The sequence below is a fragment of the Pseudomonas sp. JV245A genome, assembly GCF_032424515.1.
Taxonomy (GTDB): Bacteria; Pseudomonadota; Gammaproteobacteria; order Pseudomonadales; family Pseudomonadaceae; genus Aquipseudomonas; species Aquipseudomonas protegens.
This window is the reverse complement of the sequence record NZ_VYKE01000044.1, coordinates 1-43,339: the sequence shown is the minus strand read 5'-3', so window position 1 is coordinate 43,339 and position 43,339 is coordinate 1. Positions and strand designations below refer to the sequence as shown.

General features: G+C 65.5%; 41 protein-coding genes. 10 read left to right on the top strand and 31 right to left on the bottom strand.

Annotated features, from left to right (window positions below; translation table 11 throughout):
• Positions 1-73: 73 nt before the first annotated feature.
• The 7 genes from F6S12_RS14765 to F6S12_RS14735 form a co-directional block, all read right to left on the bottom strand.
• Entirely contained in the window at positions 74-1,036 is a 963-nt protein-coding gene (locus F6S12_RS14765) for an ABC transporter substrate-binding protein (RefSeq protein ID WP_011059724.1), read from the bottom strand.
• 12 nt (positions 1,037-1,048) lie between these two features.
• Positions 1,049-1,858 (bottom strand): class II aldolase/adducin family protein, encoded by an 810-nt coding sequence (locus F6S12_RS14760; protein ID WP_015634468.1) that lies wholly within the window; start codon positions 1,856-1,858, stop codon positions 1,049-1,051.
• 176 nt (positions 1,859-2,034) lie between these two features.
• Positions 2,035-2,973 (bottom strand): D-isomer specific 2-hydroxyacid dehydrogenase family protein, encoded by a 939-nt coding sequence (locus tag F6S12_RS14755; protein ID WP_315869024.1) that lies wholly within the window; start codon positions 2,971-2,973, stop codon positions 2,035-2,037.
• The gene (locus F6S12_RS14750) at positions 2,970-4,175 is read right to left on the bottom strand and encodes an acyl-CoA dehydrogenase family protein (protein ID WP_053149489.1); all 1,206 of its coding nucleotides are present in this window, start codon (positions 4,173-4,175) and stop codon (positions 2,970-2,972) included. Before F6S12_RS14750 ends, F6S12_RS14755 begins: the two co-directional genes overlap by 4 nt.
• Positions 4,172-4,951, bottom strand: a complete 780-nt coding sequence (locus F6S12_RS14745; RefSeq protein ID WP_011059720.1) for an ABC transporter ATP-binding protein — start codon at positions 4,949-4,951, stop codon at positions 4,172-4,174. Before F6S12_RS14745 ends, F6S12_RS14750 begins: the two co-directional genes overlap by 4 nt.
• A gap of 3 nt (positions 4,952-4,954) precedes the next feature.
• Positions 4,955-5,776 carry an ABC transporter permease gene (locus tag F6S12_RS14740; RefSeq protein ID WP_011059719.1) on the bottom strand — a complete coding sequence of 274 codons (822 nt, stop codon included), beginning with the start codon at positions 5,774-5,776 and terminating at the stop codon, positions 4,955-4,957.
• A 222-nt stretch (positions 5,777-5,998) separates the two neighbouring features.
• On the bottom strand, positions 5,999-6,898 hold the full coding sequence (locus F6S12_RS14735; RefSeq protein ID WP_011059718.1) for a LysR family transcriptional regulator: 900 nt from the start codon (positions 6,896-6,898) through the stop codon (positions 5,999-6,001).
• Positions 6,899-7,004: 106 nt separating this feature from the next.
• On the opposite strand from F6S12_RS14735, the gene F6S12_RS14730 reads away from it, so the two are divergent.
• The 7 genes from F6S12_RS14730 to F6S12_RS14700 all read left to right on the top strand — a co-directional run bounded on the left by F6S12_RS14730 (position 7,005) and on the right by F6S12_RS14700 (position 14,789).
• Complete coding sequence (locus tag F6S12_RS14730; protein WP_315869023.1) at positions 7,005-7,634, top strand: cysteine dioxygenase; 630 nt, start codon at positions 7,005-7,007, stop codon at positions 7,632-7,634.
• A complete protein-coding gene (locus F6S12_RS14725; RefSeq protein ID WP_015634463.1) occupies positions 7,631-9,214 on the top strand; it encodes a rhodanese-related sulfurtransferase in 1,584 nt (527 codons plus the stop codon). The genes F6S12_RS14730 and F6S12_RS14725 overlap by 4 nt, the downstream gene beginning before the upstream one ends.
• 251 nt (positions 9,215-9,465) lie before the next feature.
• The gene (locus F6S12_RS14720) at positions 9,466-10,014 is read left to right on the top strand and encodes an RNA polymerase sigma factor (RefSeq protein WP_011059715.1); all 549 of its coding nucleotides are present in this window, start codon (positions 9,466-9,468) and stop codon (positions 10,012-10,014) included.
• Positions 10,011-10,973, top strand: coding sequence for a FecR family protein (locus F6S12_RS14715; protein WP_210457469.1), 963 nt, complete (start codon positions 10,011-10,013; stop codon positions 10,971-10,973). Before F6S12_RS14720 ends, F6S12_RS14715 begins: the two co-directional genes overlap by 4 nt.
• Before the next feature lie 121 nt (positions 10,974-11,094).
• Positions 11,095-13,656 (top strand): TonB-dependent receptor, encoded by a 2,562-nt coding sequence (locus tag F6S12_RS14710; protein WP_258611550.1) that lies wholly within the window; start codon positions 11,095-11,097, stop codon positions 13,654-13,656.
• Positions 13,657-13,868: 212 nt separating this feature from the next.
• Positions 13,869-14,159: a hypothetical protein gene (locus F6S12_RS14705; protein WP_239692734.1), complete on the top strand. Its 291-nt coding sequence runs from the start codon at positions 13,869-13,871 to the stop codon at positions 14,157-14,159.
• 9 nt (positions 14,160-14,168) lie between these two features.
• On the top strand, positions 14,169-14,789 hold the full coding sequence (locus F6S12_RS14700) for a hypothetical protein (RefSeq protein ID WP_315869022.1): 621 nt from the start codon (positions 14,169-14,171) through the stop codon (positions 14,787-14,789).
• A gap of 3 nt (positions 14,790-14,792) precedes the next feature.
• Here the strand turns inward: F6S12_RS14700 and F6S12_RS14695 are convergent, their stop codons facing one another.
• The 8 genes from F6S12_RS14695 to F6S12_RS14660 form a co-directional block, all read right to left on the bottom strand.
• Positions 14,793-16,001 carry a PotD/PotF family extracellular solute-binding protein gene (locus F6S12_RS14695; RefSeq protein WP_011059710.1) on the bottom strand — a complete coding sequence of 403 codons (1,209 nt, stop codon included), beginning with the start codon at positions 15,999-16,001 and terminating at the stop codon, positions 14,793-14,795.
• Positions 16,001-17,008 carry a GTP-binding protein gene (locus tag F6S12_RS14690; RefSeq protein WP_315869021.1) on the bottom strand — a complete coding sequence of 336 codons (1,008 nt, stop codon included), beginning with the start codon at positions 17,006-17,008 and terminating at the stop codon, positions 16,001-16,003. Before F6S12_RS14690 ends, F6S12_RS14695 begins: the two co-directional genes overlap by 1 nt.
• Entirely contained in the window at positions 17,005-17,304 is a 300-nt protein-coding gene (locus F6S12_RS14685) for a hypothetical protein (RefSeq protein WP_315869020.1), read from the bottom strand. Before F6S12_RS14685 ends, F6S12_RS14690 begins: the two co-directional genes overlap by 4 nt.
• A gap of 13 nt (positions 17,305-17,317) precedes the next feature.
• On the bottom strand, positions 17,318-18,067 hold the full coding sequence (locus tag F6S12_RS14680) for an SDR family NAD(P)-dependent oxidoreductase (RefSeq protein ID WP_015634457.1): 750 nt from the start codon (positions 18,065-18,067) through the stop codon (positions 17,318-17,320).
• 96 nt (positions 18,068-18,163) lie between these two features.
• A complete protein-coding gene (locus F6S12_RS14675; RefSeq protein WP_015634456.1) occupies positions 18,164-18,925 on the bottom strand; it encodes an SDR family NAD(P)-dependent oxidoreductase in 762 nt (253 codons plus the stop codon).
• 12 nt (positions 18,926-18,937) lie between these two features.
• Positions 18,938-20,278 carry an MFS transporter gene (locus tag F6S12_RS14670; RefSeq protein ID WP_011059705.1) on the bottom strand — a complete coding sequence of 447 codons (1,341 nt, stop codon included), beginning with the start codon at positions 20,276-20,278 and terminating at the stop codon, positions 18,938-18,940.
• Positions 20,279-20,306: 28 nt separating this feature from the next.
• The gene (locus F6S12_RS14665) at positions 20,307-21,188 is read right to left on the bottom strand and encodes a polysaccharide deacetylase family protein (RefSeq protein WP_011059704.1); all 882 of its coding nucleotides are present in this window, start codon (positions 21,186-21,188) and stop codon (positions 20,307-20,309) included.
• 45 nt (positions 21,189-21,233) lie between these two features.
• Positions 21,234-22,592 (bottom strand): amidase, encoded by a 1,359-nt coding sequence (locus tag F6S12_RS14660; protein WP_315869019.1) that lies wholly within the window; start codon positions 22,590-22,592, stop codon positions 21,234-21,236.
• Positions 22,593-22,987: 395 nt separating this feature from the next.
• On the opposite strand from F6S12_RS14660, the gene F6S12_RS14655 reads away from it, so the two are divergent.
• Complete coding sequence (locus tag F6S12_RS14655; RefSeq protein ID WP_011059702.1) at positions 22,988-23,989, top strand: GntR family transcriptional regulator; 1,002 nt, start codon at positions 22,988-22,990, stop codon at positions 23,987-23,989.
• 133 nt (positions 23,990-24,122) lie between these two features.
• Here F6S12_RS14655 and F6S12_RS14650 read toward each other — a convergent pair whose 3' ends face one another.
• Positions 24,123-24,428, bottom strand: a complete 306-nt coding sequence (locus F6S12_RS14650; RefSeq protein WP_011059701.1) for a ribbon-helix-helix domain-containing protein — start codon at positions 24,426-24,428, stop codon at positions 24,123-24,125.
• A gap of 14 nt (positions 24,429-24,442) precedes the next feature.
• Positions 24,443-25,024 (bottom strand): DJ-1/PfpI family protein, encoded by a 582-nt coding sequence (locus tag F6S12_RS14645; RefSeq protein WP_011059700.1) that lies wholly within the window; start codon positions 25,022-25,024, stop codon positions 24,443-24,445.
• A gap of 196 nt (positions 25,025-25,220) precedes the next feature.
• Here F6S12_RS14645 and F6S12_RS14640 point away from each other — a divergent pair, with 196 nt between their 5' ends.
• Positions 25,221-26,135: a DMT family transporter gene (locus tag F6S12_RS14640; protein ID WP_041751995.1), complete on the top strand. Its 915-nt coding sequence runs from the start codon at positions 25,221-25,223 to the stop codon at positions 26,133-26,135.
• Here F6S12_RS14640 and F6S12_RS14635 read toward each other — a convergent pair.
• The 5 genes from F6S12_RS14635 to F6S12_RS14615 form a co-directional block, all read right to left on the bottom strand.
• Positions 26,123-27,340 carry a class I SAM-dependent methyltransferase gene (locus tag F6S12_RS14635; RefSeq protein ID WP_015634453.1) on the bottom strand — a complete coding sequence of 406 codons (1,218 nt, stop codon included), beginning with the start codon at positions 27,338-27,340 and terminating at the stop codon, positions 26,123-26,125. The two genes, F6S12_RS14640 and F6S12_RS14635, sit on opposite strands and share 13 nt — an antisense overlap.
• 258 nt (positions 27,341-27,598) lie before the next feature.
• Positions 27,599-28,216, bottom strand: a complete 618-nt coding sequence (locus tag F6S12_RS14630) for a TPM domain-containing protein (RefSeq protein WP_041116364.1) — start codon at positions 28,214-28,216, stop codon at positions 27,599-27,601.
• Between the two features lie 29 nt (positions 28,217-28,245).
• Positions 28,246-29,004 carry a TPM domain-containing protein gene (locus F6S12_RS14625; protein WP_123430182.1) on the bottom strand — a complete coding sequence of 253 codons (759 nt, stop codon included), beginning with the start codon at positions 29,002-29,004 and terminating at the stop codon, positions 28,246-28,248.
• 33 nt (positions 29,005-29,037) lie between these two features.
• Positions 29,038-29,958 (bottom strand): TPM domain-containing protein, encoded by a 921-nt coding sequence (locus F6S12_RS14620; protein ID WP_053156709.1) that lies wholly within the window; start codon positions 29,956-29,958, stop codon positions 29,038-29,040.
• A complete protein-coding gene (locus F6S12_RS14615) occupies positions 29,958-30,566 on the bottom strand; it encodes a LemA family protein (protein WP_011059694.1) in 609 nt (202 codons plus the stop codon). Before F6S12_RS14615 ends, F6S12_RS14620 begins: the two co-directional genes overlap by 1 nt.
• Positions 30,567-30,948: 382 nt before the next feature.
• Between F6S12_RS14615 and bglX the strand changes: the two genes are divergently transcribed.
• Complete coding sequence (bglX, locus tag F6S12_RS14610; RefSeq protein WP_053156707.1) at positions 30,949-33,240, top strand: beta-glucosidase BglX; 2,292 nt, start codon at positions 30,949-30,951, stop codon at positions 33,238-33,240.
• Between the two features lie 230 nt (positions 33,241-33,470).
• Here the strand turns inward: bglX and F6S12_RS14605 are convergent, their stop codons facing one another.
• From F6S12_RS14605 to F6S12_RS14565, 9 genes are all read right to left on the bottom strand, one after another.
• Positions 33,471-34,628: a phospholipase D-like domain-containing protein gene (locus F6S12_RS14605; protein WP_077933463.1), complete on the bottom strand. Its 1,158-nt coding sequence runs from the start codon at positions 34,626-34,628 to the stop codon at positions 33,471-33,473.
• 1 nt (position 34,629) lies between these two features.
• Positions 34,630-35,211 (bottom strand): YceI family protein, encoded by a 582-nt coding sequence (locus F6S12_RS14600; protein WP_011059691.1) that lies wholly within the window; start codon positions 35,209-35,211, stop codon positions 34,630-34,632.
• Between the two features lie 81 nt (positions 35,212-35,292).
• Positions 35,293-36,600: an OprD family outer membrane porin gene (locus F6S12_RS14595; RefSeq protein WP_315869018.1), complete on the bottom strand. Its 1,308-nt coding sequence runs from the start codon at positions 36,598-36,600 to the stop codon at positions 35,293-35,295.
• Positions 36,601-36,783: 183 nt separating this feature from the next.
• Positions 36,784-37,551, bottom strand: a complete 768-nt coding sequence (locus F6S12_RS14590; protein WP_015634445.1) for an IclR family transcriptional regulator — start codon at positions 37,549-37,551, stop codon at positions 36,784-36,786.
• 80 nt (positions 37,552-37,631) lie between these two features.
• On the bottom strand, positions 37,632-39,095 hold the full coding sequence (locus F6S12_RS14585; protein ID WP_315869017.1) for an amidase: 1,464 nt from the start codon (positions 39,093-39,095) through the stop codon (positions 37,632-37,634).
• A complete protein-coding gene (locus F6S12_RS14580; protein ID WP_041116354.1) occupies positions 39,092-40,402 on the bottom strand; it encodes an MFS transporter in 1,311 nt (436 codons plus the stop codon). The genes F6S12_RS14585 and F6S12_RS14580 overlap by 4 nt, the downstream gene beginning before the upstream one ends.
• A gap of 101 nt (positions 40,403-40,503) precedes the next feature.
• Positions 40,504-41,679, bottom strand: a complete 1,176-nt coding sequence (locus F6S12_RS14575; protein ID WP_315869016.1) for a M20 aminoacylase family protein — start codon at positions 41,677-41,679, stop codon at positions 40,504-40,506.
• Between the two features lie 171 nt (positions 41,680-41,850).
• A complete protein-coding gene (locus F6S12_RS14570; protein ID WP_011059685.1) occupies positions 41,851-42,180 on the bottom strand; it encodes a hypothetical protein in 330 nt (109 codons plus the stop codon).
• Positions 42,177-43,274, bottom strand: a complete 1,098-nt coding sequence (locus tag F6S12_RS14565; protein WP_315869015.1) for a serine hydrolase — start codon at positions 43,272-43,274, stop codon at positions 42,177-42,179. Before F6S12_RS14565 ends, F6S12_RS14570 begins: the two co-directional genes overlap by 4 nt.
• Positions 43,275-43,339 lie beyond the last annotated feature (65 nt).

Genomic DNA, 43,339 nt, shown 5'->3' with positions numbered 1-43,339 from the left:
GGGTGTTCCGTAGGAGCTGGCTGGCCAGCGAAGGCGTCATCGCCCTTTCGCCGGCAAGCCGGCGGCTACAGGCTCAGGTCCAGTGGAAGCTGCGGTCCCACAGGCCGGATACATCCAGTTGCTGGGGCAGCACGCCGGCCTCGAAGAACAGGTCGGCCACGTCCTGCTGGGATTTCACCGCTGCGTCGTCCACCGGTTGCAGCAGGCGCGGGCCGCTCTGGGCCCGGTACTGGGCAAGGAACACTTCCCGGGGCATGCCGAGAATCTGCGCGCTCCTGGTCGCCCATTCCTCGGGGTGGCTGGCAATCCACTGCCAGGAGCGGTACTCGCGCAGGATGTAGTCGGTGATCGCCGCGTGCTTGGCCGGGTCGGCGATGCTCTGCTGGTTGGCGGCGATCACGTAGTTGCCGGACAGGTAGCCCTGGCCGGTCTTCAATACCCGGGCCCCGGCCCGCAGTTCCGCCAGCTGGATGAAGTAGCCGAAGCTGACCCAGGCATCCAGGGCACCGTTCTGGAACGCGGCGAAACCGTCCTGCGCAGTCAACGCCATGGGCACGATATCGGCAAAGCCCAGGCCCTGCTCCTTCAGCGCCTTGAGCAGAAAGTAATGGGAACTGGTGGAGCGGATATAACCGATGCGCTTGCCCTTGAGCTCGGCCACCGACTGCACTGCAGAGCCCTTGGGCACGATGAAGGCCTGGTTGTTGACGTCGCCGGTGAGCACCGCGATCAGCTTCACCGGGGCGTGGTTCTTGATCCCGAAGATCGGCGGGATCTCGCTCATCGGCGAGATGTCCAGGGTGCCGCTGACCAGGGCCTCGAAGCTCAGGTTGCCGCCGGTGAACTCAGCGTACTTGACCTTGTAGGGCGGCGGCTCGATGCCCGCCTCGGCAAAGAAGCTCGGCGCCGCCCCCTTGTAGGTGGCGACGTTCAGGGTGACCCCGGACAGGTCCACGGAGGCTCCCAGGCCCAGGCGCGGCAAGGCGGCGGCCAGACCGGCCAGGGCCGAGAGTTGGAGAAAATGACGACGCTGCATGGGCAATGGTCCTTAATCGAGAAAGTCCGGTTCTTCGCGCACGATCCGCTCGCGGTAAGGCTGGAAACTGAACCAGCCGCCAAACTCGGTGCCGACCTGGCGTGCGGTGTGGCGCGCCACCTCATGGGGAATGGGCCGCGGGGTGCCGGCAGCTTCCGCCAGCAGTTGAGTCTGGGCGGCGTTGTCCATGGCGATGAAGCGCCACACCGCCGCCTCGACGGTTTCACCCACGGTGAGCAGGCCGTGGTTCTGCAGGATCAGCGCCTTGCGCCCCGCCAGTGCGGCGGCGATCCGCGCGCCCTCGCTGGCCTCCAGCACCACCCCGGAAAAGTTGTCGAACAGCCCGTGCCTTTCATAGAAAGCGCAGGCGTCCTGGGTCAGCGGATCGAGCAAGCGCCCCAGGCTCGACCAGGCCTTGCCGTACAGCGAATGGGCATGGGCCGCGGCGACCACCTCGGGATGGGCTTCATGCAGCGCCGCATGGATGGCGAACGCCGCCAGGTTCAACGCGCCCTCGCCTTCGATCACCGCCCCTTCGGGGTTGACCAGCAACAAGTCGCGGACCCGTACATGGCCGAAATACACCCCCACCGGGTTGACCCAGAAATGGTCCGGGCGCCCCGGGTCACGCACCGTGATATGCCCGGCGCCGCCCATGTCGAACCCCAGCCGGGCGAACACCCGGAACGCCGCGGCCAGGCTCTGCTTGCGCTGCAGGCGCTCCAGCTCGACGGTGGCCTGCTGGGGCGGATGCTCCCAGCGAAAAACCGTATGGCCATCGCGGGGCAAGTCATACACCGCGGGGCGAAAATGTGCGGTCATATCCGCTCTCCTTGAAATTGTCATGAACACCCTGTGCGAAAAGGCCCGCAGGGCCTTGCTTGGCGACCGCCCGCCGAACCTTCAGCGGCCTTGAGAACCCCGGCGTCCCTTCGGCCCGTGCGCAGCCTGCGGCAGCGGCTACACGAAGCGCTGCCGGCCAAGGCTGGAACCGCGCGTTAGTAGCCACGCTGGATCTCCACCGGGTTTTCCAGGGGTAAGCCATCGCCCCAGCGCTGGAGATTGCGTCCCAGCAGGCGCGCGATATTCAGGTAGACCCGGGGCGAATTGGCCGAGGTGTGGGGCGACAGGCGAATACCCGGGTGGCGATAGAAAGGATGCCCCTCGGGCAACGGCTCGGGGTCGGCCACATCCAGGCTGGCCAGGGCGATGCGCCCGGTGTCCAGGGCCTGCAACAGCCCCGGCTGATCGATCAGCGCACCGCGAGCGATATTGATCAGGTGCAACCCTGGCTTGGCCGCTGCCAGTACATCGGCATCAATGATGCCCCGGGTCTGCTCAGTCAACGGCACCGCCAGCAGCAGGTGATCGGCGCGGGCAAACAGCTCCTGCAGGTCGGCCACCGCCTCCACCCCGGGCACCTCGAACGGCTGCGCCGAACGCCGCAGGGCCAGTACCTGCATGCCCAGGGCCTGGGCCTTGGGCGCCAGCTCCCGGGCGATGCTGCCAAAGCCGAACAGCCCCAGGGTGCTGCCGGCCACCGAGGCCAGCGGCCGTTGCTGCCAGTGTTCGGCGCGCTCGATCCACACCTGGGGCAGTTGCTTGGCGGCGGCGAAGATCGCCGCCAGGGCAAACTCGGCAATGCTTTCGGCGGTGCTGCCTCGGGCACTGGCCACCGGCAGGTCCTGGAACAGCCAGCGAGGAAAATAATCCAGGCCCGAAGTCACCAGTTGCACGAAGCGCAGGCCAAACGGCCAGCCCGCCGGCGGCTTTGGCGCGTTGCGAAAATCGGCGTGGGGCGCGGCCAGCAGCACTTCGATATCGGCGGGCAAGCCACACGGCAGGCCCCGAGGCAGGCTCAATACTTCCACCCCCGGCAGCCACTGGCGCAACTGCTGGTTGAAGTGCTCGTCGAGCTGGCTGGCGATGCGCGTCACGCCTGGGCTCCGCGGCTGGGCAAGGCAAAGGCGGCGCGCCCCACGGCACCGAGAATCGCGTCGTTCTGCGGGGTATGAATGCGGCTGCACAGCACATCGCGGTAATGCCGCTCGATGGGGTTGCCCCGGGCCAGCCCGGGGTTGCCGATGGCTTCGATGCCCAGCTCCACGGCGCTGATGGCGTTGCTGGTCACCAGGTATTTGATCTGGGTCGCCTCCCCCGGGGCGATCCGCCCTTCGGCGGCGGCATCGAGCAGCACCCGGTTGTTGAGCAGCAAGGCGTCGATGCGCCCGATCAGTTCCTGAAAGCGCGGCAGGCTCGACAACGGTGCGCCAAGGTTGGCCGGGGCACGCTGGGCCAGCCAGCCCAGCAGCCAGTCGCGCGCGGCCCGGGCCACGCCGTCGTAGATGGCCGAGAGCAGCACCGCCAGCCAGAGCACGCCCTTGCTGTCCAGCTCGGAGGGCCGGGGCACGTGAGCCGGCTGGATATCCACCGCCTGTTCCTCGGGCACGAACACCTCATCGAAGATCACGTCGTGGCTGCCGGTGGCGCGCATGCCCAGGTGGTCCCAGGTTTCCTCGACGCTGATCCCGGGGCTGTCACGGTGGACCAGCCAGGTACCCACTTGCGGCTCGGCCTCGTCGCTGCGGGCCCAGACCGCAAGCCAGGTCAGCCCGGGAATGCCGGTGGAGTAGATCTTGCGCCCGCTGAGCAGCCAGCCGCCCTCGACCCGTCGTGCCAGGGTCGCCGGCAAACCGCCCCGGGCCGGAGTACCCAGGTCCGGCTCGACCCGCAGGGCGTTGATCAGGGCACCCTCTTGCACCGCCTCCCGGGCCACGCGCTGGCGCAGGTGCAGCGGCCAGGCCGTGTTCTGTTGCAGGCGCGTGTGCTGCAGGTACTGCATCACCAGCACCAGCGCGGTGGAAGGCTCGCCCCGGGCAACTGCCCCTATCACTCGTCGCGCCTGGGCCAGGCTCGCCTCGCTGCCGCCCAGGGCCCGGGGCACGGTCAGGGCCAGCAGGCCATGCTGGTGCAGGCGTTGTAGGTTGGCGTGGGGAAATTCGCTGTGACGGTCGTAGTGCGCTGCGGTGGCGGCGAATTCTTCACTCAGTTGCTGCAGCAGGTCGGCGAACTCGCTGGAGTCTGGATCAGGGACGGGACGGGACACGGACGGAGACGGTTGCACGCTGGAAAGGCTCATCGGCTGGCAGTCCTGCTCAAGGGAAGGGAGATGTCGACGGCCGGCTCGGCCTCGGTTTCCACACCCAGCAGTTGCAGCAACCGCGCGCGCAGTGCCTGGAACCCAGGGGTGGAGGCCTGACGCGGACGCGGCAGGCGGATTGGCAATTGCTCGGCGATTTGCCCGTTGGCCAGCACCAGCACCCGATCGGCCAGCAGCAGCGCCTCGTCGACATCGTGGGTCACCAGCAGCACCGCCGGGGTGTGCACCCGCCACAGGCGGATGATCAGTTGGTGCATGCGGATCCGGGTCAGGGCGTCCAGAGCGGCGAAGGGCTCATCCAGCAGCAACAGGTGCGGCTCGCGTACCAGGGCCCGGGCCAACGCCACTCGCTGGGCCTCGCCGCCGGACAAGGTGCCTGGCCAGGCATTGAGCCGGTGGGCCAGCCCGACCTCCTCCAGCGCTGCCTCGGCCCGCTCCCGGGCCCCGGCACCGCGCACGCCCAGGGCAACGTTGCGCCACACGCGCTTCCAGGGCATCAACCGTGGCTCCTGGAACACCGCGGCCATGGCCGAAGGCACCTGCAACTGGCCCTGGTCGATGGGTTCCAGCCCGGCCAGGGTTCGCAGCAAGGTGGTCTTGCCCGAACCGCTGCTGCCCAGGAGGGCCACGAACTCCCCGGGAGCGATGTCCAGATCCAGGCCATCGAGCACCGCCTGCCCGGCAAAGCGCCGGGTGATCCGGCGACATTCGACGGCAGCGCGCAGGCGGCCCTGCTGGGGCAATGACAAAGTCATGGGTCAGTTCCTGATAAAGGTCGGGCGCCAGGCCAGGGCGCAACGTTCGAGGCCGCGCACCAGCCCGTCGATGCCCAGGCCGAGCACGCTGTAGACCAGGAGGCAGATGACGATCACGTCGGTGCGCATGAAGTCCCGCGCGTCGTTGACCAGGTAGCCGATACCGGCGCTGGCGTTGATCTGCTCCACCACCACCAGCCCCAGCCAACTGATGCCGAAGGCATAGCGCAGGCCGACGAAGAACGCCGGCAGGGCCCCGGGCAGGATCACGTGGACGATCAGTTCCCAGCGTTTGAGGCCCAGCAGGGTCGCGGCCTCCACCAGCTTGGGATCGAGGCTGCGAATGCCGGAAAACAGCGTGAGGTAGATAGGAAAGGTAGTGCCCAGGGCGATCAGCGCGATCTTCGGCGTCTCGCCCACGCCGAACCAGAGAATGAACAGCGGCACTATGGCCAGGAACGGCAGGGTGCGCAGCATCTGCATGGGGGAATCGATGGCGAGCTCGCCGCGCCGGGACAACCCGGCCACCAGGGCCAGGAGCGTGCCCAGGCTGACGCCGATGGTCAGGCCACTGAGGGCGCGCTTGAGGGACACCCACAGGTGCCCGGCCAGTTCGCCGCTGCCGAGCATCTGCCACAGGGTGCCGCCGATGGTACTGGGAGCGGCGATGATCCGCGCCGGCAACAGCCCGCTGCGCGAGGCCAGTTCCCACACCAGCAGAAGCAGCAACGGGCTGACCAGGCGCAGCAGCAGGTTGCCCAGGAGCTGGTATCCGGGGCGCTCGGCCCAGCGACGGGACGAGGTGAGGGGGGCTGGCGCAGGCATCGCAACATCCTTATTTCAGCGCGTTCGAGCCCCATGCTAACTACATAAAAAACGTCCGTGAAATTCGTTTTGGTTCTAACTTAATATACAAAAATTGCATTCAATGATTGCCAAGACATGCAAATCAATAATCAAAAACAATCCGAAGGAGCCGGCTTTCCGGCGAACAGCCCCCTGAGGTTTGCGCCGGCCTAGAGGGAGCCTTCGCTGGCAAGCCAGCTCCTACGGCGCAGCCTTGCCGACACGGGCGGCGACCATCTCGCCGAACATGCTCACCGGCTCTTGCAGGTTGCCGAGGAACCGCGGGTGGACCAGCCACAGGTCGATCACCGGCTTGAAGTCGCTGACCGGGACGATCTCCAGCTTGTCCCGATGGCTGCTGTTTTCCAGCAGCGGCAGCGGCACCAGGCCATAGCCCAGGCCATTGGCGATCAACCCCAGTTGCAGCTCGGTGCCGAAGGTTTCCAGGTTGATCTGCAACGACAGCCCCTGTGCGCTCAGCGCCCGTTGCAGGCCGGCACGAAAGCCGCAGCCGTCCGGGTTCAGCACCCAGCCGCGCTGGTAACAGTCGGCCAGTTTGCACGAGCGCTTGCGCACCTCGCCCTTGGCCGCCACCACCACCAGGTTCATGCTGCCCAGGGAACGGCCCACCACCCCTTCGGGGAAGACCTTGCCAGCGGGAAACAGCGCCGCCACCACATCCAGCTCACCGTTCTCGACCTTGCTCAACAGGTGGCTGCCCCAGCCCGTGGCCACCGAGGTCTGCAACTGCGGATACAGCGCCTTCAACTGGCTCAGGGCATCGAGCAGCACCACATCGCCGATGGTCTGCGGCACGCCGATGCGCAGGGCACCACTGGGGGCGCCGTCATTGGCCACCAGTTCATTCAGCGCGTCGATGCTGCGCAGCACTTCCAGGCACTGGCCATAGACCCGCAAGCCCATGCTGGTGGGCTTGAGCGGCTTGGTGTTGCGGTCCAGCAATTCCACCCCCAGGGCTTCCTCGAAATTCTGCACCCGGCGGGTAATGGCTGGCTGGGTCAACTGCAGGGCATCGGCCGCCTGGCTGATGGTCTGGCAGCGGATTACCGCCACGAACGCATTCAGATCATCTATCTTCATTCTTTTTTCGCATAATAAATGACTGGAAAAATGTTCGATAAGAATAATACCTTTTAGCTCGCCCGTGTAGTTCGCGTCATTTGCCTTGTGTCCACGGAGGGAGCCCATGCCCCACAACGCCACGACAGTCGCCATCGAATCAGCCAACTTCGCCCGCCTGCGGGACTTTATCGCCGCTCTGGCCGAGCTGCTGGACAGCCATCCCGATGAAGCCCGGGTGCTGGACCAGGGCGCCGCGCTGCTGCACCAGCTGGTGAGCCAGGACGACTGGCTGCCCGCGGCCTTCGCCCAGCCGGATCCGCAGCGCTACCAGCAGTTTCTGCTGCATGCCGACTCGCGCCAGCGCTTCTCCATCGTCAGCTTCGTCTGGGGCCCTGGGCAGCGCACACCGATCCACGACCACCGGGTCTGGGGCCTGATCGGCATGCTGAGCGGCGCCGAGGACAGCCAGGGGTTCGAACGCCTGGCCGACGGCCGCCTGCAGCCTGCCGGCGCGCCGCTGCGCCTGGTGCCGGGCCAGGTGGAAGCGGTGTCGCCACGCATTGGCGACATCCATCAGGTGAGCAATGCCTATGCCGATCGGGTATCCGTCAGCATCCATGTGTATGGCGCCAATATCGGTGCCGTGCAGCGCGCCGTGTACGATCTGGACGGCCAGGAAAAACCCTTTGTCTCCGGCTACTCCAACCATTTGCTGCCTAACCTCTGGGACTTGTCGAAGGAGCCCCTGCAATGACCGATTTCCCGACCCGCAGCCCGGCACAGATCCGCCAGGCCCTGCTCGACCGCCAGGAGCTGGCACTGATCGATGTGCGTGAAGAAGCGCCCTTCGCCGAGGCCCACCCGCTGTTCGCGGCCAACATCGCGCTGTCGAAACTGGAGCTGGAGGTGTATGCGCGCATCCCCCGCCGCGACACCCCGATCACCCTCTACGACCAGGGCGAAGGGCTGGCCCAGCGCGCCGCCACGCGCCTGCGGCAACTGGGCTACAGCGATGTCGCCCTGCTGGCAGGCGGCCTGGAGGGTTGGCGCAGCGCGGGCGGCGAGCTGTTCAAGGACGTCAACGTGCCGAGCAAGGCCTTTGGCGAACTGGTGGAAGCCGAGCGCCACACTCCGTCCCTGGCCGCCGAGGAGCTCCAGGCACTGCTCGACCAGCAGGCCGACCTGGTGGTGCTCGATGCCCGGCGCTTCGACGAATACCAGACCATGAGCATCCCCGGCAGCACCAGCGTGCCCGGGGCCGAACTGGTGCTGCGGGTGCGTGAGCTGGCCCCCGATCCCCGCACCCGGGTGGTGGTCAATTGCGCCGGGCGCACCCGCAGCATCATCGGCACCCAGTCCCTGGTGAATGCCGGCATCCCCAACCCGGTGGCGGCACTGCGCAATGGCACCATCGGCTGGACCCTGGCCGGGCAGAAGCTCGAACACGGTCAGAGCCGGCGCTTCAAGGCCATCAACGAGGCCCAGCGGGCCCCAGCCCAGGACGCCGCTCGGGCCGTGGCCGACCGCGCCGACGTGGCACGCATCGACCTGGCCCAGTGGCGGCGCTGGCAGGCCGACCCCAAGCGCACCAGCTACCTGTTCGATGTGCGCACCCCGGAGGAATTCGCCGCCGGCCACCTGCCCGGCGCCCGCTCCACCCCCGGTGGGCAACTGGTGCAGGAAACCGACCACTTCGCCAGCGTGCGCGGTGCGCGCCTGGTCCTGGTGGACGACGACGGCGTGCGCGCCAACATGAGCGCTTCCTGGCTGGCCCAGATGGGCTGGCAGGTGGCGGTGCTGGACGGCCTGCGCGACAGCGACTTCAGCGTGCGCGGCCCCTGGCAGGCGCCACTGCCGGACACCTCGCCGGCCGAAGAAATCAGCCCCCGCACCCTCGCCACCTGGCTCCAGGAGCCCGGCACCCTGGTACTGGACTTCACCGCCAGCGCCAACTACGTGCAGCGCCACATCCCCGGCGCCTGGTGGGCATTGCCCAGCCAGTTGCAGGAAGCCCTGGCCCAGTTGCCACAGGCGGAGCGCTATGTCCTGACCTGCGGCAGCAGCCTGCTGGCGCGCTTCGTGGTGCCGCAGCTGCAGGCCCTGACCCAGCGTCCGGTGTTCCTCCTCAGCGGTGGCACCGCGGCCTGGATCGAAGCCGGCCTGCCCGTGGAAGAAAGCCGCCAGCAACTGGCTTCACCCCGGATCGACCGCTACCGGCGCCCCTATGAAGGCACCGACAACCCGAAAGAAGCCATGCAGGGCTACCTGGACTGGGAATTCGGCCTGGTGGCGCAGTTGGGCCGGGATGGCACCCACGGCTTCTTCGTCATCTGAACCGCTTCGCTGGCAAGCCAGCTCCTACAGACCCCGCCTTTGCACTGTAGGAGCCGGCTTGCCGGCGAAGAGGCCGCAGGCCTGGCATCGCTCGCAAGGGCACCCTCGCGGGCAAGCCCGCTCCTGCGAGGAGGGGTATTTCGGGCGCGTAGGCGGTGCTGGTGGATCATCAATCGCCCGGATGACAAATAGCAATAATTCTCGATATCATTCGCGACCTTGTGCTCACCGCGTCGTCAAGAAGGATATCCATGTCTCGCTCCAAGCCCGACTCTGCGTCGGCGGACTCTGTTCGCGGGTTCTATGCGGACATCCTGCATTTCCTGCGTAAACGCACGGACAACGCCAGCGACGCGGCGGACATGACCCAGGACGTGTTCACCCAATGGCTCGACTACCGTGACCGGGCCCAGGTCGAACAGCCCCGGGCCTTCCTGTTCCAGATGGCACGCAACCTGCTGCGTGATCATTGGCGGCGCCAGCAGGTACGCTCCCGTGCTCATCAGGACGGGCACCACGAGCAAAGCCTGGACAACGAGCCCCTGGCCGACGAGCAGCACGAGCCCCTGCCCGCGGCCCAGCGCCTGCAACGCCTGGAACAGTTGAAAGAAGTCCTCGCCCAACTCTCGCCGCGCCGCCGCGAAGCCCTTATGCTGCACCGCTTCGAAGGGCTGAGCCAGACGCAGATCGCCGAGCGCATGGGCATTTCCGTGAGCATGGTGGAAAAACACATCGCCTTTGCCCTGCTGCACTGCAAGCAGCACCTACAACGAGAAAACGGCAAGGAGCAGCCTGAATGACCCGCTTTTCCGGCACCCACAACGACCTCGACAGCGAGCAGATCGACGCCGAGGCCGCCAGCTGGTTCGCCCGCAACCGCAACGACCCGGACCGCGCCACGCGCAAGGCCTTCGATGCCTGGGTCAGCGAGCCGGCCCACGCCCGGGCCTATGCCGAGTTCGAAGAACTGTGGGTCGATCTTGCGCAATTGCAGCAACTGAGCCGGCCCATTCCCCTGCCCCGGCGCAAGCCCGCCCCCTGGCGCCCGGCCCTGGCGGCGGCCGCGGCGGTGCTCTGTGCGGTGCTGGCAGTCAACCTGGGCACGCCCCAGGGGCCCTACATCCAGCAGGTGGCGGCCCAGGAAAAGGGCGCCCGCGCCTTCAAGCTGCCCGATGGCAGCACCCTGTACGTCAACGCCAACACCCAGGTGAAAGTGGATTTCAGCGCCCAGCAGCGTGATATCTACCTGCAACAGGGCCAGCTGTACCTGGAAGTGGCCGCCGACAAGGAGCGCCCGCTGTGGGTGCACAGCGGCGCGGCCAAAGTGCGGGTGGTGGGCACCGCCTTCGACGTGCGTCGTGGCCAGCGCCAAGTGGTGGTCAGCGTCGCCCACGGCCAGGTGGCCTTCAGCCCGGACGGCAAGCCCGGGGAGTTGACCCTGCTCGGCGCCCGCCAGCAAGCCACCTATGACCTGCACAAAGGCACCCTGCGCCAGCAGACCCTGGACAGCGATGAGGTCGCGGACTGGCGCAGCGGGCACCTGGCCTTTCGCAACCGCGACCTGGCCAGCCTGGTGGATGAGTTGAACCTGTATCGGCGCCAGCCGGTGCAACTGGCCGAGGGTTCGCTGGGGGCCTACAAGGTCTCGGGCAACCTCGATGTCAACGACCCCGACGCCCTGATCAAGGCACTGCCCGTGCTGATTCCGGTAAAAGCCGTACCCCTGGCCGACGGCCAGCTGAGGCTCGAGGCTCGTTGATCCACTCATATGAGAATATTTTGCATTCGCATATGAGGTTTTTTTTCACTGCCGCGTCTTCCTCCCGTCTGCGATCTGTACGCAGCGCTTTTTTGGCCTTTAAGCCGCTCTGGGGGAAGTCATGTTTCGCGCGCTCTTGCCTGTTCCGTTAGTCCGTACCCGCCCTACCCTGCTCGCCGCCTGCCTGGCATTCAGCCTGCAGGCCTACGCCGGGCCGCTGCATTTCCAGTTGCCGGCGCAGCCTCTGGCCGCGTCCCTGAGCCAGATCGCCCAGCAGGCGAAGATCCAGCTGCTGTTCGATGAGCAACTGCTGCGCAACGCCAAGGCGCCGGCCCTGCAGGGTGACTACAGCCCGGAAGAGGCGATTCGCACCTTGCTGCAGGACGGTCGGTTCAACCTGGTGAAGGTCGACAACACCTACATCGTGCGCCCTGCCGACACCAACCTGAGCAGTGGTTCGGCCCTGCAACTGGGGGCCATGAGCGTGATCGGCAACGGCACCGAAGTGGACTCCTCGAGTGTCGGCCGCTCGACCCTGAACCAGGCGGAAATCGATCGCCACCAGGCCACCAACGTGGTCAGCCTGATCGACACCCTGCCCGGCGTGAGCCTGGGCGGCTCGCTCAAACCCGGCGGCCAGACCATCAACATCTGGGGCCTGGGGGATGCCGAAGACGTGCCGATGAGCGTTGATGGCGCCACCAAGAGCGGCTTCGAACGCTACCAGCAGGGTTCGGTGTTCATCGAGCCGGAGCTGATCAAGCGCATCGAAGTGGAAAAAGGCCCGCACTCCCCCGAGACCGGCAACGGTGGTTTCGGCGGCACCGTGCACATGGAGACCAAGGACGCCCCGGACCTGCTGCAGGAAGGTCGCAACGCCGGCGCCATGGTCAAGTACGGCTACAGCAGCAACAGCCATGAACAGGCCTATACCGGCGCGGTGTACGGCCGTACCGATGATCACCGCTTCGATGCCCTGGCCTACTGGACCAAGCGCGACGGCGACGACATGAAGATCGCCAGCGCCCAGCCCGACCCGCGCAACGCCTACCCGATCAACCCCAAGCGCCTGCCCAATACCGCCCAGGACATGGAAGGCGAGCTGTTCAAGCTGAACATGCAACTGACCGACGAACATCGCCTGGGCTTCAGCTACATGCGCTCCAACAGCGACATCTGGGCGCCCTTCTCGGCCAAGAGCTACCCGACGCCACCGAGCCAGAGCGACATCAACAAGTACGGTTATGACGGCGCCACCCGCCGCTTCCTGGCCCAGCGCAATACCATCGACACCACCTGGATCGCCAAGTACCAGTACACCCCCGTGGACAATCCATGGATCGACTTCGAGGCCAAGTACTCCGATTCCACCACCGACCAGACCGACGAACGCGGGCCGAACGCCTTCTTCCAGCCGGCCTCCGGTGGCCGCAAGATCACCGTGGGCTATGACGACAAGATCCTGGCCCTGAAAAACACCAGCCGCTTCAGCACCGGCCCGCTGGAACACGCGCTGACCAATGGCATCCAGATCCGCAAGCACACTCGCGAAGTGGACATGTGGATGCCGGGCAAGACCTATGAAGTACCCAAGTACAACTATGGCCACTACCAGCCTGGCTTCATGCCCCACGGCAAGGTCGACAACAATGCCTTCTACATCCAGGACGCCATCACCCTGGGGGACTTCACCCTGACCCCGTCCCTGCGCTACGACCATGTGCGCAACCGCGGCGAGAAGAACGACGCACCGTTCTACAATAGCCCCGACCCGGTGGCGGGCCACGATTACGGCGACAAGACCTACACCGGCTGGTCGCCTCGGCTGTCGGCGTTCTGGACAGTGACCCCGCAATTCGCCCTGTTCGCCGACTACAGCAAGACCTGGCGCGCGCCGGTGATCGACGAGCAGTACGAGGTCCAGTCGGCCGCCTCCACCCGTTCCGCCACCAGCCGCGACCTCGACCCGGAACGCATCACCGCGTTGCGCGCCGGTAACATCACCAGCTTCTCCGACGTGTTCACCCAGGCCGACCGCGTCCAGGTGCGTACCACCCTGTTCCACAACACCATCAAAGACGAAATCATGAAGAACCTCGGGATCGGCTGCCCCGAGCAACTCAGCAGCGGCAAGAGCATCGGCCAGGTGTGCAACCAGCCGACCATAGGCGTCTACCGCAATATCGGCGACCTGACCATCAAGGGCTTCGAGGTGGAAAGCTTCTACGACTCGACCTACCTGTTCGGCTCGCTGTCCTACTCGTGGATTACCGGTAAGCATGAAGGTGCCTACACCAACCCTTGGGGGCCGAACGTCTGGGCCCGGGACATCCCGCCACGCAAGTGGGTGGCCAGCCTGGGGGTGAAGATTCCTCAGTGGGATGCGCAAGTGGGCTGGCAGGGCCAGTGGGTGCGCCAGACCGACCGGGTGCCCAGCGACATCTATGCCGGCGGTCCGGGCAGCGCCCTGGGCGACTCCTATTGGGACCAGTACAAGAACGACCGCTACAACGTGCACGGCCTGTTCGCCAACTGGAAACCCCAGCAGCCTTACCTCAAGGGCACCGAAGTCAACTTCACCCTGGACAACATGTTCAACCGTGACTATCGCCCACCACTGAGCGGCGATAACGCATCCAGCCTGGGGCGCAACGCCAAGATCAGCGTGACCCGCTTCTTCTGACGGCAACTGGCTGCGGTGCATCGGACGCACCGCAACAGGCCAGCCGTTGGCCATCACGGATGTATTGCAAACCGTTAGCCAAGCCCTGCCGCCCGCACCTGCCGGGCTAAGATCGACGCCCCCCCCTGAAAACCGCTGAAATGCCTTTGGGCGCTTTCAGTCAACTTTCCATTGATTATGTACGACACCTGTCGTACAACCGAGAAGACGTCATGGACAGAGGCTTCAGGAAGGTCAGGCGGGACCTGATCAATGCCTTACAAAGCGGCCACTATCTGCATGCCGCGCGTGGCTCGATCGAGGTCAAGAACCTGCTGGCCACCGGCGAGATCTCGACCAGTCAACTGATCCAGGTCGTAGGCGCCTGCAAGGGCCAGGACCACAGTTGCAGCGCCCACCACAGCGTCCCGGGCATCGCGGTCCACGTGCTGAAAAAGGCCGGCTGGTACATCAAGTTCTACTTTATCGAGCCAGATGCGTGGTTCATCAGCGTTCACCGATGAGGGCAACCCATGAAACTCTTTCTGCAAGGCGACCGGGGCAAGGCGCTCTGCGAGCATTGCCAACAGGTCGTCGGCATTACCTACCTGCGGCGCGACGTCCCTTTCAGCGACGGCCATGGCCTGGCCCGGGACATCCTGGTGGGGGTTTGCGACCTCTGCGCCACGGTGGTGGCCATCCCGCCCCAGTCCACACCGGCGATCAAGGAAGCGCGCAAGCAGTCATTGACCTCCATCGAGGCGCGGCTGCCGGCGGTCTACCTCGATGTACTGGATGCGGCGATGCACTGCGTGGCCCCGGATGCCGGAGTGCAGATGCGCAAACTGTTCCTCGGCTACTACTTCAGCGCCCCCGCGGCGTCTTCCCTGGAGCAAGTGCAAAGCGGCTTCGTCGCGTACCTGGCCGAGCAGGCCGAGGCCCGCCAGTTGCCTGCCGTGCAGGTCATGAAACGCCTGTCGCTGAAGGTCAACCACTATGTGGCCGAGGATCTTGCGCGCCTGCTGCAAGCCACCCGGATGACCCAGACCGAGCTGCTGAAAGCGCTGATCGCGCAGATGCGCCTGGATGTGCTCGAAGGCGGCAACCCCGCGGTGATCGCCGACCTGCGCCAGCTGGCGCGCCTGGGGCTTTGACCTTCAGCCTTTGCCCCGGCCCGCGACCCGCCCCGCCCGCAGGAAATCCCCCCAGCGCCGCACCAGGTAGTTGTGCTCGTCCATCACCGAGTTCCACACGGCGATATGCCCCATGCGCTGCTGGTAGGAACCGCCATCGCGGGTCTCGCCGATATCGATCAGCGGTTCGCCGTCGCTGCCCGGCAACTCTTCCCGGGCCGGTTTGCCGGCGTACCAGTAATCCCACTCGGCGCTGCTCAGGTGATCGCGGGTACGCGCCGGGTTGCCGATGTAGTAGCCCTGGCGTGCCATCACCGCACCGGGCCAGCCCGACAGCCACCAGTTGAGGTAGGCATAGGCTGCATCCAGCACCGCGCCCTTGGCGTGGCGCGACAACGACAGCCCGCCGAACCAGGCGCGGTAGCCTTCCTTCGGCACTGCCAGGCGGTATTTGACCCCCGCCCGGTGCAGGCGCATCAGCGTCGGCGACCACAGGCTCTGGATATCGATGCGCGGGCTGAGCATCAGTTGCGCGGCCTCTTCATCGTCCGACCAGAACGCCGCGAAGTGCCCTTCACGCTGCTTGCGCACCAGGATCCCTGCCAGCCGGTCGATCTCTTCGATGCTCAGGTTGCCGATGTCCTTGAAGGATTCCAGGCCACAGCCCTGCACCGCCAGGGCGGCGTCCAGGGCACCGATCGCCGCATCGCTCTGCAAGGCAATGCGCCCGCTCCAGGCCGGCTCCAGCAGCCAGCCCCAGCTTTCGTTGGCGCTGGAAAAACCCGCCGGCAGGCGCTCCGGGCGGTAGGCGAAACTGTCGGCGTTGTGGGTCAGCGGCAGCATGCTGATGCGCTCGCTGGCCGTGCTGCCCAGGCTACCGTCGTGCTGCACATAGAGCCGTTCGCTGGGCACGCTGCCACTGCCCAGGCGATCGTCCGGCGACAGGCGCCCGCGCTTGGGCAGGTCGTTGATCTCGTGCCACAGGGCAATGCGCCGGGTATCGATGGGCTGGATCGCCTGGGCCGGCCAGACAAAATCGACGTTGTGAAACCACTGGTCATAGAGGTCGTAGCTGTCCGGCTGCATCACCGCGATGCGCTGGGCCTGCTCCACATCGTGTACCTGATACACCAGGCGGATGCCCAGGTCCTGCTCGGCGCGCACCCGCAGGGATTCGAGCAGGGTCACCGAGGTGCCCAGCACCCGCAGGGTGACCGGTTGCGTCGCCGCCATCAGGCACCCTCCCCGGCGGCCGGGGCGAAGCTGCGGGCGAACACTTCGAAGGAGCGGCGCAGTTGTTCGGGCGCAAGCCCGCGCAGGATAAACACCAGCCGCGAGCGATGGTCGGCACTGGGCCAACGGGGCAGATGCACGGGGGCGTGCAGGCAATGCTGCACGCCATGGATGACGATGGGGGCCTGGTTGGCGTTGATGTTGAGCAATCCTTTCACCCGCAGAATTCGTTCGCCGTGGCATCTTAGCAGCATCGACAACCAGACCCCGAAGCCCACCCAATCCAGGGCTTGCTCGAACTCCAGGCTGCACACTTGCGCCGCGCCATGCTGTGGCGCAGCCGCTTTGAGTGGCCCCTGCAACTGCCAGCGCGCCACTTCCCGCTCGGCCGTCGCACCGCGCAGGCCTTCCCCCAGCAACAGCTGGTCACCGCTCTGGATCTGCTGGGTCAGCAACAGCGGCGCCCCGGGATTGAGCCGCTGCAAATGCTCGCGCAACGCCGCCTGGGTTGCTTCGTCGACACAATCGGTCTTGCTCAGCAGCAAGCGATCCGCGGCCGCCACCTGGGCCAGCCACTCCGGGTGCAGGCGCTCCTGCAACGCCGCGTGGCTGGCATCCACCAGGGTCACCAGCAGGCCGATGTGCACCCGCCCGCGCAATTGCGGATCGTTGTTCACCGTGGCCAGGATCGGCGCCGGGTCGGCCAGCCCGGTGGTTTCCAGCAGCACCCGGCGAAAGGCCGGAACCTCGCCCCGGCTACGCCGCGCCAGGAGCGCCAGCAGCGCCTCTTTCAGTTCGCCGCGAACCGAACAGCAGACACAGCCGCTGGGCAGCAGCACCGTGTCCGGCGCCACCTCCTGCACCAGCAAATGATCGATGCCGATATCGCCGAACTCGTTGATCAGCAGCGCCGTGTCCCCCAGGCTCTGGTCCTGCAACAGGCGGTTGAGCAAGGTGGTCTTGCCACTGCCGAGAAACCCGGTGATGACGTTCAGGGGCAGGCTCATGGCTGTTGCTCCAGGTGCTTGAGGATCACAGGGTCGAGAGGATCGAGGGGCCGGCCGAGCATGGATTCGGCCAGGCTCCACAACTGCTCCAGGCCGCTGGCCAGTTCCTGGCGGCCGGTAGCCCCCAGCAGCAGATAGGCCGAGCCCTGGAAGTCTTCGACCTTGAGCCGCAACGGCACCAGTACCCGGTTGACCGCGGCGATTCTGCGCAAGCGTTCGCGACGCCGGGGCAGTTCATCCCCCAGCGGATCGCTCCAGTGCACGTCTTCGCCCAGCAGCCCGCATAACCCGCACATGTTCAGCCCTCCTTCATGGCATCACGTCCCCGGAGTTCGGGCCCAGGGTCTGGCCGACGAACAGGTTGCCCCCCGGCTCGCTGGCCAGCAGCACCGCGGTGGGCGCCACTTCATCGGCCAGGCCGAAGCGCCCCAGGGGCAGCTCGGCGGCCTTGGCGGTTTTCCAGGCGCTGCTGATGCCAGACACCAGCGGCGTCTCGATCGGCCCCGGGGCGATGGCGTTGACCAGCACATTGTCCATGGCCACTTCCAGGGCCAGGGACTTGGTGAAGCCGATGACGCCGGCCTTGGCCGCGGCGTAGTGGGTCAGCTCGGCGCCGCCCTTGATTCCCAGCTGCGAGGCGACGTTGATGATCCGCCCCCAACGCTGCGCCAGCATATGGGGCAAGGCCCGCTGGCTGGCGACGAAGACGCTGGTGAGATCGACCCGCAGCATGTCGTTCCACATCTCGATGGACAGATCGACGCAGCGCGCCTGGGTCAGCATGCCGGCGTTGTTCACCAGGATATCGATACCGCCGAAATGCTCGACACAGGCATCGACTCCGGCCTGGGCCCCTTCGACACTGCCGACATCGGCCACGCATTCGACGACTTCAGCGCCCAGCTCGCGGCAGGCCTGGGCGCTCTCGGCCAGGCGCGCGGGGTCGCGGTCAGCCAGCAGCAGGCGTGCTCCCGCCACCGCGTAGGCCCGGGCGATAGCGGCGCCGATACCGCTGCCGGCGCCGGTGATCACGGCGCGGCGGTTGTGCAGGTGTTGCATGGGACTTTCTCCTTCAAGGGTGTGCGGTTCGCTGGCCAGCCAGCTCCTACGGAGGCGGTGAGCCGCCTGCACGAGCCGGCTGGCTGGCGAAGGGGTTCAATCCGGCCAGCGCACCGTCAGGCCGCCATCGATGACGATGCTCTGCCCGGTGAGGTAGCTGGACTCCTCGCTGGTGAGAAAGCGCACCAGGGACGCCACTTCATCGGCCCGCCCGACCCGGCCCAGGGGGATGGCCCGGGCCGCCTTGGCCAGGCCTTCCGGGCCCAGGGAGTTCTGGCTGTCCAGCGACTGCGGGGTCTCGATCAACCCCGGGATCACCGCGTTGCAGCGAATGCCCCTGGCCGCCAGTTCCACCGCCAGCGAGCGGCACAACCCCGGCACCCCGGCCTTGGCCGCTGCATAGTGAGCGTGGTCCTGCCAGCCGTAGACGCCACCGGCAATCGAGGAAATCGCCACCAGGGCACCGCCCTCACCCATGTGTTTGACCGCCGCGCGGAAGGTGCGCATGACCCCGGTCAGGTCCACATCGAGCATGGCGTTCCAGGCCGCGTCGGTCATGTCCAGCAAGGGTGCGCGGCGCAGCAGGCCGGCATTGGCCACGGCGTAATCGAGGCGGCCAAAGTGCGCCACGGCCTGCTCGGCCAGGGCGTCCACCGAGGCGCTGTCGGTCACGTCCAGGGGCAGCATCAGGCAGTGCCCGCCCGCCTCGGCCACGAGGTCGCGGGTGGCTTGCGGGTCATGGGGGTCGGCAGGGAAATACCCGCCCACCACCGCCACACCGGCCCGTGCATAGGCCACGGCCAGGGCCTGGCCGATGCCGCTGGCGGCACCGGTGATCACGGCGACTTTTTGAGTCATGGATAACTTTCCTTATTGAACGGATTCAGGACGCACATGGCGCGCGGCGAACATCAGCGCACCGGAGAGGAAACAAGGCAGCGCGCCGAAATACAGCGCCGAGGTCTGCCAGTCGCCACCGGCGGACAGCACCTGGGTGGCGCCGAAACCCGCCACCACCGCGCCGATCGGCCCCATGGCGTGGATGATCGCGCCGCCGGTGGCGCGGATGCTGGTAGGGAAGCTTTCGCTGATGAAGAACAGCGCCGCCGAGTAAGGGCCGATCAGGAAGAACAGGCCCAGGCTGTAGAGACCCACCACCATCGGCATGTTGCTCGGGCCGTAGAGCATGCCGGCGAACGACAGGCCGCCGAGCATCCAGCCCAGGCCGATGACATTGCGCCGGCCGATCTTGTCGCCCATCCAGCCGTGGCTCAGGTAGCCGCAGTAGCCCACCAGGTTGGAGAGCACCAGGATGATCAGCGAGTTCTCGAAGGAGATGTGGTGCACGCTGACGATCACCGACGTGCCGAGCACGCTGAACACCTGGATCGCCGCCCAGTTGAGCAGGATCGCCGCGCCGATCACCAGGGTCGCGCGCCGCGCCGGGCCACGAAAGGCCGCAGCCAGGCCGGCCTTGCTGTGCTCGTCATAGTCCACGCCATAGGTCAGCGCCACCGCCTGGGCCTCGCTCACCGAACCACTTTTGCGCAGCTGGCTGATGCGCTGGTGGATCTGGAACTGCGGGCTCTCCTTGAGCTTGCGCGCCATCACCGCAATGACGATGGCCGGGATCGCGGCGAAGATGAAGCAGCCTTGCCAGCCGATGATCGGCAGCAGCACCGCGGTCAACCCGGCGGCGATCAGCGCCCCCACCGGCCAGCCACCCTGCACCAGGCTGTAGATGAAGCCCCGGCGCTTGGCCAGTTGCGGGTCGTCGGATGCCGCGTACAACTCGCTGAGGTAGGTGGCGTTCACCGTTTCCTCGGCATAGCCCAGGCCGCCCAGGGAGCGGATCAGGATCAGCGGCGACTTGCCCCAGGCGCCGCCGATGGCGGTCAGCGCCGAGCAGATGGCCGAGCCGCTGACGGTGAAAATGATGCCCATGCGCCGGCCCAGCTTGTCCACCAGCGGCCCGATGGCCAGGGCCACCACCGCGGTGCCCACCGCCACCCAGGTGGCGATCTCGGCCTGCTCGACCTCGCCCCAGCCGAAGTGCCGGCCGATCTCCGGCAGCAGGGTGCCAAACAGAATGAAGTCGTACACCGCAAACACCCAGGCGAAGAAGGCGATCCAGGTGGCGAAGCGCACTTGGGCCGGGGTCAACTGCTGGGGTTTCCAGCCAGTCAGGTCGAGCTTGTTATAGATAGACATCAGTCACGCCTCGATGAAGTGGCCGGGGTCAGCGGTTGCGCGGGTGGCGGCGGATAAAGTCGTCGGCGATCTCGTCGAAGGTGACGAAGCGCACGCCGGCATGGCTCTGGATGTGTTCGATCAGGCGTTCGAGCATCAACAGCACTTGCGGGCGGCCGGAGACGTCGGGGTGGATGGTCATGGTGAACACCGCGTGCTCATGCTCGCGGTAGACCCAGTCGAACTGGTCGCGCCACATTTCCTCCAGGTGCCGCGGGTTGACGAAACCGTGGCTGTTGGGCGCCTTCTTGATGAACATCATCGGCGGCAGGTCGTCCAGGTACCAGTTGGCCGGGATCTCCACTAGGTCGGTTTCCTGGCCCCGCACCAAAGGTTTCATCCAGGTGTCGGGGTGCTGGCTGTAGTCGATCTTGGTCCAGCTGTCGCCGACCCGCACGTAGTAGGGATGGAAGTCGTTGTGCATCAGGCTGTGGTCGTACTTGATGCCCTTTTTCAGCAGCAGCTCGTTGGTCACCTTGCTGAATTCCCACCAGGGCGCAACGTAGCCGGTGGGGCGCTTGCCGGTGACCCGGGTGATCAGCTCGATGGATTTGTCGAGGACGATCTCTTCCTGTTCCGGGGTCATGGCGATGGGGTTTTCGTGGCTGTAGCCGTGCACGCCGATCTCGTGGCCGGCCTCGGCAACCGCCTTCATCTGCTCGGGAAAGGTCTCCATGGAGTGGCCGGGAATGAACCAGGTGGTGCGCAGGCCATAACGCTCGAACAGCTTGAGCAGGCGCGGCGCGCCGACCTCGCCGGCGAACAGGCCGCGGGAGATGTCGTCCGGCGAATCCTCGCCGCCGTAGGAACCGAGCCAGCCGGCCACCGCGTCCACATCGACACCAAATGCACAGAGAATTTCTTTAGCCATGAGCGGCCTCCAGTGATTGCTTGTGGTTGAAAAAAATCGTCGGAGCTAGCGCGGCAACGCCGCCTCCAGCGCCAGGGCCGCATCCAGCAGTTGCCGGTCATGGCCCTGGGGCAGGCTCAGCAACAGCCCGGTGGGCAAGCCCTGGGCATCGCGGCCGCTGGGCAGAGCCACGCCGGGCATGTCGAGGAAACTGCCGGGCATGGTCAGGCGCAGGGTCGCCAGGTTGGTCCGGGCAAAGAGCTCTTCGTCCTGCTCCAGGGGCGCCAGGGGCGGCGCCACATGGGCCACGGTGGGGGTAATCAGCACCGCGCCGTCCAGTTCGTCCTGCACCTGTTGCTGCAACTGGCGCCGCGCCTGGTACAGCCGCAGCAACTGGCTGGCGGGCATCTGCCGGGCGCTTTCCAGGCGCCGTCGCACCCGCGGATCGAGCTGTTCGGCGTACTCGCTGTCGAGCAACGGCTGGTGCAGGGCGAAGGCTTCGGCGGCGCCGAGCCAGCCTTGTTCCTGGATCAGTTGCAGGGTGGCTTGCAGGCTGTGCAGCGGCCGTTGCTCCACCAGCGCCCCGGCCTGTTGCAGGCTTTCGATGACCACCAGCAGATTGGCCCGCACGGCAACCTGGGTACGGCTGTCGTCAAGCACTTGCGAATCGACCCAGAAGCGTTGCCCCGCCAGGCTGCGGGGCGGCGGCAATTGCCGGGGGTCGCCACCGCGCAACAGCCCGTCGATCAGCCAGGCATCGCGCACGCTGCGGGTCAGCGGCCCGAGGCTGTCGAGGCTTTCGGCCAGGGGAAACACCCCCTCGCGGTCATAGCGCAGGGAGGTGGCGCGGTAACCCACCAGGCCATTGAAGGCTGCGGGAATGCGGATCGAACCGGCAGTGTCGGTGCCCATGGCGATCGGCACGATACCGGCCGCCACCGCCACCGCGGAACCTGCCGAGGAACCACCGGGAATCCGTGGCTGGGCATCACTGTGGGGGTTGATCGGAGTGCCGAAGTGCGGGTTCAGGCCGAGCCCGGAATAGGCGAACTCACTGAGGTTGGTCTTGCCCAGGCTGACCAGCCCGGCCCGGCACAGCTGCCGTACGCTGGACGCATCCACCTTGGCCGGCGGCGCCTCGCGACGCACCTGGGCGGCGGCGGTGGTGATACTGCCGGCCAGGTCGAACAGGTCCTTCCAGGCCAGGGGCACGCCATCCAGCAGGCTCAGCGGCTGGCCGGCCCGCCAGCGGGCAGCCGCCGCCTCGGCCTCGCGCCGGGCCCGGGCCGGGCACAGGGAAATGAACACATGGGGCGTTGCCTCGGCCAACGCCAGGGCCTGCTCCAGAACCTGGACCGGATCGGTGCGGCCCGAGGCAAAGGCTTGCGCCATGGCCGTGGCGTCGTTCAGCGAATCAGGGTGCATGGCTCACTCCGCAAAAATCTAAAAATGTACTAAATATTAAAATGTACATTTTATACAGAGCAGATTCCGTGCCAGCTCAAAACGCAGGGAGCACCGCGTGCTTTCGGAAAATCCCCCAGATTCGCCTGTAATAGCGAGCCAGAGTGGGTTACTGACAGAGATCGCGCGACGACCGACGGAGAAAATCCTCGCCCAAGGGGCTGCCATTGAAATAATGTATCTTTTATTAAAAAGTACATTTTGGTGCAGAAAGGTAACAACCCACCCAGGGCGGCCCCAGGACGGGGCAACCAAACGTGGCACTCAGTGACACTTGGCAACTGTGAGAGAATCCCCGGCCACCGCGGCCCGGCAACGGGCTCGTCACCCACCGGCAACAGCCCCTAGAGGAACCGATGAAAGCAGTGTCAGCAGAGGACCCGCGCACCGCATCGCGCTACGCCATGATCCGTCAGGTCTTGCGCGACGCCATCCTCCAGGGCACCGCCCTGCAGGGCCTGGTGCTGCTGGAAGCGCCCCTGGCGGAACTGTTCGGCACCAGCCGAGTGCCGGTGCGCAAGGCCCTCGATCTGTTGCACGGCGAAGGGCTGATCAGCCGTTTTGACGGCCGCGGCTACCTGATCAACCCCCAGGGCCTGGAGATCGAACCGCTGCGCCTGCCCCTGAGCCATGCCCACCTGGGGCTGGCCAGCGACGAAGAACTGGTGGACACCCGCCCCCTGGGGGAACGGATCTACGAAGAACTGGGCAGTGCCCTCTCCACCTGCATCGCCTTCGGTCATTTTCGCCTCGACGAACAGGCCGCCGCCGAGCACTACGGCGTCAGCCGCGCGGTGGTCCGCGAAGCACTGATGCGCCTGCGCGATCGCGGCCTGGTGGAAAAGGAACCCTACTCCCAATGGCTGGCCGGGCCGCTGACCGCCCGGGAAGTCACCGAAGACTACGAACTGCGCGCCTGCCTGGAACCCGAAGCCCTGCGCCAGAGCGCGCCGGGCCTGGGCCGCGAACGCCTGGAACAGATGCTGGAACGGGTGACCCAGGCGCAACAGGCCGAGCACTGTGGCCTGGAGGCCCTGGAACGCCTGGAAGAAGACCTGCACCAGCAATGCCTGGGCGGCTTGCAGAACCGCAAGATGGCGGCGCTGATCCGTCAGGCCCAGAGCCCGATGATCATCAACCGGATCTTCTACCGCCTGCTGGGCATCGGCGCCGACCCGGCGATGCTCGCCGAGCACCGACTGATCCTCGAACTGCTGCTGCACGGTGCCTACGACGCTGCGGCCCTGAACCTCAGAGAACACCTGCAACGCGCCCGCCAGCGCATGTTGCAACGCCTCAAAGTGCTGTCGGTGCTCCCGGAACCGGAACTACCCGGCTTCCTCAGCAAAATCAGCTGAGCCCCGTAGCCGCTGCCGAGCCCGCGAGGCTGCGCAAAGGTCCGCAGGACCTTGCCTGGCGATCGCCTGCCAAACCTCCGGCGGCCCTCAGAACCCCGCGTCCCTGCGGGCCTTTCGCAGCCTGCGGCAGCGGCTACAGTGCGTTGCGCTTTACCAGGCTGAGGTCGGGGACGGTGCTGCGGCGCTGGCTCAGGTAGCGGGTGCAACTGACCCGCAGGAAGGAGGCGAAATTCACCACTTCGCCACGGTAATCCATGACCTCTTCATACAGCTTGGCGATCAGCTGGTTGGTGGTCATGCCGTCCACTTCGGCGATCTCGCTGAGGATGTCCCAGAACTGGTTTTCCAGGCGCAAGGTCGTGACCACGCCACAGATGCGCAACGAGCGAGAACGGGATTCGTAGAGAATCGGGTCGGCTTTGACGTACAGCTCGCACATGGCGTGGCCCTCGCTTACAGGGTGATTTTGGTGCCCAGCAGGCCCAGGAAACCGGCCAGCCAACTGGGATGCGCCGGCCAGGCCGGGGCGGTGGCCAGATTGCCTTGAACATGGCCTTGGGTCACGGGGATATCGATATAGGTGCCCCCCGCCAGCCGAACTTCCGGGGCGCAGGCCGGGTAGGCGCTGCATTCGCGGCCTTCGAGGATGCCGGCCGCCGCCAGCAGTTGCGCGCCGTGGCACACCGCGGCAATCGGCTTGCCAGCCTGGTCGAATTCCCTGACCAGTTGCAGGACCTTTTCGTTCAGGCGCAGGTATTCCGGGGCACGGCCACCGGGGATCAGCAGGGCGTCGTAATCGCTGGACTTCACTTGGGCGAAATCGAAGTTCAGGGCAAACAGATGGCCCGGCTTTTCGCTGTAGGTCTGGTCGCCCTCGAAGTCGTGGATCGCCGTGCGCACGGTCTGCCCGGCGCTCTTGTCGGGACACACCGCATGCACGTTGTGACCGACCATCAGCAGGGCCTGGAACGGCACCATCACTTCGTAGTCTTCGACGTAATCGCCAACCAGCATGAGAATCTTTTTCGCGGCCATGGAGTGGACTCCTTTCAGTGAAAGACGGGGGCGCAAGGAGTATTCAAGGTAGCCCCAATCCACCGGCCCGGGTAATAACCCGGTACTACAGCGACAACTGTACGGACAACTCTGCACCCAGCTGTAGCACCAGGATCGCGCGGCTTTATGGCTAGATGCAGGCACCTGTGTCCCTGTACGAATTCTGGTAGCCATCATGTCCTCGCGCGAAAACACCGGCATGGCCCTCGGCCTGCTGGGTGTCATCATTTTCAGCCTGACCCTGCCCTTCACCCGGATAGTGGTGGAGCAGATGCACCCCTTGCTCAACGGCCTGGGCCGCGCGCTGTTCGCGGCGATCCCGGCGGCCTTGCTGCTGCTCTGGCGCCGGGAAAGATGGCCGACCTGGAAGCAGGTCAAGGGCCTGAGCGTGGTGATTCTCGGGGTGATCCTCGGCTTTCCAGTGCTTTCGGCCTGGGCCATGCAGACCCTGCCCGCGTCCCACGGCGCGCTGGTCAATGGCCTGCAACCGTTGTGCGTGGCGCTGTATGCGGCGTGGCTGTCCCACGAGCGGCCGTCGAAGGCCTTCTGGGCTTGCGCCGCCCTGGGCAGTGCGCTGGTGCTGGGTTATGCGCTGCTCAGTGGCGCGGGCAGCATCCAGGCCGGTGATGTGCTGATGCTCGGGGCGATTGCCGTGGGCGGCCTGGGTTATGCCGAAGGGGGCCGGCTGGCGCGGGAGATGGGTGGCTGGCAGGTGATCTGCTGGGCTCTGGTGCTGTCCACGCCGCTGCTGATCGGACCGGTGTGGTACCTGGCGGCGCAGCACCAGGGGGCGATTTCCATGAGGACCTGGTGGGCCTTCGGCTACGTTGCGCTGTTCTCGCAGTTCCTGGGTTTTTTCGCCTGGTATGCCGGGCTGGCCATGGGCGGAATTGCTCGGGTGAGCCAGATCCAGCTACTGCAGATCTTCTTCACCATCGCCTTTTCCGCCCTGTTCTTCGATGAACAGGTGCAGCCCATTACCTGGGTGTTCGCGGTGGGCGTGATCCTTACCGTGGTCCTGGGGCGCAAGACCGCGGTGCGCCCGGCCACACCGCTGCCCACGCCGCCGGCCAGCCCTCAGCCGAGGTAACCGTCGGCCTTGAGCAGGGTTTCCAGGCAATGTTCGCTGATCTGGTAGAAGGCCTTGAGCTCTTCGATCCTGGCCAGCAACTGGCTGGGATCCTGCGGTTCGGCACGCTTGACCGCCAGAATCATCTTGTTCTTGTTGGTGTGCTCCAGGGAGATGAATTCAAAGACCTTGGTTTCATAACCGCAGGCTTCGAGGAACAGCGCCCGCAGGCTGTCGGTGACCATTTCCGCTTGCTGCCCCAGGTGCAGGCCGTATTGCAGCATCGGCTTGAGCAGCAGCGGGCTCTGGATCTGCTGGCGGATCTGCTTGTGGCAGCACGGCGAGCACATGATGATCGCCGCGCCGGAGCGGATACCGGTGTGGATCGCGTAGTCGGTGGCGATGTCGCAGGCGTGCAGGGCGATCATCACTTCCAGCTGGCTGGGGGCCACGCTGCGCACGTCACCGCACTTGAACACCAGGCCCGGGTGCTCCAGGCGCTGCGCGGCGGCGTTGCACAGGGTCACCATGTCCTCGCGCAACTCGACGCCGGTGACTTCGCCCTCGGCCTTGAGGGTATTGCGCAGGTAGTCGTGGATGGCGAAGGTCAGGTAGCCCTTGCCGGAGCCGAAGTCCGCCACCCGCACCGGCTGGTCGAGCTTGATCGGCGAGCTGCCCAGGGCGTGGCTGAAGACCTCGATGAACTTGTTGATCTGCTTCCACTTGCGTGACATCGCCGGAATCAGCTCATGCTGCTTGTTGGTCACCCCCAGGTCGGCGAGAAACGGCCGGCTGAGGTCGAGGAAGCGGTTCTTCTCCCGGTTGTGCTCGGCGGACGGCGCATCGCGCTGGGTTTGCGGCTTGCCCTTGAACAGCGAACTCTTGCCCTTCTTGCTGTATTCGAGCTGTACCTCGTCGGTGAGGGTCAGCAGGTGGGCGTTCTTGAACGCAGCCGGCAGCAGCTCGGCGATGGCGGCGATGCCTTCGTCCAGGGAGAAGTTCTTGGTGATGTCCCGGGTCTTGTAGCGATAGACGAAGGACAGGCACGGCTGCTCCTTGACCGTCAGTTGCTTGATGATCAGGCGTTGCAGGTCCGCCTCCGGGCCCACGTGCTTGGCCAGTACCAGCTTGATAAAGGCGTTCTGCGTGAGGCTGGTGTCGAGCAGTTGCAGGAACTGGGCGTGATGATCCGGCGCGGGGCGGGCGGAAGGTGCGGTAACAGACATGGGGGCAGGAGCCTCGGGCGATGCGCGGTGTCGATCAGGGAATGGCGGGTATTTTAGGGAGCAAGCCCCGTCGGGGCACGAAGTTATTCACCCGACGGTAAAAAATCGTCGCCCCCCGGAAAAATCCCCCCAATCCCGCCCCGTAGGAGCTGGCTTGCCAGCGAAGGCGTCCCCAAGGGCGGTGCAAGGCTCACGGGCCTCTTCGCCGGCAAGCCGGCTCCTACACAGGTAGCACGCCATAGTCCCCAGCTGGGTGGGTCAGTTGAGCACCACCAGGCGGTTGGGCAATTCGTTGCGTACCTGGGTCAGGGGCACATGGGTCTTGAGCAACTCGCCGCTGGCTTCAATGCAATCAAGGAAGCCCTGCAGGGTCTGGCCTTGCCGGACCTGCTGGGTAAAGGCCTGGACAATCGCGTTCCAGTTCTTGTTGTCCAGGCGCCTGGAGATGCCCTCGTCCACCAGGATCTCCACATAGCGCTCGGCTTCGCTGACAAAGATCAGCACCCCGGTGCCGCCCACGGTGTGGTGCAGGTTCTGTTCGAGGAACTGGCGCCGGGCCAGGTTGGAAGCGCGCCAGTGACGCACCGATCGCGGAATCAGCCGGGTGGTGACCCGCGGCAGGCGGAACACCAGGCACAGCACGATAAAGGTCGCCCACTGCGCCAGCAGCAACAGGTGCATGTTCAGCCAGCCGGTGGCGTAGTGCACCAGCCCCGGCACCACCAGCGCCAGCAGGCTGGCCCAGAGCAGCGGGATATAGGCGTAGTCGTCGGCCCGGGCCGCCAGCACCGTCACCAGTTCGGCGTCGGTCTGCTGTTCCACCCGGGCGATGGCTTCGGCCACCTGCCGTTGTTCGAATTCACTGAGTAATGCCATGTCGTTGGATTTCCGCTTTTTATTGTCAGTTACCAGCCGCCGGAGGAACCGCCGCCGCCAAAGCTGCCGCCGCCACCACTGAAGCCGCCCCCGCCGCCGGAGCCGCCACCAAAACCGCCGAAGCCACCGCCTCCGCCACCGCCGCGCCCGCTGGTGGTGGTGATGAACCCGAGCGCCTGCGCCACCATCACCACCAGGATGAACAGCAGCACCATGAAGATGAACAGCCACGGGTGACGCTGGACAAAATCGTCCTGGTCGCTGCTCTGGCCGCCGCTGTCGTAGGCCGTGGCCGGCTCGTCCAGCGGCGTACCGCCGAGCACCAGGAGCATGGCCGAAACCCCGTCGCTGATGCCCTTGCTGAACTGCCCGGTCTTGAACGCCGGGGTGATCACCTGGTTGATGATCACCGAGGCCTGGGCGTCGGTCAGGCGCTCCTCCAGGCCGTAGCCCACTTCGATGCGCAGCTTGCGCTCGTCCCGAGCGACGATCAGCAGCGCGCCGTTGTTCTTGTCCTTCTGGCCGATGCCCCAGTGGCGCCCCAACTGGTAGCCGAATTCCTCGATGCTGGCGCCTTGCAGGTCCGGCAGGGTCACCACCACCAGCTGTTCGCCGGTGGCCTGTTCGTGGGCTTGCAGTTGCCGAGTCAGCAGGGCGCTGATGGTCGGCTCGATCATCTGCGCGTCGTCCACCACCCGCCCGCTCAGGGCCGGGAACTTCAGCTCGGCCTGGGCCGAGACCGCAAAGACCCAGAGCAACAGCACCAGGCCGATTTTATAAAGTCGCATCAGCACCTCATCCTTAATGTTTGTCCGCGTGTGCTACCAACTGCCGGACGCCCCGCCACCGCCAAAACTGCCGCCACCCCCGCTGAAGCTGTCCGAGCTTGAACTGGAGCTGGAGCTGCTGGAGTCGAACCAGTCGAACGCACTGCTGCTCGAACCTGCGTCGCGCTCGGCCCTGGTTTCGCGCCTGGCCGAATCGTCGCTGGCAACAACCGGCGAATCATTGCCGCTGCGCCATTGGGTCAGGAACCCGAACAACGGTACACCGACGAACACCAGGTAGAAAAACCTCTCGAACCACCACATCCACTCGATGCCCTGGTACCAGCTTTTCTCCACCGAGCGGTACACCAGCATCGGCCGGTCGGTGGACGACAGTACGTTCACGATGGACGTGGCCCCGGCAATGATCCCCGAGGAATACAGGTCGTCCTTGAAGTACGGAATGATCGAACCATCGATGATGAAGTGGGCCACCATGTCGTTGAGCCGCCCCTCCAGGCCGTAACCGACCTCGATCCGCACCTTGCGATCGTCCTTGGCCACCAGCAGCAGGACGCCGTTGTTCTTGTCCTTCCGGCCGATCCCCCAGTGCCGGCCCAACTGCAGGCCGAACTCCTCAATGCTATGGCCACCCAGGCTAGGCACCGTGGCCACCACGACCTGGTCGGTGGTGGTCTGCTCGAGCCGCTCCAGCATCTGCGCCAGGTAGACCTGCGCCGATGGCGTGAGCAACTGCGCGGTGTCCACCACCCGCCCGGTCAGCTTGGGAAACAGGCGTTCAATCGGTGCCGCTGTCGCAGTGGTCGGTGCGGGCTCGACCTGGACAGCGGGTTGCGACGAACGCAACGGCACCCCATCCGTGGGTGTGGGCCCGGGTGGTTGCGCCAGTACGGCGCCACCCACCAGCCAAAGCCACAGCAGCGCGCCTTGCAGCACGCGCCGCCCGGGGCTCATCAGAATTTGACTTGCGGCGCTTTGTCGGCGTCGGGGCTGGTGGCCTCGAAGGATTCACGCACCGGCATGTCGCTGTACATCAGGCTGTGCCACAGGCGGCCGGGGAAGGTACGGATCTCGGTGTTGTACTTCTGCACCGCCAGGATGAAGTCGCGACGGGCCACGGCGATGCGGTTCTCGGTGCCTTCAAGCTGGGATTGCAGGGCCAGGAAATTCTGGTTGGCCTTGAGGTCCGGGTAGCGCTCGGAGACCACCATCAGGCGGCTCAGGGCACCGCTCAACTGGTCCTGGGCCTGCTGGAACTGCTTGAGTTTTTCCGGGTTGTCCAGGGTGCTGGCGTCCACCTGGATCGAGGTGGCCTTGGCCCGCGCCTCGATCACCGCGGTGAGGGTCTGCTCTTCGTGCTTGGCGTAGCCCTTGACGGTTTCCACCAGGTTGGGGATCAGGTCGGCGCGGCGCTGGTACTGGTTCTGCACCTGGCCCCAGTCGGCCTTGACCTGCTCGTCCAGGGTCGGAATGTTGTTGATGCCGCAGCCGCTGAGCAGGCTGGTAAGCAGCAACAAGGCAGCGATGGGCCAGCTCGAACGCAGGCTTTGAGTGATGTTCATGGGTGAGGCTCCTTGCACAACCTGATTGAAATGAAGCTTTTGCCCGCTTTCACACATCCTGTGGGCAAAATCTGCCTGCGCCACTGGAATGCATCGGGCTGATGGGCTAAAAGATGCCCAGCGCGAAAAAGAGTTCAGAAATAAGGCGGTGTGAAAACGTCGCGAGTGAAGGCAAGACAAGGCAAAAACAGGCGAGGAAGCGGAGTGTAGGAGGCTACATGAGCATTCCGAGCCTGTTTTTAACGCCGTATTGCCGAACGCAGCAGTTTTCACACCGCCTGAAGTGTGCGGGAATTATCTGAACAACAATAGTCGCTCCCTAAATTTTGGCTGTTCGACGCGTCACTCATGCGTCGGTCTTGAGCCCTTGAGAACAATATTCATGAAGAAGCTGTGTTTGCTGGGCCTGCTGGTCAGCCTGGCCAGTCACCCTGTATTGGCCGAAACTGCCCCGGTCCCCCTGGAAAACAAAGAAGCCTTTATCAGCGACCTGCTCAAGCGCATGACCCTGGAAGAGAAGATCGGCCAGCTGCGGCTGATCAGCATCGGCCCGGAAATGCCCCGCGAGCTGATTCGCAAGGAAATTGCCGCGGGCAATATCGGCGGCACCTTCAACTCCATCACCCGCCCGGAAAACCGGCCGATGCAGGACGCGGCCATGCGCAGCCGGCTGAAGATCCCGATGTTCTTCGCCTACGACGTGATCCACGGCCACCGGACCATCTTCCCCATCAGCCTGGCCCTGGCCTCCAGCTGGGACATGGATGCCATCGGCCGCTCCGGGCGCATTGCCGCCAAGGAAGCCAGCGCCGACAGCCTGGACATCACTTTTGCGCCGATGGTCGATATCTCCCGCGATCCGCGCTGGGGCCGTACCTCCGAAGGCTTTGGCGAAGACACCTACCTGGTCTCGCGCATCGCCAAGGTCATGGTCAAGGCCTACCAGGGCCAGAGCCCGGCCCTGCCGGACAGCATCATGGCCAGCGTCAAGCACTTCGCCCTGTATGGCGCGGTGGAAGGCGGTCGCGACTACAACATCGTCGACATGAGCCCGGTGAAGATGTACCAGGACTACCTGCCGCCCTACCGCGCGGCGATCGACGCCGGCGCCGGCGGGGTGATGGTGGCCTTGAACTCGATCAACGGCGTGCCCGCCACCTCCAACACCTGGCTGATGAACGACCTGCTGCGCAAGGAGTGGGGCTTCAAGGGCCTGGCGGTGAGCGACCACGGGGCGATCATCGAACTGATCCGCCATGGCGTCGCCAAGGACGGACGTGAAGCGGCCAAACTGGCGATCAAGGCCGGCATCGACATGAGCATGAACGATTCGCTGTACGGCAAGGAGCTGCCGGGGCTGCTCAAGTCCGGCGAGATCGAACAGAAGGACATCGACAACGCCGTGCGTGAAGTGCTGGCCGCCAAGTACGACATGGGCCTGTTCAAGGACCCGTACGTGCGCATCGGCAAGGCCGAGGACGACCCCGCCGACACCAACGCCGAAAGCCGCCTGCACCGCAGCGACGCCCGGGATATCGCGCGACGCAGCCTGGTGCTGCTGAAGAACCAGAACGACACCCTGCCACTGCAGAAAACCGCCAAGATCGCCCTGGTGGGCCCGCTGGCCAAGGCGCCGATCGACATGATGGGCAGTTGGGCCGCCGCCGGGGTGCCGGCGCAATCGGTGACCCTCTACGACGGCATGCGCAATGTACTGGGAGACAAGGCCCAACTGGTGTACGCCCGGGGTTCCAACATCACCGCCGACAAGAAGGTGGTGGACTACCTGAACTTCCTCAACTTCGATGCCCCGGAAGTGGTGGACGACCCGCGCACGGCGCAGCAGATGATCGACGAAGCGGTGAAGGCCGCCCGGCAATCGGATGTGATCGTGGCCGCGGTGGGTGAATCCCGGGGCATGTCCCACGAATCCTCGAGCCGCACCGACCTGCACATTCCTGCCAGCCAGCGCGACCTGATCAAGGCCCTCAAGGCCACCGGCAAGCCACTGGTGCTGGTGCTGATGAATGGCCGGCCGCTGTCGCTGCTGGAAGAAAACCAGCAGGCCGATGCGATCCTGGAAACCTGGTTCAGCGGCACCGAAGGTGGCAACGCCATCGCCGACGTGCTGTTCGGCGACTACAACCCGTCGGGCAAGCTGCCGATCACCTTCCCCCGCTCCGTGGGGCAGATCCCCACCTACTACAACCACCTGACCATCGGCCGGCCGTTCACCCCGGGCAAGCCGGGCAACTACACCTCGCAGTACTTCGACGACACCACCGGCCCGCTGTTCCCGTTCGGCTATGGCCTGAGCTACACCAGCTTCAGCCTGTCGGACATGGCCCTGTCCTCCACCACCCTGAACAAGAGCGGCAAGCTAGACGCCAGCGTGACGGTGAAGAACACCGGCAAGCGTGACGGCGAAACCGTGGTGCAGCTGTACATCCAGGACGTGGCCGGCTCGATGATCCGCCCGATCAAGGAATTGAAGAACTTCCAGAAAGTCATGCTCAAGGCCGGTGAAGAGAAAGCCATTCACTTCACCATCACCGAGGACGACCTGAAGTTCTACAACGCGCAGCTCAAGTACGCCGCAGAGCCGGGCGACTTCAATGTGCAGATCGGCCTGGATTCCCAGGACGTCAAGCAACAGAGCTTCGAACTGCTCTGAGCCTGCCAGCGGCCGGCGCAGGACCTGCGCCGGCCGACTCCTTCTGTAACCCCCACAATCGCTGCAATATCTGTCGCCGCTGCCGAGCCTGCGAGGCTGCGCAAAGGTCCGCAGGACCGTGCTTGTCGATCTCCCGCCAAACCTCCATCGGACTCACGACCGCCGCGACCGCTTCGCGCTCGTTCGCAGCCTGCGGCAGCGGCTACAGCCAGCCGTGTCAGCCACGTGAGTCAGCCGCGCCGATCCAGCAGGTTGACCACCAGACGGTCGACCCAACCCCAGATCCGCTGCTTGATCCGCCGCCACAGCGGTCGCTTGCGCCACACCGCCAGGCTGACTTCCTCGCTCTGGGCAAAGTCGGCGTCAAAACTCGCCACCACTGCCTGGGTCAACGCAGGGTCCAGGGCCTCCAGATTGGCTTCCAGGTTGAAGCGCAGGTTCCAGTGGTCGAAGTTGCACGAGCCCACGCTCACCCAGTCGTCCACCAGTGCCATCTTCAGGTGCAGGAAACGCGGCTGGTACTCGAAAATCCGCACCCCGGCCTTGAGCAGGCGCGGATAGTAGCGGTGCCCGGCATAGCGCACCGCCGGGTGGTCGGTGCGCGGCCCGGTCAGCAGCAGGCGTACGTCGAGGCCTCGGGCCGCCGCCTTGCGCAACGAACGGCGCACCGACCAGGTGGGCAGAAAATACGGGGTCGCCAGCCAGATGCGCCGCTGCCCGCTGCTCAGGGCCCGGATCAGCGAATGCAGGATGTCGCGGTGCTGGCGGGCGTCGGCGTAGGCCACCCGGCCCATGCCCTCGCCGGTATCAGGCAGGCGCGGCAGGCGTGGCAGGCCGAAATCGGCACCGGGCTTCCAGGCTCCGCGATACAGGTTGGCGCTCCATTGCCGGTCGAACAGCTGCTGCCAGTCGCTGACCATGGGGCCGGCAATCGCCACCATCACCTCATGCCAGTCGCAGCTGTTGTCCTCGGGTTTCCAGAACTCATCGGTGACCCCAGTGCCGCCCACCACCGCCAGGGCCTGGTCCACCAGCAGCAGCTTGCGATGATCGCGGTACAGGTTGAGAAAGCCCTGGCGCCATTTCAGCCGGTTGTAGAAGCGCAGCTCGACACCGGCCTCGGTCAGGCTGCGGCGCAGGGCCTGGGTAAAGGCCAGGCTGCCGTAGTCGTCGAACAGGCAGCGCACCCGCACCCCGCGCTGCGCTGCCTGCACCAGAGCCTGGACCATGGCCTCGGCGCAGGTCCCGGCTTCCACCAGGTACAGCTCCAGTTCCACCTGGTGCTGGGCGCGGGCAATGGCCACCAGCATCCGCGGGAAGAACTGCGGGCCGTCGATCAGCAACTCGAAGCGGTTGCCTTCGCGCCAGGGGAACACCGCTGCGCGCATGTCAACGCGCCGTGAAGATCAGCACCGCACCCACCGGCACCGAGAAACTGATGGCCGACAACCCGGCCATCTTGCGCAGGCTGTCGAGGCCGGGGGCCAGGTTGAAGTCCTCGGCGTTGAGCACCAGAGGTTCCAGGGTCACCACCTGGAAGCGCCGGTCATCCAGGCGGGTGGCCAGCAATTCGGCGTTGTAGGTGTGTTCCTCGCCGTGCAGGGCGACGGTGACCGGCAGCAGCAATTCGATCTGTGCGCCGGGGGCCAGGTCGTTGATCGGTCGCAGGTTGATCTGTGCACTGATCCGTGCCTCGGGAAACTGGGCGATCTGGAACAGTTCCTGGCGCATGCGCTCATCGCGCAAGGGAATCCCGCTGCTCACCGACTCCAGTTCGATCTGCAACTGCGCCTGGCCCTTGCCATCGACCTTGCCATGCAGCACCAGAAAGCGCTGGACCTCGGAAACACTGGCGTTCTTGGTGGTGACGAAGGACACGCGGGAAGATTCGTTGTCCAGGTACCAGTTGGCCTGGGCCGGCAGGGCCAGTACCCCGAGCAGGCTGAAAAGAAGGCGGATCGGCGTACGCATGCAAGCTCCCATGTACAGAAGGCGCCACCTTAACCGCCCGCCAGAAGGCTGGCAAACGTCACGGCAGGCGGCGCAGTAGAGCTAGAAGCGGTAGGTATAGTCCAGGTAGAAGCGTTCGGCGCTATGGCTGATGATGCCTGCCGGTCCTCTGGAGAGGCTCTGGCGCTGGATGCCGTCGGGCTCCCCGTGGGTACGAAAGCGCCCGTGCAGCCAGGCGACATCGAGCCCATCGAACCAGCCGTCGAAGGCATAGCGCAGCACGCTCTGAAATTCCCGGCGGGAAAAACCTGCGTAGCCTTTGGCGTGATTGGAGGCAGCGTAGTGCATATCCAACTTCAGCCGCGGCAAGCCGAAGTCGGCGAAATCCATGCCTCCCAGCAGCTTGAACATCTCCTCGTCCTGCAGGCCGAAGTAGTAGAACAGCTTGCCGCTGCTGTTCCAGGTGCCGTTGTCCTGGGCGAAGAAGGTGCGGTCATAGTCGTCACCCCAGACCTTGTTCCAGGTCAGCCCGGCGTAGTAGCGGCTGAACCGGTACTTGAACAGCAGATCCAGATGCCGAGCATCGTGAGAGCGCTCCGCCTCATACAGCCCGCGCACGCCGGAATACTCGAAGCGCTTGCCGGCATCCTGTTGGCGCCCCCAGATGGCATACACATCGATGCCGCGCTCGGGGGCCAGTTCGAAACTGTGGGTCAGTTTCACCGAGGACGCGCGCAGGTAGTCCCGGGCCACGCCGTGTTCAAGCTGCAGGTTGCTGCCACCAGGCAACACATGACCCAGGGCATAGAGCCTCAGGTCATCGATCCGCTGCCCTCGATAGTTGCGCAGGTCCTGGCTCCAGCCCGAGTCGTTGCGCGGGCTGAAACCGTCGATGCGGCTGAAGTTCAGGCTCAGCGCGCCACGCTCGTAGCTCAGGTCCTGGCCCAGGGTGGCCGCCGGCAGGATGCGCGAATAGCGATCGTCGCGGTAAAGCTGGTATTGCCGGCTTTTTTTCCCCACTCCGGCGCTGACGGTTCCGGCTTCATCCACCCAGCGCCCACGCAGGTACAGCTCGAGGGGCTTGGCGATGCCATGGGGCTGCTGCACGCTGCGGTCGGCTCGCAGGTTGCTGATGTTGTTGACGTCTCGCCCTACGTGCAAGGCATCGGCCAGGCCATAGCTGTAGTCGAGACCCAGCACCTCGCGATACCAGCCGGAACTGAAGCTGAACTGGGTGGCCTGTACCCATTCATCCCGGGTCGGACCGAACCCTCCCCCGTCGTTTTCCTTCCAGTAGGACTGGCTGTAACGCAAGGACCTGAGGCTGTCCTCGAAAAAGCCCTCGGCCAAGGCCCCACCAGCCACCAGACAACACAACAGCCCGCTCAGATAACGTTGCTCAGCCCGCATGAGATCACCTGTTCTTATTATTGGAATTGGCGTCATGGCCGCCGAAGGCGGACCAGGCTTCATTCTCGGAGCAGCGGGGCAAAGGGCAATGGGCACTGGTTCCGCAGAATGGAACCCGGTGTCTGAGGAGAGCGTTGTCCGCACAGCACGATCAGGGCAGCCGGAATGCCCGAGCGAGAGGTTTCAGGCGATGTCTTTCTGCACCTGCTCGACGGTTTCCGCCAGTAGCCACAGGTGGCGGTTGCGCACCTGTTCGACACAGGCCAGGTCCCGCGGCCAGTGCAGGGCGATACTGCCGATCACCCGGCCTTCGGCCTGCAGCGGCAAGGCCACGGCGCGGATCAGGAACGGCAGGCGCACCGGGTATTCCCAGTGCCCTTCGGTGCGCTGGCCGAACCCCAGGTGCTGGGATTCCAGGCACTGTTGCCGGGCTTCGGCCGGCACCTGCTCCTGCTCGGCCAGGCGCTCGACTTCTGCACTGGCCAGGGCCCCCAGGCAGGCCTTGCCCATGGCCGAATGAAACAGGCTGGCATGCTGGCCGACAATCCGGCTGTTGCTCGGGTAGCGCTTGCGCAATACCTCGGGCACCGCACTTTCCAGGACCTCCAGGCTCTCGCCGTCGAAGCTCGACAGGTCGGTGACCAACCCGGTACGTGCACTCAATTCCAGCAACCAGGGCGCCGCCTGCTCCACCATCTGGCGCTTGAAGCGCTGCCGGCTGTCACCGAACAGGCTCCGGGCGCTCAGGCGGTAGCGCCGGTCACTCAGGCCTCGATAGATCCAGCCCTGTTCCTGCAGGGTCAGCAGCATGCGCGATACCGTGGCCTTGGCCAGGCCCGTCAGGTAGTGCAGCTCCTCCAGGCCCAGGGCCTGGTGCTGGCCGATCAGCTCGACAATGGCCAGGGCCCGCTCCACTGAGCGCACGCTGCCGGTTTCTACCTTGCTGGCCATAGTCCGAGCTCCCTGACTGAGGAAAAGGTTTTACCCAGCAAGATGCGGGCCTGCGGACCTTGGCGACCACACCCGTTTGATTACCGCAGGTTGCCCGGCGGCCGCTGCCGCACCCACTGCGTGAGCTGCTCATGGGCGTAAGCCAATTGCAGCACGGCGTGGTCGGCCTGGGCCGGACCGATGATCTGCAGCCCCATGGGCAAACCGGCCAGGTTGAAACCCACCGGAATGCTGATACTGGGCAAGCCGGCCAGGGTCGGGCCGATCACCACTTCCATCCAGCGGTGGTAAGTGTCCATTTCCTGCCCATCGATCTGCCGCGGCCAGGCTTGCCGTGCATCGAAAGGGAACACTTGGGCGGTGGGCAGCAGCAGGAAATCGTAACGCTCGAACAGGCGCTGCAACGCGCGATACCAGTCGCTGCGGCTCTGGGAAGCGCGATACACATCCGCCGCGCTCAGCTTCGCCGCACCCTCCACTTCCCAGCACGCTTCCGGCTTGAGCCAGCGGCGCTTGTCCGGGTCGTCGTACAGCGCCCCCAGGGAGCCCTGGACCAGCCAGTGGCGGTGTACCAGCCAGCAATCCCAGAGCTGGGCCAGGGAAAAGTCCGGCTGGCAGCTTTCCACCTCGCAGCCCAGGCTGGCGAAATCCCCGAGGGCCTTTTCGCACAGGCCCAGTACGCCCTGCTCCATGGCCAGGTAGCCGTTGTAGTCCCCCAGCCAGCCCAGGCGCAGGCCCTTCACATTTCGTTGCAGCGCCGCCTCCGGTTGCGCCGATGGGTCCTTCAGCGACAGAGGCGCCCGGGCGTCAAACCCGGCCTGGGTGCCCAACAGCCGCGCCACGTCGGCCACCGTGCGCCCCATGGGACCTTCGGTGGCCAACTGCTGCACGAACAGTTCCGGGGTCGGGCCGAACGGCACCCGGCCCTGGGAGGGGCGCATGCCGAACACGTTGTTGAAGGCTGCGGGGTTGCGCAACGAGCCCATCATGTCGCTGCCGTCGGCCACCGGCAGCATGCGCAGGGCCAGAGCCACCGCGGCCCCGCCGCTGCTGCCACCGGCACACAGGGTGCTGTCGTAGGCGTTGCCCGTGGTGCCGAACAACTGGTTGTAGGTATGGGAGCCCAGGCCGAACTCGGGCACGTTGCTCTTGCCGACGATGATCGCGCCACTGGCCCGGACCCGCGCCACGCTGATGGCATCCTCCTGGGGCACATGCTCGGCAAACAGCGGCGAACCCATGCTGGTGGTCATCCCGGCGGTGGCCGCCAGGTCCTTGATCGCCTGGGGCATGCCGTGCATCCAGCCCATGGACTGGCCCTGGGCCAACTGCCAGTCTCGCTCGTCGGCCTGCTCCAGCAGGGCCTCGGGGTCCCCCAGCGAGACCAGGGCATTGACCAGTGGATTGCAGCGCTCGATCTGCGCCAGGTAGGCCTGCATTACTTCGCGGCAGGACAGCTCGCGGGCATGGATGGCCCGGGACAGCGCCAGGGCGTCCAGGTCAACAATCGACGCATTGATCGATGGTTCTGCGGGGTTGATCAAGACTCACCTCCCAGGCTCACGGCATCGGGTTTTTCGTCTCTGACCGCGTCATACATGCAGTAGGTACCCAGCAGGCTGAGGACCGAGGTCAGCAGGACATAGAAGGCTGGTGCCACCGGCGTGGCCATGACCTTGCTCAGCCAGGTCACGATCAACGGCGCAAAGCCACCGAACAGCATGACCGTGACGTTATACGCCACCGACACTCCGGTGGAACGCACCTCGATGGGAAACTGCTCGGCCAGGGCCGTGGGGCCGGGGCCGAAGAAACCGCCGATGGCCCCGCACAGCAGCATCTGCATCGCCAGCAGGCGCTCGATGGACGGCGCCGCAGCGACCCACACATACAAGGGATAGACCATGACAAAAAACGCCAGGGTGAACGCCATCAGCACTGGACGTCGCCCAATGCGATCCGACAAGGCCCCGGCAAAGGGAATCACCAGGGTCATCAGGGCCACGGCGAACATCTGCACCAACAGCACCTGATCCAGGGGCAGGCCGAGGTTGGTGTGGGCAAAGGTCGGCATGTTCACCAGCACCACATAAAAGGACACGGTGCCCCCGCAGCACATGCACATGGACACCAGGATCGCTCGGCGATAGGCCGATACCACCTGCCACAACCCGGGCCCTTTGCCACGCACCTGCTTGCGTGCCTCGACAAAGGCTTGCGGCTCTTCCATGTACTTGCGGATCCACAGCCCCACCGGACCGATCAACAGGCCGATCACGAATGGCAGGCGCCAGCCCCAGAGTTCCAGGGTCTGGGGCGAGAAGAAATGGGTCACCGCCGCCACCATCGCCGCCCCGCTGAATACCGCCAGGCACTGCCCCACCAACTGCCAGGAGCCGTAAAGGCCCTTGCGGTGGGGCGGCGCACTCTCCACCAGGTAGGCCGTGGCGCTGGCGTACTCGCCACCGGTGGCAAAGCCCTGGAGCATGCGTGCCACCACGATCAGCAGCGGCGCTCCGATACCGATGGCCGCATAGTTGGGGGCGAACACGATCATCGCGATGGCCAGGGTCATCAGTTGGATGATCACCAGCATCGCCGCCTTGCGGCCCCTGCGATCGGAATAGATCCCCAGCAGCACACCGCCCACCGGGCGCATGAAGAAACCCACGCCGAAGGTGGCCAGGGCCATCAGCAGCGAGGTGTATTCGTCTTCCGCGGGAAAGAACTGGCGAGCGATGAAGCTGGCGAGAAAGCCGTAGACGATGAAGTCGTACCATTCCAGGGCGTTGCCGACCACGGCGGCAACCACCTGCCGGGTCCTGGAAACAGAGGGAGTCGAGACGCTCATGGGATGTTCCTTGGAGACTTTTGAGCCTTCTGGCGGGCTCGCTAAAGTGCCGGGCGCCTACAACACGCCCGGGGCAGTCAGGGACACAGGAACAGGAAGGGTCAGGACGGTTTGAGCCAGCTTTCCGCCAGGGCGCCCCAATAGGCCGCGCCGGTAAGGAGGATGTCGTCGTTGAAGTCGTAACCTGGGTTATGCACCATCGGCTGGGCCACGCCGTTGCCGATGAACAGGTAGCAGCCCGGGCAGCGCTGCAGCATCCAGCCGAAGTCTTCGCTGCCCATCAGCTTCGGCGTATTGCCGTTGACCGCCTCGGCCCCCACCAGCTCGACACCGATCTTGCGGGCGAACTCGGTTTCCTCCGGGCTGTTGACCAGCACCGGATAGGCCGGGCGATGCTCGATACTGACCGAGCAACCGAAACTCTCGGCCTGGGTGCGGATAATGGCCTTGACCCGCTCCAGCATCTGCTCGCGCACCGGTGCGTTGAGGGCCCGCAGGCTCAGGCGCAGCAGGGCCTGCTGGGGAATCACGTTGGCCGCCTCGCCCGCTTGCAGGGCACCGACGGTGACCACCGCGGCTTCCTGGGCATCGATGTTGCGCGCTACCACTGTCTGCAAGGCCATGACCATGCTCGCCGCTGCCACCAGCGGGTCTACCGTCAGGTGCGGCATGGAGCCATGGCCGCCGACGCCTTCGACTATCACGTTGAGCAGGTCCTGGGAGGCCATCATCGGCCCTTCGCGAAAGCCCAGGTGCCCGGCCGGCAGCCCCGGCATGTTGTGCAGGCCAAACAGGGCATCACAGGGGAAACGCTCCAGCAGGCCGTCGGCAAGCATGGCCTCGGCGCCACCCTGGCCCTCCTCCGCCGGCTGGAAGATCAGGTTCAGGGTGCCGTCGAACTGCCGGGTCGCCGCCAGGTAACGGGCCGCCCCGAGAAGTAGGGTGGTGTGGCCGTCATGCCCGCAGGCGTGCATGCAACCGCTGTAGCGGCTGCTGTAGGGCACCCCGGTGTTCTCGATGATCGGCAGGGCGTCCATGTCGGCCCGCAGGCCCAGGGTGCGGGGGCTGCTGCCGTTGCGCAGCACCCCTACGACGCCCGTGCGGCCCACGCCGGTGTGCACTTCATAACCCCACTCTTCAAGGCTGCGGGCCACCAGCGCCGCGGTGCGGTTTTCCTCGAAACCCAGCTCGGGGTGGGCGTGAATGTCCTGGCGGATGGCCCGTAGGTCGCTGGCGACATCGTTGAGCCAGGCAAGAATGTGCTGGTGTCGGGTCATGGCGTATCTCCTCTGGGTCGGGTGGGTTCCCGTTCTTTTTTTCGGAGCGCTGCACGAGGGCCAGGGCGTGCTCGAAGCTCTGCGTCAGATAACCGCGAGCCGGGGCACAGGACAATCAAATGTGGTTCCACTGGATGGAACACAAAGCTGCCGCCATCGTTTCGACCCCGGTCAGGGGTCCAGGCGGCAACCTTCACGGGCACTGCGCCAGACCGCGCTATGGGTGCGCCCCAGCGCGCTGGCGGTGACACGACGGGGCTGCGGCTCATCGAGAAAAGCGCTGGTGGGCAGGTACTGGCGCACGTAGGCGCGACAGTAGTCGGCAGGTTGTTGCATGACGTAACGGCAGGAGCAGTACTCCTTGGCGGTGTAGGCGCCGAGGATGTCCGGGAAGGCCTGCAACGCCACCCGCTGCTGCCAGCCCCAGCCCAGCAGCAGGAGCAGCCCGAGCGCCAGCAGGCTGAGCAGCGGACGCCGACGGATCAAGGGCCAGGGCTTCATGGCTGCTCCGGCGTGGCGAAGGCGGCCAGCACCCGCTTGAGCAGTTCATTGTGCTGGTAGCTGCCGTCACGGTCGTCGCCATAGCGCACGATCACCAGGCGCTGCGCCGGCAGCACATACAGCGCCTGGCCCCAGTGTCCCAGCGCGGCGTAGGTATCGGCGGGGGCATCCGGCCAGGGCCGTGGCGCCCCGTCCACCTCGCGGTTGAGCCACCAGTGCCCGCCCGCCACGGCCACGTCCTGGTTGGCCCGATAGCCACGAAAGGGCGTGCGGCAGAATTCGACCCAGGCCTTGGGCAGCAATTGCCGGTCGCGCCAACGGCCATCGCGCTGCATCAGCAGGCCAATGCGAGCCAGATCGCGGGCCGTCAGGTAGAGGTACGAGGAAGCGACAAAAGTGCCAGCAGCATCCCGCTCCCACACTGCCTGGGTGATGCCCAGGGGTTCGAACAGGGCACGCCAGGGATAGTCCGCATACTGCCCCTCCCCCACCATGCCCCGCAGGCTGGCCGCCAGCAGGTTGCTGTCGCCGCTGGAATAGCGAAACACCTGGCCCGGCGGGCCGGAGGCAGCCTGTTGCGCGGTGAAGGCGGCCATGTCCCGGTGCCCGCGGGTGTAGAGCATGGCCACCACCGAAGAGTTGAGAGGGGCGTATTCATAGTCTTCCTGCCAATCCAGGCCCGAGGCCCAGTGCATCAAGTCCGCCAGGGTGATGTCGGGATGGGCCTTGAGCGGCGGGTAGAACTTCGCCGCCGGGTCCTGCAACTGGAAGCGCCCCTCGCCAAAGGCCACCCCCAGCAGCACCGCCAGCAGGCTCTTGCTGGCAGACCAGGCGAGATGGGGCGTCTGTGGCCCGGTTGCCCCGGCGTAGCGCTCGTAGAGCAGTCGACCGTCGCGGATCACCAGCAAGGCGTCGGTGCGAACGCCCTGGCGGGACTCATCGTCCCGGGGCACAAAGGCGTAATCCTCCAGGGCCTGCAACGCCGGGCCGCTGGCTGGCGTGCCCTGGCTCCATTGCAGCGCCGGCCACTCCTCGGCCCGGGCCGGCAGGCTGAGTAATAGAAGCAGGGCCAGCAGCAACCAAGCTTTGGGCATGAAGGACACTCGAGAGCCGTCTGGGGCCGAGCCTATTGCGGGCACATGACCGTTTCGCGACAACC

Excerpts from the sequence above, each read along its gene's own strand:
- F6S12_RS14765 (WP_011059724.1), bottom strand. The coding sequence starts at position 1,036 with ATGCAGCGTCGTCATTTTCTCCAACTCTCGGCCCTGGCCGGTCTGGCC.
- F6S12_RS14760 (WP_015634468.1), bottom strand. The coding sequence starts at position 1,858 with ATGACCGCACATTTTCGCCCCGCGGTGTATGACTTGCCCCGCGATGGC.
- F6S12_RS14750 (WP_053149489.1), bottom strand. The coding sequence starts at position 4,175 with ATGAGCCTTTCCAGCGTGCAACCGTCTCCGTCCGTGTCCCGTCCCGTC.
- F6S12_RS14745 (WP_011059720.1), bottom strand. The coding sequence starts at position 4,951 with ATGACTTTGTCATTGCCCCAGCAGGGCCGCCTGCGCGCTGCCGTCGAA.
- F6S12_RS14740 (WP_011059719.1), bottom strand. The coding sequence starts at position 5,776 with ATGCCTGCGCCAGCCCCCCTCACCTCGTCCCGTCGCTGGGCCGAGCGC.
- F6S12_RS14735 (WP_011059718.1), bottom strand. The coding sequence starts at position 6,898 with ATGAAGATAGATGATCTGAATGCGTTCGTGGCGGTAATCCGCTGCCAG.
- F6S12_RS14730 (WP_315869023.1), top strand. The coding sequence starts at position 7,005 with ATGCCCCACAACGCCACGACAGTCGCCATCGAATCAGCCAACTTCGCC.
- F6S12_RS14725 (WP_015634463.1), top strand. The coding sequence starts at position 7,631 with ATGACCGATTTCCCGACCCGCAGCCCGGCACAGATCCGCCAGGCCCTG.
- F6S12_RS14720 (WP_011059715.1), top strand. The coding sequence starts at position 9,466 with ATGTCTCGCTCCAAGCCCGACTCTGCGTCGGCGGACTCTGTTCGCGGG.
- F6S12_RS14715 (WP_210457469.1), top strand. The coding sequence starts at position 10,011 with ATGACCCGCTTTTCCGGCACCCACAACGACCTCGACAGCGAGCAGATC.
- F6S12_RS14710 (WP_258611550.1), top strand. The coding sequence starts at position 11,095 with ATGTTTCGCGCGCTCTTGCCTGTTCCGTTAGTCCGTACCCGCCCTACC.
- F6S12_RS14705 (WP_239692734.1), top strand. The coding sequence starts at position 13,869 with ATGGACAGAGGCTTCAGGAAGGTCAGGCGGGACCTGATCAATGCCTTA.
- F6S12_RS14700 (WP_315869022.1), top strand. The coding sequence starts at position 14,169 with ATGAAACTCTTTCTGCAAGGCGACCGGGGCAAGGCGCTCTGCGAGCAT.
- F6S12_RS14695 (WP_011059710.1), bottom strand. The coding sequence starts at position 16,001 with ATGGCGGCGACGCAACCGGTCACCCTGCGGGTGCTGGGCACCTCGGTG.
- F6S12_RS14690 (WP_315869021.1), bottom strand. The coding sequence starts at position 17,008 with ATGAGCCTGCCCCTGAACGTCATCACCGGGTTTCTCGGCAGTGGCAAG.
- F6S12_RS14685 (WP_315869020.1), bottom strand. The coding sequence starts at position 17,304 with ATGTGCGGGTTATGCGGGCTGCTGGGCGAAGACGTGCACTGGAGCGAT.
- F6S12_RS14680 (WP_015634457.1), bottom strand. The coding sequence starts at position 18,067 with ATGCAACACCTGCACAACCGCCGCGCCGTGATCACCGGCGCCGGCAGC.
- F6S12_RS14675 (WP_015634456.1), bottom strand. The coding sequence starts at position 18,925 with ATGACTCAAAAAGTCGCCGTGATCACCGGTGCCGCCAGCGGCATCGGC.
- F6S12_RS14670 (WP_011059705.1), bottom strand. The coding sequence starts at position 20,278 with ATGTCTATCTATAACAAGCTCGACCTGACTGGCTGGAAACCCCAGCAG.
- F6S12_RS14665 (WP_011059704.1), bottom strand. The coding sequence starts at position 21,188 with ATGGCTAAAGAAATTCTCTGTGCATTTGGTGTCGATGTGGACGCGGTG.
- F6S12_RS14660 (WP_315869019.1), bottom strand. The coding sequence starts at position 22,592 with ATGCACCCTGATTCGCTGAACGACGCCACGGCCATGGCGCAAGCCTTT.
- F6S12_RS14655 (WP_011059702.1), top strand. The coding sequence starts at position 22,988 with ATGAAAGCAGTGTCAGCAGAGGACCCGCGCACCGCATCGCGCTACGCC.
- F6S12_RS14650 (WP_011059701.1), bottom strand. The coding sequence starts at position 24,428 with ATGTGCGAGCTGTACGTCAAAGCCGACCCGATTCTCTACGAATCCCGT.
- F6S12_RS14645 (WP_011059700.1), bottom strand. The coding sequence starts at position 25,024 with ATGGCCGCGAAAAAGATTCTCATGCTGGTTGGCGATTACGTCGAAGAC.
- F6S12_RS14640 (WP_041751995.1), top strand. The coding sequence starts at position 25,221 with ATGTCCTCGCGCGAAAACACCGGCATGGCCCTCGGCCTGCTGGGTGTC.
- F6S12_RS14635 (WP_015634453.1), bottom strand. The coding sequence starts at position 27,340 with ATGTCTGTTACCGCACCTTCCGCCCGCCCCGCGCCGGATCATCACGCC.
- F6S12_RS14630 (WP_041116364.1), bottom strand. The coding sequence starts at position 28,216 with ATGGCATTACTCAGTGAATTCGAACAACGGCAGGTGGCCGAAGCCATC.
- F6S12_RS14625 (WP_123430182.1), bottom strand. The coding sequence starts at position 29,004 with ATGCGACTTTATAAAATCGGCCTGGTGCTGTTGCTCTGGGTCTTTGCG.
- F6S12_RS14620 (WP_053156709.1), bottom strand. The coding sequence starts at position 29,958 with ATGAGCCCCGGGCGGCGCGTGCTGCAAGGCGCGCTGCTGTGGCTTTGG.
- F6S12_RS14615 (WP_011059694.1), bottom strand. The coding sequence starts at position 30,566 with ATGAACATCACTCAAAGCCTGCGTTCGAGCTGGCCCATCGCTGCCTTG.
- bglX (WP_053156707.1), top strand. The coding sequence starts at position 30,949 with ATGAAGAAGCTGTGTTTGCTGGGCCTGCTGGTCAGCCTGGCCAGTCAC.
- F6S12_RS14605 (WP_077933463.1), bottom strand. The coding sequence starts at position 34,628 with ATGCGCGCAGCGGTGTTCCCCTGGCGCGAAGGCAACCGCTTCGAGTTG.
- F6S12_RS14600 (WP_011059691.1), bottom strand. The coding sequence starts at position 35,211 with ATGCGTACGCCGATCCGCCTTCTTTTCAGCCTGCTCGGGGTACTGGCC.
- F6S12_RS14595 (WP_315869018.1), bottom strand. The coding sequence starts at position 36,600 with ATGCGGGCTGAGCAACGTTATCTGAGCGGGCTGTTGTGTTGTCTGGTG.
- F6S12_RS14590 (WP_015634445.1), bottom strand. The coding sequence starts at position 37,551 with ATGGCCAGCAAGGTAGAAACCGGCAGCGTGCGCTCAGTGGAGCGGGCC.
- F6S12_RS14580 (WP_041116354.1), bottom strand. The coding sequence starts at position 40,402 with ATGAGCGTCTCGACTCCCTCTGTTTCCAGGACCCGGCAGGTGGTTGCC.
- F6S12_RS14575 (WP_315869016.1), bottom strand. The coding sequence starts at position 41,679 with ATGACCCGACACCAGCACATTCTTGCCTGGCTCAACGATGTCGCCAGC.
- F6S12_RS14570 (WP_011059685.1), bottom strand. The coding sequence starts at position 42,180 with ATGAAGCCCTGGCCCTTGATCCGTCGGCGTCCGCTGCTCAGCCTGCTG.
- F6S12_RS14565 (WP_315869015.1), bottom strand. The coding sequence starts at position 43,274 with ATGCCCAAAGCTTGGTTGCTGCTGGCCCTGCTTCTATTACTCAGCCTG.